The organism is Rathayibacter sp. AY1D2 (genome assembly GCF_002932695.1).
GTDB lineage: Bacteria > Actinomycetota > Actinomycetes > Actinomycetales > Microbacteriaceae > Rathayibacter.
Map to the genome: position 1 here is coordinate 1 of NZ_PSVX01000032.1, position 45,661 is coordinate 45,661.

The following is a 45,661-nucleotide window of genomic DNA, read 5'->3' on the forward strand; positions in this document are numbered from 1 at the left end:
ATGGACGCCGCCCTCCGATGTGGCGGCGCAGTGGGTCATGCGGCCTCCAACGACACCGCTGTCCGAGATCTACGCGGACGTGGACGTGCTCGTCCTCCCCATGGACATCCGCAGCCCGGCAGCGCTCTACCAGCTCCCCGCGAAGCTCGTGGACGCGGCCGTGTTCGGGACTGCCGTGGCGGCGACGCCGACCCCGCCGATCGAGGAGTTCGCGGCCGGAGCCTTCCTGCCGGTCACCGACTGGTCGGATCCCGTCGGCGTCCTCGCAGCGATCAGAACCGCCGACAAGGAGCAGCTGGGAGCAGCGCTCCAGGCGAGGTTCACCACTCTTCTCTCCCCCGAAGCAACAGCCGACACTCTCGACACCGCTGTCCAGAAGGCACTGATCAGAAAGAGCACCCACCGTGCATGAACGACCGGCAGCCGTCCAGGTCCCCCTTCTCTCCGTGAAGGTCACTCCGATGACCGCTGCGGGAGTCGCCGACCTCGTGTCGAGCGAGCCCTCCGGGCCGACGCTGATCCTCAACCACAATCTGCACAGCAGCTACCTCCACCTCAAGCACGCCTGGTTCCGCAGGTTCTACGAGCGCAGCGACATCGCGGTGATCGACGGGTGGCCCGTCCTGGCCCTGGCCTCCCTGAAGCGCCGGGTCACGACCGAGGAGCGCATCGGGTCGACCGATTGGATCCACGCGCTCTGGTCCGACACGCGCTCGCCCGGCCGCCGGGTCTTCATCCTCGGCGGCACCGAGGAGATCAACGCCGCGGCCGTCAGCGCCTGGAGCAGGGCGCGTGCCGTCGACGACGTCGCCGGGATGTCCGGGTACTTCGCACGGGAGGACGAGGAGTCGGTGGTCGACGCGATCCGCAGCCACGCGCCGACCCTCCTCATCGTCGGCCTCGGGATGCCGAAGCAGGAGCGATTCCTGGACGAGCACTGGGACGACCTCCCCGACGCGTACATCGCCACCGTGGGCGGGGCCGTCGACTACATCGCAGGCGCTGTCGAGCTGAGTCCGCGCTGGCTCGGCTCGGTCGGCCTGGAGTGGGCGTGGAGGTTCCTGCACGATCCGCGGCGCCTCTGCACCCGGTACTTCGTGGAGCCGTTCGCGCTGGCCGGACTGATCCTCCGCAACACGCTCCGCGGAGCGGGGACCCGATGAGCCTCACCACCCGCGACGTGACCACCGTCGTCCCGACCCTCGGCAGGCCTGCGCTCGCCCGCGCTCTGCAGTCGGTGCGCGGACAGACGGGCGCTGGAGGCCGGACGGTCGTCGTCCTCGACGACCCCTCCCGCGAGAACCACGTACGGAGTCTTCTCGAGGACGAGGTCCTCCTGGTGACGGCGGGCAGAACCGGCGGGGCGAACGCCCGCAGCACCGGAGCCCGAGCGGCCGAGACCTCGCACGTCGCGTTCCTCGACGACGACGACTGGTGGGAGCCGGAGAAGCTCGCTCGCCAGGTGAAGGCGCTCTCCGAGTCCTCGGCCGATCTCTGCTACACCGCCACCTACTTCCACGAGTCGGGCGACGGCGTGCGCCGACTGCCGACGCGCGAGCTCGCGGCGGGTCAGTCCGTCGCGTCCTATCTCGTCGCCCGTCCGAGCCTCAAGCACGGCACGGGGTACATCCAGACGAGCTCCCTGCTCGCGAGCAGGCGCCTCCTGGACGAGCACCCGTGGGACCCCTCGATGAAGAAGCACCAGGACTGGGACCTCGTCGCGCGGTGGGCTGCGGCCGACGCGCGGATGACCTACGTCCCCCTCGCTCTCGTGCACGTCCAGCAGGGTTCCGCCGCCTCGATCTCGAAGACGGCGGACTGGCGCGCGAGTGCCGCCTGGCTCGCCCGCCACGGCGACGCCCTGGACTCCCGCGCCTACGGAGACTTCGTCGCCACGCAGATGCTGCGGGGCGCCCTCAGCGCCCGCGATCCGCGCGGAGTCGCCGCCTCGGTCGCGGAGCTGTCCCGCCGCCGACCCCACGTCGCCGCGATGATCGTGGGTCTCCACGGTCTCGTGGAGAAGTAGATGCGGGGAGCCGCTCCGAACGGTCCGCGGCGCTCGAAGCCGATCCTTCGCCTCCTCGGTTTCGTCCTGATCCCTCTGATCAGCGCCCTGAGCCCGCTGATCGTCATCCCCTCCATCACCAGCTCCTTCGGAGCGACGGCGTGGGCGTCCGTCGCCGTCGCCCAGTCCATCGGGTCCGCCGCAGCGGTCGTCGTCGAACTCGGCTGGGGCCTGAACGGCCCCCAGCGGATCGCCCGGATGGGGCGGCGGGCTCGATCGCAGACCTATGCTCTGGCCACGGCGACGAAAGTCCTCGTCTTCCTGCCGCTGGTCGTCCCCGTAGTGATCGTCACCGGCCTGCTCGCGCCGGCGGATCCGGTCGCGGCCGCGTGGATCGCCGTCGCAATCGCACTGAGCACGCTGTCGCCGGCGTGGTTCTTCATCGGCGCAGGCCAGCCGCGGAACATCCTGCTTTTCGACGCTCTGCCCAGACTGGCCGCCAACGGGCTCACCGTGCTCCTGATCAGTGCCGCGGGAGCGCCGCTGGCGGTCTACCCGCTGCTACTCGCCGTCGGTACGATCGTGCCTCCGGTCCTCGGCTGGTCCGCTGCAGGGAGCCGACTCGGGTTCCTGCGCTCTCTGGGCCCGCGCCGGATCCTCCGTGCTGTCCGCGCGCAGAACGTCGCCCTCCAGGGACGACTGGCCAGCGCGGCCTACATCGCCCTGCCGGTGGCGATCGTCGGAGCGGCCTCGCCGGGAGCTCTCGTCGTCTTCTCCGCCGCGGAGCGGCTCCAGCGCCTGGTGCTGGCGCTGCTCGCCGCCTTTCCCAACGCGCTGCAGGCATGGGTCGGGGCGCCCGGATCCGATGCCGACCGCTTCCGCCGCATCGCGCGCGCCGTCGGCGCCAACGCCGTCCTCGGGCTCGTCGCCGGAACCGGCTTCGCCTTCTTCGGGGGCTTCGCGGCTCAGATCCTGTTCAGCGGGGAGATCACCCTCCCGCTCCCCATCACCGCTCTCTGCGGAGGGGTCATCGCCATCACCTGCGTGTCGCGGGCTACCGGCGGTCTCGGCCTGGTCGCTCTCCGTCGCCTGAAGGCGCTGCGCAACAGCGCGCTCGTCGGAGCGGCGACGGGGCCGGTGCTCATCTGGCTGCTGTCCCGGACCTTCGGCGCGCCCGGAGGTCTGGCCGCCGAGGTCGTCACCGAGCTCACCGTCCTCATCGTCCAGATCGTCTTCCTGCTCCGCGCTCGGAAGCGCTGAGCCCGTACCCGGAGCGGACGACCCGCGTCTCCTCCTACCCTTTCGAGGGTCACCGGCCTCGAGGCTTCGTCAGTCCGGCCCGATCGCTCCTCACCGTGGATACCGTCGCAAGCGCACCGCATCGGCAATCCCGGGAGGACGCGCCATCATGCTCGACGCCCCTGAAGCGACTCCCCTGCACGACCGCTCTCACCGACGGCCGGACCGGTCCTCCTCCTCGCGCCGGCGGTTCCTCCGCTTCGGCAAGGCGTTCGCGGTGTCCTCGGTCATCGCTCTGCTGGCCGTTCTCGGCGCGGTGTCACCGGCCGGCAGCGCAGCCGCAGCGGGCACGGGCCCCACGGCCGCCGACGTCACGACGGCGCACCCGAGGCTCGAGCTCGACCAGCAGTCGGTCGTCGATCTGCGAGCGTCGGTGTCGTCCGATCCCGCCGTCACCGCCGTATGGAACCGCGTCCGCGCGGAGGCCGACCGGATGCTCACTGAACCGGTTCTGAAGCGGAGCTCTCCGGACGGCATCCGCATCCTGGAGACGTCGCAGACCCTCGTCCAGCGCGCCCGGACTCTGGGCATCAGCTATTTGGTGACCGGGTCCCCCGCCTACGCGGACCGGCTCTGGCTCGATCTCGACGCGGCATCGAAGTTCGCCGATTGGAATCCGGATCACTTCCTCGACACCGCCGAGATGACGCAGGGGATGGCCATCGGCTACGACTGGCTCTACGCCCGCTGGACACCCTCCCAGCGGAGCACACTGAGCTCCGCCATCCAACGGCTCGGCCTCCAGCCGTCCGTGCCCGTCTACTCCGCGCCGGCGAACACCTCCGGCCCCTATGCGCACGGCGGCAATTGGGCCGTCGTCACCAACAACTGGAACATCGTGGCGAACGGAGGGATGATCGCCGGTGCAGTCGCGACGGCGCAGGACAATGCGGGCCTCTCCGATCGGATCCTCGGCTACGCGACCCCCAGTCTCCGCCGGGGCCTCGCGCAGTTCGGGCCCGACGGCGGGTACGCCGAGGGGCCGACGTACTGGGAGTACGCGACGCGGTATCTCGCCTCTGCGTTGAGCACACTCGATGTCGCAACCGGGACGGACTGGGGCCTGGCAGCCTCGCCCGGCGTCAGCACGACGGGCTACTTCCCCGTGCAGATGCTCGGGGCGTCGAAGGAGATGTACGACTTCGGCGACAGCGACTCGACGCAGCTCAACCCGCCGTCGCAGCTGTACCTGGCGAAGAAGTTCGACAACGCCGACTTCCTCTCCGTCGGCGGCAAGCAGACCGGCAGCGATGCGCAGCGGCTCATCTGGTACCAAGCCGCCACGACCGCCGCGGCCGGCCCCGGGGCGTCGAGGGACTCCTTCTCCGCAGCCGCCGGCGTGAGCACGATGAGATCGTCCTGGGACGCGGACGGCACCTCCGTCGGCTTCCGCTCGGCCAGCAGCCCCACGAGCGGGCACCAGCACCAGGACTCCGGCTCCTTCATCCTCGACGCTCTGGGCGAGAGGTGGTCCTCCGACCTCGGACGGGACGACTACAGCCTCGCCGGCTACTTCGAGGGCGAGTCCCGGTGGACCTACTACCGGAACAGGCAGGAGGCGCACAGCACCCTCCTCGTCGACCCCTTCAGAAGCTCGACCGCCTACGCGACCGGGCGGTCGACGATGGTCCGCTCGGACGCCAACGCCTCCTCGTCGCTGGCGGTCAGCGACCTGTCCGCCCTTCTCCCGGGCGGCACCACCTGGCAGCGGGGCGTGAAGCTCTTCGACGGACGCGACCAGTTCCTCGTTCAGGACGAGGTCGAGCGGTACGGCCCCGTCGAGGCGCTCTGGTCCATGAACACCGAGGCCCTGATCGACGTCTCGGACGACGGCCGCAGCGCCACCCTCTACCGCGACGGCCAACGGATGCTGGCCCGCATCGTCACCGACGACTCCTTCCGGTTCTCCGTCATGGACGCCGCTCCCCTGGCCACCTCACCGCGACCGGCCGGTCAGAGCTCGAACCTCGCCGACAGAAAGCTGACCATCGCGGCCTCCGGGACCGACAGCGTCCAGATCGCCGTGCAGTTCTCCCCGCTCCACGGCGACGCCCCCGTGGCAGCGGCAGCCCCGGTCGTCGGCCTGTCATCGTGGTCACTGGATGCGGTCGGGACGAGCCGGGCCACCGGCGTGACGGTGGGCGGCACCCCCCTCCCGTCCTTCGCGGGCGACGACGTCGCCTACACAGCAGCAGTCGACCCGACCGGCCCGGTGCCCGTGGTCGCCGCGCAGGCCGCGGCCGGATCGGTCGTCACCTCGACCTCGCCCGCCGCCGTTCCCGGCTGGGCCTCGACCACCATCACAGAGCCCGGCAGGACTCCGACCACCTACCGCGTCCTCCTCACACCGGGGCCGATCCGGATCGAGAGCGCGGTCGCCTCCCGGACGACGGCGGGGTCACCGGAGGTGACTTTCGACGGGACCGAGGGAACGTACTGGTCCACGTGGGGCGACAACTCGATCACGTGGCAGCTCGCGCGCGCCACGGCGGTCGAGCGCCTCGATCTCTCCTGGGTCGCCAACTCCAGTCGACTGTCGAAGTTCGATCTCCTCAGCTCCCCCGACGGCCGGACGTGGACCGCTCGTACCTCCGGGTCCTACCTCGGGACCGGCGGATGGGCCTCCGTCGCTGCGGCGATGCCCTCCGATTCCCGGTTCGTCCGCCTGGTCGGTCACGGGGACGGCACGAAGGACGTCTGGACGGCGCTGCGGGAGGTCAGGATCTACAGTTTCACCGAGGACGCGCACGTGCACGTGCCGGACAAGAGCCTCTCGTTCGCGACGGCCGCGATCTCCGCGTCCGAGGTGCAGGCCGGCGCAACGGCCGCGGCCTCGGCGACGGGTACCGGGCCGGACGGGCGGACGCTCCCCGCGTCCTCGGTGAGGCTCACCTGGGGCTCCTCCGATCCCGCCGTCGCCTCGGTCGACCGGTCGGGTTCGGTCACCGGGCGCACCGCGGGGACCGCCATGATCGGCGTGCTCGTCGAATCGGGCGGCGTCATCCGCTCGGCGAGCGTTCCGGTGACGGTGGTCGACAGGACGAAGGTCCGTCTCTACCCGACCGCCGACTCCTACGTCCAGGGCGGAGCATCAGCGGGCACCAACTACGGCGCCATCACCGGAATGCTCGTCAAGACCAGCGCCTCCACCACCACCGACCAGAGCTACACCCGCGTCGGCTACCTCCGCTTCGACCTCAGCGCCCTCCAGGGCCGCACCGTCACCGGCGCCACCCTCACCACCACCGCCGCCATCACCGACAACGGATCCCCCGTCCTCCTCGACTTCCACGACACCCCCACCACCTGGACCGAGAAGGGACTCACCTTCACCAACCGCCCCGCCCTCGGCCCCATCCTCGGCAGCACCCTCGTCGACACCACCAAGACCACCCGCACCACCGACCTCACCGACGCCCTCGCCGCCAAAGCCGCAGCCTCCACCCCCACCCTCTCCCTCGGCATCGACCAAGCCCACCTCCCCCCGGGAACAGCAGGCAGCGTCGTCCGAATCGAGACCCGCGAATCCACCACCACCCCCTACCTCGACATCACCTTCGACGACTGAGATCGGACGGCTCGGGCGGCCAGGCCGGAGCTCCGCGACGCGTCAGCGCACCGCCACCGTCGCGCGGTCGCGGCCGGTGAGGTCGCGCTGCGTGGTCGCTCCGCGCCAGCCGTCGGCGGTGAGCAGGGCGCGGATCTCGGCGCCCTGCAGCTCGCCGTGCTCCATCACCAGCACTCCCCCGGAGCGGAGCAGGCGGAGGGCGGTCGCCGAGAGCGAGCGGACGACGTCCAGGCCGTCCTCGCCGCCGTAGAGCGCCGAGGGCGGGTCGAACAGGCGCACCTCCGGGTCGCGCGGGACGGCGGCGGCCGGGATGTAGGGCGGGTTGGAGACGACGACGGAGACGGTGCCGTCCAGCTCGGGAAGTGCCCGGGCGAGGTCGTCGAAGACGATGCGGGCGTTCTCGAGCCCGAGCCGCTCGCGGTTGCCGCGGGCCCAGATGAACGCCTCGGGAGCGTTCTCCACGCCGATCACGCGCGCGTGCGGCACCTCGTGCGCAAGCGCGAGCGCCAGGGCTCCGCTGCCCGTGCCGAGGTCGACGGCGATCGGCTCCGGATCGACGACCGCTCGGAGCGCGTCGATCGCGATCTGCGCGACGCCCTCGGTCTCGGGTCGCGGGACGAACACGCCGGGTCCGACCGCGAGCTCGAGCGAGCGGAACGGTGCGATCCCGGTGATGTGCTGCAGGGGCTCGCGAGCCGACCGGCGCTCGATCGCGCTCGCGAACGCCGCGGCGTGCTCCTCGTCGACGCTCAACCCCGTGATGAGGCGCGCCTGCAGCCGGCCGCGGCCGAGCCCGAGCAGGTGCCCGAGAAGCAGCTCCGCATCGACGTCCGGCGTGGGGACGCGGGCGGCGGCGAGGCGGGCGACCGCGTCCGCGAGGAGGGTGCGCGCGTCGACACCGGTGGTCACGAGGGTCACGCCTCCTCGGAGCCGATGTCGGCCAGGCGGGCCTCCTCGTCGGCCTGGATGGCGCTCTCCACCACCGGGTCGAGCGCGCCGTTCATCACGCCGTCGAGGTTGTACGCCTTGTAGCCGGTGCGGTGGTCGGCGATGCGGTTCTCGGGGAAGTTGTAGGTCCGGATGCGCTCGGAGCGGTCCATCGTGCGGATCTGCGTCTTGCGCGCGTCCGAGGCCGCCGCGGCGATCTCCTCCTGCTGGCGGGCCAGGATGCGGGCGCGCAGCACGCGCATGCCCGCTTCGCGGTTCTGCAGCTGGCTCTTCTCGTTCTGCATCGACACGACGATGCCGGTCGGGAGGTGGGTGATCCGCACGGCGGAGTCGGTCGTGTTGACGGACTGCCCGCCGGGACCGGAGGAGCGGTAGACGTCGATCTTCAGGTCGTTCTGGTTGATCGCGACCTCCTCGGGCGCGTCCACCTCGGGGAACACGAGCACGCCCGTGGTCGAGGTGTGGATCCGCCCCTGCGACTCGGTCACGGGGACGCGCTGCACCCGGTGCACGCCGCCCTCGTACTTGAGGTGCGCCCACACGCCCTGCGAGGGATCGGTGGCGTTGCTCTTGATCGCGACCTGCACGTTCTTGTAGCCGCCGAGGTCGGACTCGTCGCGGTCGAGGATCTCCGTCTTCCAGCCCTTCGCCTCGGCGTAGTGCAGGTACATCCGGAGGAGGTCGGCCGCGAACAGCGCGCTCTCGGCTCCGCCCTCGCCGCCCTTGATCTCCATGATGACGTCGCGGCCGTCGTCGGGGTCGCGCGGGATGAGCAGGCGCCGCAGCTTCTCCTGCGCCACCCGCAGCGACTCCTCCAGCTCGGGGACCTCCTCCGCGAAGGCCTCGTCCTCGCGGGCGAGCTCGCGCGCGGCCTCGAGGTCCTCGCCGGCCTGGATCCAGGCGGAGTGGGCCGCCTTGATCTGGCTCAGCTCCGCGTAGCGCCGGTTGACCTTCTTCGCGCGGGCGGCATCGGCGTGGAGGGCCGGGTCGGAGAGCTGCGTCTGCAGGTCCTCGTGCTCGGCGAGGAGGACGCTGACGGATTCGAACATGGGGTCCTGGCTTCCGGAGGTGGTCGGGGTCGGGCTCATCGCCCGGGGACGCGAAAACGTCCGCGGCCGCCCCCGGTGACAGGGGCGACCGCGGACGTCGGGGCGCTAGTGGTGGCCGTTGCCGTGGCCGGCGGTGGCCGGGCCGACGGCCGACTTCGAGACCTGCATGAGGAACTCGACGTTGGACGAGGTCTCCTTCAGGCGCGACAGGATGATCTCCAACGCCTGCTGCTGGTCGAGCCCGGCGAGGGCGCGGCGCAGCTTCCAGGTGATCTTGACCTCGTCGGCGCTGAGCAGCATCTCCTCGCGGCGCGTGCCGGAGGCGTTCACGTCGACAGCGGGGAAGATCCGCTTGTCGGCGAGGTGACGGGAGAGGCGGAGCTCCATGTTGCCGGTGCCCTTGAACTCCTCGAAGATCACCTCGTCCATCTTCGAGCCGGTCTCGATGAGCGCCGTCGCGAGGATGGTGAGCGAGCCGCCGTTCTCGATGTTGCGCGCCGCTCCGAAGAACTTCTTCGGCGGGTACAGCGCCGAGGCGTCCACGCCGCCCGAGAGCACGCGGCCCGAGGGAGGAGCGGTCACGTTGTAGGCGCGGCCGAGACGGGTGATGGAGTCGAGCAGCACGACCACGTCGTGGCCCAGCTCGACCAGGCGCTTCGCGCGCTCGATCGCGAGCTCGGCGACGGTCGTGTGGTCCTCGGCCGGGCGGTCGAAGGTGGAGGCGACGACCTCGCCGCGCACGGTGCGCTGCATGTCGGTGACCTCCTCCGGACGCTCGTCGACCAGGACGACCATCAGGTGGACCTCCGGGTTGTTCTGCACGATCGCATTGGCGATCTGCTGCAGGACGATGGTCTTGCCTGCCTTGGGCGGCGCGACGATCAGGCCGCGCTGTCCCTTGCCGATCGGGGCGACCAGGTCGATGATCCGCTGGGTCAGCTTGCCGGGCTCGGTCTCGAGGCGCAGGCGCTCGGTCGGGTAGAGCGGCGTGAGCTTCTGGAACTCGACGCGCGCAGCGGCCTCCTCGACGGTCTGGCCGTTGATCGAGTCGACGCGGACGATCGCGTTGTACTTCTGGCGGCCGCCGCCCTCGCCCTCGCGGGGCTGGCGGATGGCGCCGACGACCGCGTCGCCCTTGCGCAGGTTGTACTTCTTGACCTGGCCGAGGGAGACGTAGACGTCGCTGACGCCGGGCAGGTACCCGGTGGTGCGCACGAAGGCGTAGTTGTCGAGGACGTCGAGGATGCCGGCGACCGGGATGAGGACGTCGTCCTCGCCGATCTCGGGCTCGAAGTCGTCGCCGATCGCTCCGCCGCGGCGCTTGCGGTCGCGGTAGCGGCTGCGGCGGCCGTCCTCGCCCTCGGCCTGCTGGCCGTTCTGGGGCTGTCCGGAGCCGTTCTGCTGAGGAGCCTGCTGGCCCTCGGACTGCGCGGCGCGCGCGCCCTGACCGTTCTGCGGCTGGGACTGCGCGGCGGGGCTCTGCTGAGCGTCGTTCTGGCGGTCGTCCCCGCGGTTGCGGTTCCGGTTGCGGCGGTTGCGACCGCGGCCGGTGCCCTGCTGGTCGCCGTTCTGCTGCTGGTCGCCGCCCTGCTGCTCCTGCTGGTCGCCGGAGTCGGAGGAGTCGGCGTCGTTCTCGGCGGGCGCCTGCTCGGCCTGCTCGGAGGCGCCCCCGCGGCTGCGGCGGCGTCCGCGGCGCTCGCGCTGGCCGCCCTCGCGGGAGGAGTCGTCCGACTCCGGCCCGTTGGGCAGCTCGATGTCGATGACGGGCTTCGCGGCCTGGTCGGCGTCGCGGTCCTGCTCGATGACGGGGAGGTCGGGAATCAGCGACTCGACGCCGGTCCCGCCGGGGATGTTGAGGTGCTCGCCGGCGGCGACGGTGCCGCTGGAGGCGCGGCGCGAGCTGCGTCGGCGGGGCGCGCGCTCGGCGGGCTCGGCGACCGGCTCGGCCGCCGCGGGGAGCTCGAGCTCGACGGGGGCCGACTCGGCGGCCGTCGCGGAGGGCTCGTCGACGGTGGGCGCGGCCTGCTCGAGGACGTCGGCCGTGTCGGCCTCGGTGCTCTCGACGGGCGTCGGCAGCTCCGCCGGCGCATCGGGCTGAGGAGCGGACTGCTCGGCCACATCGGCCGGCTCGGCCTCGACGCCGGTGGCGTCGACGTCCGGGGCGACCGCTGCGTCGTCCGGAGCGACCGCGTCGGCGATCGCGGCGGGCGCATCCTCGGCGGAGGCGGCGCGCAGGTCCGAGATGGCCTGGACCAGCTCGCCCTTGCGGAGCTTGGAGGCGCCGCCGAGGCCGAGCCGCGTCGCGAGAGCCTGGAGCTCGGCGACGCGCAGACCGGAGAGGTCGGCGGTGAGGTCCACGGCCGAGCCGTGGGTGTTGACGTCTGTCACTGGAGAGGGTTCCTTCCCCCCGGGAACGAGTGCTCACCGGGAGAGCTCATCGACCGTGCGGTGCCATCGCGTGTTCTGATCCACGCGATGCTCTCGGCCGCCGGGACCGACTGCCGCAGAGAGCGAGGAGAGGGCCCGGAGACCAGGCGCCGGTCTGCAAGAGGAGCAGGGGCGCCCTTCACACGATGTGATGGCCGTGGTTGTCGGGACGATCCGTCGGACAGATTCCGCTCGTTACGCGGTTCCTCGGGATGCGGTCCCCACTGTAGCACCCTTGAAGTCGACGGCCAGCATGTGCGCGCGCCACGGCGTGGGGGCCTCCCGCTCCACCAGATCCGCGGCGGCGAGGCGCTGCGCGGGGTCGCTGCAGAGCACCAGGACGCTCGGTCCGGCACCCGAGACGACCGCCGCGTAGCCGTGCGAGCGCAGCAGCGCGATCAGCGCTGAGGTCTCGGGCATGGCGGCCGCGCGGTAGTTCTGGTGCAGCTTGTCCTCGGTCGCCGCGAACAGCAGCTCCGGGCTCTGGATGAGGGCGGCGATCAGGAGCGAGGAGCGCGAGACGTTGAACACCGCGTCCTCGTGCGGCACGCTCTGCGGCTGCAGCGAGCGTGCCAGCCGCGTCGACATGGTGTGCTCGGGCACGAAGACGACCGGGGACACGCCGCGGTGGACCATGAGCTTCTTGGAGCGCGGTCGCAGCGGCGAGTCGTCGGCGCCGGAGGCGTGCGGCTCGACCCAGGCGATGGTGAGGCCGCCGAACAGTGCGGGCGCCACGTTGTCGGGGTGCCCCTCCATCTCGGTGGCGATGCGGAGGAGGTCGTCCGAGTCGAGCTCGACGACGCCCTCGAGCAGGCCCTTCGCGGCCATGATGCCGGAGACGATCGCGGCGCCGGACGAGCCCATCCCGCGGCCGTGCGGGATGATGTTGCGCGCGATCACCTCGATGCCGGGCATCTCCTGCCGCTGGTCGGCGAACGTGTACGCGATGGCCTGCACGACGAGGTTCGTCTCGTCGGTCGCCACCTCGCCCTCGCCGACTCCGTGCACGGTGACCCGCGCACCCGTGGCCGCGACGGCCGTCACGTCGAGCTCGTCGTAGAACGAGAGCGCCAGGCCGAGCGTGTCGAAGCCGGGGCCCAGGTTCGCCGAGGTGGCGGGGACCTTGACGTGGACGGTGCGGCCGACGGGAACCGCCGAGGTCATGCGCCGGCCAGCCCCAGCACGTCGGCGATCGCGGCGGTGTCGACCGGGACGACGGTCGGCGTGATGTCCGCGCCGTCGGCCGTGCGGAGCGCCCACTGCGGGTCCTTGAGCCCGTGGCCGGTGACCGTCAGGACGACGGTCGCGTCCTTCGGGATCGCTCCGGCCTCGGCGCGCTCGAGGAGCCCCGCGACGCTGATCGCCGACGCCGGCTCGACGAAGACGCCGACCTCGCCCGCGAGGATGCGGTACGCCTCGAGGATCTTCTCGTCGCTGATCGCGCCGAAGTAGCCGTCGCTGACGGTGCGCGCGTTGAGGGCGAGCTCCCACGAGGCCGGGTTGCCGATCCGGATCGCGCTGGCGATCGTCTCGGGGTGGCGGACCGGGGCGCCGTGCACGATCGGAGCGGAGCCCTCGGCCTGGAAGCCGAACATGCGCGGGAGGCGGGTCGACTCGCCGCGCTCCAGCTCCTCCGAGTAGCCGCGGAAGTAGGCGGTGTAGTTGCCCGCGTTGCCGACCGGGACGATGTGGAAGTCCGGAGCATCGCCCAGCACCTCGACGACCTCGAAGGCCGCGGTCTTCTGGCCGGCGATGCGGTCCGGGTTCACCGAGTTGACCAGGTGGACCGGGTAGTTCTTCGCGAGGTCGCGGGCGATGTCGAGGCAGTCGTCGAAGTTGCCCTGCACCTGCAGCAGCTGCGCGTTGTGCGCGATTGCCTGGCTGAGCTTGCCCAGGGCGATCTTGCCCTCCGGCACCAGGACGGCCGCGGTGATGCCGGCGTGCGTCGCGTAGGCGGCGGCCGACGCGGAGGTGTTGCCGGTCGAAGCGCAGATGACGGCCTTCGCGCCGTGCTCGACGGCCTTCGAGATCGCCATGGTCATGCCGCGGTCCTTGAAGGAGCCGGTCGGGTTCATGCCCTCGTACTTGACCCACACCTTCGCGCCCGTGCGTGCCGAGAGGGCCGCCGCGGGGATGAGCGGCGTGCCGCCCTCGCCGAGAGTGATGACCGGGGTCGCCTCGGTGACATCGAGGCGGTCCGCGTACTCGTGCAGGACTCCGCGCCACTGCTTGGCCATCTCAGGCTCCTTCAACTCGTAGAACGGACGTCACGGCGCCGACGAAACCATGCGAATGGAGGGCGGTGACGGTGGCCGCCAGATCGGATTCCGCCGCGGCGTGCGTGCCGATGACCAGGGTAGCGGTCGGCTCGCGCCCCTCCGCACCGCCCTGCTCCTCCAGCGGGTCGGCGCCGGGCGGGGTCTGCACCAGGGTCTCGACCGAGACGCCGTGATCGGCGAAGACGCCCGCGATCTGCGCGAGCACGCCGGGGCGGTCGAGCACCTCGAGGGTGACCTGGTACCGGGTCGTGACGTGGCCGATCGGGAGGACCGCGAGCCCGGAGCTCGCGCTGGTCACCAGGCCGGGGCCGCCGACGACGTGGCGGCGGGCGGCCGAGACGACGTCGCCGAGGACGGCGGAGGCCGTCTCGATCCCGCCGGCGCCGGCGCCGTAGAACATCAGGTCGCCGGCCGCCTCCGCCTCGACGAAGACCGCGTTGTTGGCCCCGTGCACGGCCGCGAGCGGGTGGGAGCGGTGCACGAGCGCGGGGTAGACCCGCGCGGACACGCCCTCCACGCCGGTCTTGGCGTCGGTCAGCCGCTCGCAGATCGCGAGCAGCTTGATCACGTAGCCGGAGTCGCGGGCCTGGTCGACCTGCGCCTTCGTGATGCCGGTGATGCCCTCGCGGTGCACCAGGGCGACCGGGACGTCGGTGTGGAACGCGAGGCGGGCGAGGATCGCCGCCTTCTGCGCCGCGTCGTAGCCCTCGATGTCGGCGGTCGGGTCGGACTCGGCGTAGCCGAGCTCGGTCGCGCGGGCGAGCGCGTCCTCGAGGCTCGCGTGCTCGGTGTCCATCCGGTCGAGGATGTAGTTGGTCGTGCCGTTGACGATGCCGAGGATGCGGTGGACCCGGTCGCCGGCGAGGCTGTCGCGCAGCGGCCGTATGATCGGGATCGCGCCGGCGACGGCCGCCTCGTAGTTGAGCTGGGCGCCCACCTGGTCGGCGGCCTCGAAGAGCTCGTTGCCGTGGGCGGCGAGCAGCGCCTTGTTGGCCGTGATCACGTCCGCGCCCGACGAGATCGCCGTGAGGATGTGGCTGCGGGCGGGCTCGAGCCCGCCGATCAGCTCGACCACGATGTCGGCGCCCAGGATCAGCGACTCGGCGTCGGTGGTCAGGAGGTGCTTCGGGATGTCGGCGGTGCGGGGCGCGTCCACGTCCCTGACGGCCACGCCCACGAGCTCCAGCGGCGCCCCCACGCGCTGGGCGAGCTCGTCGCCGTGGTCGAGCAGGAGGCGCGCCACCTGGGCACCGACGGACCCGGCACCCAGCAGGGCGACGCGGAGGCTGCGGTACTCGATCATCGGGAGGTGGCCTTTCGTTCGATGCCGGCGTCGCGGCGGAGGAGGTCCTCCTCGGTCTCGCCGCGCACGAGGACGCGCGAGCGCCCGTCGCGGACGGCGACCACCGGGGGGCGCCCGAGGTAGTTGTAGTTGCTGGCGAGCGACCAGCAGTAGGCGCCGGTCGCGGCGACGGCGAGCAGGTCGCCCGGCCGCACGTCCGCGGGCAGGAAGTCGTCGTGGACGACGATGTCGCCCGACTCGCAGTGCTTCCCGGCCACCCGCACGAGGGCGGGCTCGGCCGAGGAGGAGCGGTCGGCGATCCGCGCCGTGTAGTCGGCGCCGTAGAGCGCCGGACGGGCGTTGTCGCTCATGCCGCCGTCGACGCTGACGTAGCGGCGGACCGCGGTCGAGCTCTCGGAGCCGACCGTCACGTCCTTCACGGTGCCCACCTCGTAGAGGGTGACGCCGGCGGGCCCGATCAGCGAGCGGCCGGGCTCGATCGCGATGTGCGGCACCGGGACGCCGCGGGCGGCGCACTGCTCGGCCACCGCGTCGGCGACGGCGGCCGCGATCTCGGCGATCGGCGTCGGGTCATCGGCGCTGGTGTAGGCGATGCCGAAGCCGCCGCCGAGGTTGAGCTCCGGCACGGGGCCGTCCGCGAGCAGAGCCGCGTGGACGTCGAGCAGGCGCGACGCCGACTCCGCGAACCCGGCGGAGCCGAAGATCTGGGATCCGATGTGGCAGTGCAGCCCGAGGAACCGCAGGGAGGAGAAGGAGCGGATGCGGGCGACCGCGGCCGGGCAGTCGGCGAGTGCGAGGCCGAACTTCTGGTCCTCATGCGCCGTGGCGAGGAACTCGTGGGTGTGCGCGTGCACTCCGCTGTTGACCCGGAGGCGCACCGCCTGCACGCGGCCGTGCCGCTCGGCCGCGGCTGCGACGCGCTCGATCTCGACGAGGCTGTCGAGCACGATCGTGCCCGCGCCCACCTCGACGGCCCGGTCGATCTCGCGGAGCGACTTGTTGTTGCCGTGGAGGCCGAAGCGCTCGGGCTCGATCCCGGCGGCGAGCGCCACCGCCATTTCGCCGCCGCTGGAGAGGTCGAGGTTCAGGCCCTCGTCGCGCATCCAGCGGGCGACCTCGGTCGAGAGGAACGCCTTGCCCGCGTAGTAGACCGTGACGCCGGTGCCGATGCGGCCGAGCTCGCGAGCGAAGACCTCGCGCATCTCCACGGCTCGGCGGCGGGCGTCGGCCTCGTCCACCACGTAGAGAGGAGTGCCGTGCTCGCGCACCAGCTCGGCGACGGGCACTCCGGCGATCCGGATCCCGCCGTCCTCGCCGCGCTCGGCGCTGTCCGGCCACACGCCGTCGGCCAGGGCGTTCGGGTCGGCGGGCGTGTGCAGCCACTCAGGCGCGAGCGGATGCCGGGGGGCGCGGGCGCGGGCGTCGACGGTGTCCACGGGTGAGACCTCACAGGAGAGAGTGGGAGCGTCACTGCGGGGCGAGCGGGTCCGGATTGACCCCTGAAGCCAGCGATGTCAGTGTTCGGCCCGCGGAAGACGCCGGCACAGGGCTCCGATCCTACCGGTCCGGGGCGGCGGCGCCGCGCGGGCTCAGGCGCAGGTGCCCGGTTCCTGCTCCGCGGGGTCGCTGAGGAACGTCGGAGAGAGCGCGAAGCTCGCGTTCAGCGACTCGTCGGCGACCTCGACCCCGGTCAGCGTCAGTCCGCGCGGTACCGAGTCCGCGATGCACACGGACGACGGAGCGAGCAGGTCGCCGGAGACGGCGCCGAAGCGGTCGCGGAAGTCGGTCGCCGAGAAGGTCGCACCGGCGGCGGAGACCTCGGCCGGGGTCAGCCGGATGGCGCCGTCCACGGCGGCGAGCTCCATCCCCACGCCCGCGCCGAGCCGGAGGCCCAGCACCTCGACGGAAGCGGTCACGCGCACGAGCGGAGCGTCCAGCGTCACCTCGTCGACAGGAACGGTGCTGCGCTCGGTGACGAGCCGCGAGACCGAGGCCGCGTCGATCGCGACCGTCGTGCTGCCCGACTCGACAGCTCCGACGCCGCTCACCGGCACCCCGATCAGGGTCGCGGCGACGTCGCCGTCGAGCTCGCCGAACGTCACGTCCGAGCTGCGCAGGTCGAGCCGGTCCAGCCGCCCCGAGACGAGCTGCGGGAGAACGGCCCAGCCGGCGACGTCGACGTCCACCGCCCGGTCCGCGGGCAGTGCGAGCGCCTCGCGGAGGCTCGCGGCGGCGCGGTCCGCGACGGCGCGGCGGGCGAGCGAGTCGCCCACCACTGCCGCGACCACGAGCAGCACCAGCACCACGACGACCACCACGGCCGCGCGTCCCCCGCGCCGGCGCCGCGGCGCCGCCCCCGACGCGCTCACATCCGGTCCGGGGCCGTGACGCCCAGCAGGGAGAGCCCGTTGCGGAGCACCTGCCCGGTCGCCTCGTTCAGGCGCAGCCGGGTCGAGTGCACGGCCTCGACCGGGTCCTCGCCCTGCGGCACGACCCGGCAGTTGTCGTACCAGCGGTGGTAGAGGCCGGCGACCTCCTCGAGGTACCGCGCGACGCGGTGCGGCTCGCGCAGCTCCGCGGCGTGCGCCACGATGCGCGGGAACTCCTGCAGGCCGCCGAGCAGCGCCGACTCGGTCGGATGCACCAGCGTCTCGGGCGCGAACGGCTCGACGGGGACGCCCGACGCCGCGGCCTTCGCCGCGACCTGGCGGGTGCGCGCGTGGGCGTACTGCACGTAGTAGACGGGGTTGTCGTTGCTCCGCTTGGTCAGCAGGTCGAGGTCGATGTCGAGGGTCGAGTCGGCCGAGGAGCGCACCAGCGAGTAGCGCGCGGCGTCCACGCCGACGGCCTCCGTGAGGTCCTCCATCGTGACGACGGTCCCCGCCCGCTTGGACATCCGGACCGCCTCCCCGTCGCGGAGCAGGTTGACCAGCTGGCCGATCAGGATCTCGAGGTTCACGCCCGGGGTGTCGCCGAACGCCGCGCACATCGCCATCATCCGGCCGATGTAGCCGTGGTGGTCGGCGCCGAGCATGATGATCGCCCGATCGAAGCCGCGCTCGCGCTTGTCGAGGTAGTAGGCGAGGTCGCCCGCGATGTAGGCCGCCTCCCCGTCGCTCTTGATGATGACGCGGTCGCGGTCGTCGCCGAACGAGGTGGTCCGCAGCCAGGTGGCGCCGTCCGCCTCGAAGATGTGCCCGAGCTCGCGGAGGCGCTCGATCGCGCGGTCGACGGCACGCGACTCGTGCAGGGAGTTCTCGTGGAAGTACACGTCGAAGTCGACGCCGAACTCGTGCAGGCTCTGCTTGATCTCGCCGAACATCAGCTCGACGCCGATCGAGCGGAAGGTCTCGGCGAGCTCCTCCTCGGGCAGGACGGCGAGGTCGCCCGGGTAGGCGGCCGCGACGCGCTCGGCGATGTCGCCGATGTAGGCGCCGCCGTAGCCGTCCTCCGGGGTCGGCTCGCCGCGGTGGGCGGCGAGGAGGCTCCGCGTGAAGCGGTCGATCTGCGCGCCGTGGTCGTTGAAGTAGTACTCGCGGGTCACCTCGGCGCCCTGCGAGAGGAGCATCCGGGCCAGGCTGTCGCCGACCGCCGCCCAGCGCGTCCCGCCGATGTGGATGGGGCCGGTGGGGTTGGCGGAGACGAACTCGAGGTTCATCCGGACGCCGGCGTAGGCGGACCCGGTGCCGTAGGCCTCGCCCGCCTCGACGATCGCGCCGGCCAGGGCACCCGCGGCCGCGGCCTCGAGCCGGACGTTGAGGAAGCCGGGACCGGCGACCTCGACCGTGGCGACGCCCTCGACCGCGCCCAGCCCCTCGGCCAGCTCGGCGGCGAGCTCGCGCGGGTTCGCGCCGACCCGCTTCGCGAGCTTCATCGCGATGTTCGAGGCCCAGTCGCCGTGGTCGCGGTTCTTCGGGCGCTCCAGCACGACGTCCGAGAGCTCGACGCCCGCATCGCTCCCCCGTCGCTGCACGGCGTCGAGGACGAGGGCGTGCAGGGAGGCGGCGAGCTGTTCGGGAGTCACGGGGAGCGATTCTACCGGCCGCCGCGCCCGCGCCCCCCGTCCCTCCTGCACCGCGGGGCCGCTCGGCAGGGCGGCGTTGCTAGGGTGCGACGCATGCGCCGTCCCGCCGCCCTCCTCCTCGTCGCCCTCGCCGCGGCGGCCCTCTCCGGCTGCTCCCCCGCGGCCGACCCGGAGCCGAGCGCGAGCGGCGCCGTCAGCGGCACGCCGATCCCCCTCGCCTGCGAGCAGCTGGTCCCGGCCTCGGCGCTCGCGGGCCTGTGGGGCGGATTCTCCCCGGACGACGGCATCGGGACCACCGCCGTCTCCGAGGAGATCGCCCAGTACGACGGCCTGGTCTGCGGATGGTCCGACGATTCGGGCGCGGAGCTGCAGCTGGCCGTGGCCCACCTCGACCCCGCGGTGATCGAGGCGCTCAAGAACGAGTTCTTCACCACCAGCAAGGCCGTCCCCACCTACGGCAAGCCGCCGGAGATCGAGGGCTACTACCAGGTGGCCGAGGGGCGGGGCGTCGCGGACGCCTTCGTCGGCGAGTACTGGATCGAGGCGTCCAGCGCCTCCTTCGTCGAGCCGGGCGACCCCGAGCCGCTCGTGCGGTCGGCGATCGGCGTCCTCGCCGACTGAGCCCCGGCGTCAGCCCAGGCGCACCGGCGAGACGTGGTCGTCGACGAGCGCCGCGTCGCAGTCGGCCTCCACGCTCATCCCGGTCAGGCGCAGGTCCGTCAGGTAGCTGCTGAGGAACGCGGTGTCGGCCGTGTCCCGGCCGGACGAGATGCGCAGCATCGACCCGCGCGGAGCCAGCCGGGTCGCGTCCACGACGTGCCAGGCGCCGCCGACCCAGGCCTCCGTGACCGCGTGGAAGTCCCGCGGCTCGAGGCCCGGCGCGTAGACCGCTGTCACCCGAGCGGGGATGTCGAGAGCGCGGAGCAGCCCGGCGACCGTGTGCGCGAAGTCCCGGCACACGCCCTGGCCGCTCTCGATGACCTGCGCCGCTCCCCCGGTGCCGACCGTCGAGCCGTAGACGTACGACAGGTGGCCGTGCACCCATTCCTCGACGGCCGTCAGCGCCTCGAAGCCCCGGGCCCGCCCGAACTCGCGCCGGGCGATCCCTCCGAGCACGTCCGCCTCGGCGTACCGGCTCGGCCGCAGGTACTCGACGAGCTCGAGCTCGCTCGGCTCGTCCGGAGCGCCGTGGCCGGCGACCCGCGCCCGGTACTCGACCCGCAGGTCGCCCTCGTTCCCCGCGACGCGGTGCACGCGGGCGCCGTGCCGCGCCGGGAACTCCCGCACCGGCACGTCCTGCCCGTCGAGCCGGACGGTGAAGGAGTCCTCGAACGAGTCGCCCGTGGGCGTCGCCGCCACCAGGAAGATCAGGTCGGTCGGGCCGTTCAGACGCAGATCCAGCGAGGCGGAGACAGTGCGCAGCATGGCTCCATCGTGGCATGCGCGAGGACGGCTCCCGGCGTCGGGGCCCGCCCCGCCCGGGTGCTAATGTGGTCAGGCACTCCTGGCCCCCATAGCTCAGGGGATAGAGCACTGCCCTCCGGAGGCAGGGGCGTAGGTTCGAATCCTACTGGGGGCACATCCGCGGTCCTCCGCTCTCCTCCCTCGCACATGGGCGCTCAGCTCCGGTGCTCGACGCCCCTCGAGGCGCACCCCTCCACCACGGACCGAGCGGCGTCACCCGGTGGGCGACCGAGTCCGACCGTGGCGCTCCTCACCCGGCGCTCCGACCCTCCCCGGACAGCACGAAGGCCCGCGATCGTCGATCACGGGCCTTCGGGACGTTCACCACCGGCACTCGGCCGGTCGGGCTCACTCGTAGAGGTGGAAGGTGCCGGCGCAGGCGGCCGAGCAGAAGCCGTCGCGGCGACGGGCCGAGGCCGCTCCGCAGGCTTCGCAGCGGCGGCGTCCGAGCATCCGCGAGATCAGGCTCTGAGGCGCCGACGCGACCACCGAGACCGGGGTGTCGGGGCGCACGGGGGCTCCCGTGGTCGAATCGAGCTGGATCCCAGCGATGTCGAGCGTGGCGCGAAGCATCCGTGTTCCTTCCGATCGGTGAACCATGTGCGAGCACTGCATTGCCAGTCCCTGAGATTCTGTGAAGGGCTTGACGCGGCTCGCGATCGAGAGCAGCCGAAATCGACATCTGTCGGTCAGTCGGGATCGACCCGGGGAACGACGAACAGCCGCGGCCCCTCCTGGCGGAGAGAGGCACGGCTGTTCGGGTGTCGGGGATCGGTGGGCGGACGACGCCGGAGCTCATGGGAGCGGAGCGTCGGGCCCGGAACGACCGGGAAGTGGGCCTAGTACGCGCCGCTGGTGCTCCGGGTGTCGATCGCCACCGTCTGTGCGGGAACCGGCGCCGGTCGCAGGGCGGGGAGCGAGGCGCTCCTGCCCGTGCGGAACGGCAGCAGGACGAGCATGACGGGGAGAAGGACGATCCACAGGAGGACCGACAGCGCGAGACGCGCCCAGATGGAAAGAATATTGAGCATGTTTGTGCCGCCTTCGGGTGACGGTAGAGGTGAACTTCGCGAACAGTATCATCAGGCCGACGGGGGGAGAAGAGTAGAATTGCGCCACTGATCGCGCCTCTCCCGCCACGCCCCCGAGCGGTCTGTCACTCCTCATTCGTCGCCCAGCGCCGATCGGATGGGTCGATCCCGCATCCGATCGACACACGGCCCGCGCAGTGCGTCCTCCTGAGGGCCGGGCCGTAGGGTGAGCGCGTGAAGATCCTTGTCGTCGAAGACGATCCAGCCATGGGTGAGGCCCTCGTCGGCGGCCTCGAAGACGCCGGCTACGAGGCCGTGCTCACCACGAACGGCATCGACGCGCTCGTCGCGTTCAGCAACGCCGAGTTCTCGGCCGCCATCGTGGACGTCATGCTCCCGGCGATGTCGGGCTTCGAGATCTGCCGCCGGATCCGCGAGCTCGGCCGGCCCACGCCGATCATGCTGCTGACCGCGCGGGACGCGATCGAGGACCGCGTCTTCGGGCTCGACGCCGGAGCGGACGACTACCTGACCAAGCCGTTCGCGTTCACCGAGCTCAACGCGCGCCTCCGGGCCCTCCTGCGCCGCAGCCCGTCGCTGATGTCCACCTCGATCGACGTCGGACGCATCACCGTGGACGGATCGAGCATCCGGCGCACCGCCGACGGCTCGCGCATCCACGTCAGCCCGAAGGAGCTCGAGCTCCTCAAGCTCCTCATCACTCCCGTCGGCTCCGTGGTGACCCGCCAGCGGATCCTCTCCGAGATCTGGGGCGGCGGCGAGATCGTCGACAACAACATCGTCGACCAGTACGTCAGCTACCTGCGCAAGAAGCTCCCGACCGAGGACACGGGCGTCAGCATCGTGACCGTCCGCGGCAAGGGCTACTTCCTCCGCCCGGTCGAGTAGCCCGTGTCGCGGATGAGCACGGCACGCCGCCGGGTCGGCGCGCTCTCGATCCGCGCGAGGATCACCGTGGGAACGGTCGCTGTGGCGACCGCCCTCTTCGCGCTCGCGGCGCTGCTCTTCTACCAGGTGGTCACCGGCATCGTCGACCGCAGTGAGCGGACGATCCTGATGTCGATCGAGGACGAGGTCCGCCGCGACATCTCGGCGGGCAACGTCCCGCGCACGCAGGGCTCGTCGACGGGTCAGCTGTTCCTCGCCCTCGCGCCCGACGGGAGCGTCAGCACCTCGACCATGCCCTCGCGCCTGAGCGGCGAGGTGCTCAGCGCTCTGGCGGAGGAGCCGGCCGACACCTCGCCCCGGTACGCCGACGTGACGACGGCGAACGGCAGCTACCTGGTCCGCTTCACGGCCATCGAGAGCGATCGCGGCGTCTGGCAGGTCGCCTCCGCCCGCGATCAGGCCGCGTCGCAGCTCGTCCTCGACGACTTCGCCCACGTGCTCGTCTACGCCGCGATCTTCCTCGTCGTCACGTTCGGGCTCGCCTCGTGGATCCTGACGGGCGCCGCCCTCGCCCCGGTGCGCCGGATGCGGGCGCGCGCGGATCACATCGCCGCCGAGCCCGGGCAGGGCGACCAGCTCCCGGTCGTCGGCACGCGCGACGAGATCGACGAGCTCGCGGTGACGCTGAACGCGTTCCTGACCAAGCAGACCGCATCGCTGGCCCGGGAGAAGCAGATGGTGTCGGATGCGAGCCACGAGCTCCGCACTCCCCTCGCCGCGCTCTCCGCGCAGCTCGAGATCGCCCACCACCGCGTCGACGATCCGGTCGCGGTCGACCGGGTCATCCTCGACGCGCAGAAGAGCGTCGACCGGCTCGTGCGCCTCGCGTCCGCCCTGCTCGATATCTCGCGCATCGAGAGCCGCACCGTCCGCCCGACCGCTCCCTTCGCCGAGCTCGTCGACGAGCTGGTGGGCGCCGTCGACCGCACCCGCCTGCTCGCCTCGGAGTCGGGGGTGGAGATCGACTACGAGATCGACGAGCGCGAGCCGGCCCGGCTCTACGCGGTCGCGTCCCAGGACTTCGGCCGGGTGATCGACAACCTCGTGAGGAACGCGATCCAGGCGATGAACGGCGGCGGCATGATCGTCGCCTCCCTCTCGCAGTCGGACGGGCGCCTGATGCTCAGCGTCTCGGACGACGGACCGGGGATGCCCGACGCCTTCATCCCGGTCGCCTTCGACCGCTTCTCCCGCCCGGACAACTCCCGGACCCTCGCCTCCGGCGGCAGCGGTCTCGGACTGGCCCTGGTGCACACCACCGTGCTCTCGGCCGGCGGGACGGTCGCCCTGGTCAACCGCTCCCCCCGGGGTCTCGCGGTCGACATCGTCCTCCCGCCCGTCGGCTCCGCCTGAGCCGCCCCGCCCCGGGAACGACGAAGGCCCCCGGCAGACCGGGGGCCTTCGCGGAGGATCGTCAGCGCGGGTCGTCCTCGGGGCGGACGGGCTGCGGCTGCGGGTCGCCGACCGCGGCGGGCGGCGGAGCCCAGGCCGTCTGCGGCGCCTCCGCCGGGGAGGTGCCGCCGTCGAGCAGGTTGCGCGCGCGGTTGACCACCTCGGGGTCCACGAGCACGGAGTAGCTGGTCGCGATCACCTGCATGGTCGAGGTGAAGTCGCGACGGCGGCGGTTCACGGCGTAGGAGGCGAGCCCGAAGAGCATCCCGAAGCCGGCGCCGAGGAGGACCGCCGCGATGAGGAAGGAGAGCTCCGTCGTCGGCGAGAAGATGATGAGCAGGAGGCCCAGGAAGACGCCGAGCCAGGCGCCGGAGGCCGCTCCGGCGAGAGCGACGCGGCCCCAGGTGAGCTTGCCGGTCACCCGCTCGACGCTCTTGAGCTCATTGCCGATGATGGCGAGCTGGCGCACCGGGAAGTCGGCGCGGGCGAGCACGTCGACGGCGGCCTGCGCCTCCTGGTACGTGTCGAACGTGGCGAGGATCTCCCCGCGCGGGATCGTGGGGAAGGCCGGCCCTCGGCCGCTGAACGGCGTCTGCTGAGTCACCCGGACAGAATCGCACAGGCCACTTGAAGGTCTCTGAACGGATTCGGAGAACCGGCCGAGGGCGAGCCGGGAACGCTCGGCGTCCGCCCGGCTGCACGGGACTAGGTTTGTAGCCGTGAGTTCCGCCAGAGTCTTCGTCGCGCGCTTGGCCGGATGCAGTGTCTTCGACCCGGCCGGCGATCGCGTCGGCAAGGTCCGTGACGTGCTCCTGGTCTACCGGCAGAACGACGCCCCGCGGGTGGTCGGCCTGGTGGTCGAGATCCCCGGGCGCCGTCGCGTCTTCGTGTCGATCGGCCGGGTCACCAGCATCGGCAGCGGCCAGATCATCACCACCGGGCTGATCAACGTGCGCCGCTTCGAGCAGCGGGGCGGCGAGGTCCGCGTCATCGCCGAGCTCCTCGGCCGCCGGGTGAGCTTCGTGGACGGCTCCGGTGACGCGGTCGTCGAGGACGTCGCGATCGAGGAGGCCGCTCCCGGCGAGTGGGAGCTCGCGCAGCTCTTCGTCCGCCGGCCCAAGACCAGCCCCTCCCCCTTCGCCAAGGGCGCGACCGCCTTCGCCGGCTGGCGCGAGGTCCGCGAGAGCGTCTCGACCGAGGCGCAGTCCGCCGAGCAGTACGTCGCCAGCCTCTCCGAGCTCAAGCCCGCCGACCTCGCCAGCACGCTCCTCGACCTGCCGCAGCAGCGGATGCTCGAGGTCGCCGGCGAGCTCTCGGACGACCGCCTCGCGGACGTGCTCGAGGAGATGCCCGAGAGCGAGCAGGTCGAGATCCTCGGCCGGCTCGACGACGACCGCGCCGCCGACGTCCTCGACCAGATGCAGCCGGACGACGCGGCCGACCTGATCGCCCAGCTCTCGGAGGAGCGCGGCGAGGCGCTCCTGGAGCTGATGGAGCCCGAGGAGGCGGACGACGTCCGCATGCTCCTCACCTACGCTCCGGAGTCCGCCGGCGGTCTGATGACCACGGAGCCGATCATCGTCTCCTCCGAGGCGACCGTCGCCGAGGGTCTCGCCCTCATCCGCCGCCACGAGCTCGCCCCGGCCCTCGGCGCCGCCGTCTGCGTCACGCTGCCGCCCTACGAGCCGCCGACCGGCCGCTTCCTCGGCATGGTGCACTTCCAGCGAATGCTCCGCTACCCGCCGCACGAGCGCCTCGGCACCCTGCTCGACCAGAGCATGGACCCGATCACGCCCGAGACCTCGGCGGCCGAGGTCGCCCGGATCCTGGCCAGCTACAACCTCGTCTCGGTGCCCGTCGTCGACGCGTCCCACCGCCTCGTCGGCGTCGTGACCATCGACGACGTCCTCGACTACCTCCTCCCCGACGACTGGCGCAGCCACGGCGACGACGACGAACCGAGGAAGCCGGTGACGACGGCGACGCAGGGCGTCCCGCTCGTGCCGCCGGCACCCGCGGCGACAGGCAGGACACGACGGGGACGGAGGGGCGCGCGTGGCTAGGGACACCAAGCAGGACCGGCGCCTGGACGCTCCCAAGGGCTTGCGCACCCGCGTCCTCTCGCGGCGGAACCGCCCGAGCAGCGACCGCTTCGGCCGCCTGACCGAGTCGTTCGCCCGCGGCATGGGCACGCCGTGGTTCCTGGTCGGCATGACGATCTTCTGCGTCTTCTGGCTGATGTTCAACACCTACGGGCCCGCGGACGCGCGCTTCGACTCGCAGGCTCTCGGCTTCACGGTGCTGACGCTGATCCTCTCGCTGCAGGCCTCCTACGCCGCGCCGCTGCTGCTGCTCGCGCAGAACCGCCAGGACGACCGCGACCGCGTCCAGATCGAGCAGGACCGGCAGCGGGCCGAGCGCAACCTCGCGGACACCGAGTACCTCGCGCGCGAGGTCGTGGCCCTGCGCCTGGCGATCCGCGACATGGCGAGCAAGGACTTCATCCGCTCGGAGCTGCGCGGACTGCTCGAGGAGCTCGAGAAGGATCGGGCGCAGGAGCCCGAGCGGCGCGATGCCTGACGTCGCCGCCATCGAGACCGCCGTCAGGACGGCGCTGGCCCGCGTCGTCGATCCGGAGATCCGGAAGCCCATCACCGAGCTCGACATGCTCGAGTCGGTCGAGGCGGCCGTCGACGGAGCGGTCCGCGTCACGATCCGACTGACCATCGTCGGCTGCCCGGCCGCCTCCGCGATCGAGCGTGACGTGCGCGAGGCCGCGGCCTCGGCTCCCGGAGTCACGGCGGTCGACGTCGTGGTCGGAGTCATGACGTCGGCGCAGCGCACCGCCCTCACCGAGCGCCTCCAGGGCGGCCGCCGGAGCATGCCCTTCGGCCCGGACTCGCTCACCCGCGTGTACGCGGTCACCAGCGGCAAGGGCGGCGTCGGCAAGTCGACCGTCACCGCCAACCTCGCGGTCGCCCTCGCTCAGCGGGGTCTCGCGGTCGGCCTCGTGGACGCCGACGTGCACGGCTTCTCCATCCCCGGCCTGCTCGGCTTGATGCACGACGGGCGCGTCGCGGGGCCCACCCGCGTCGGCGAGCTGATGCTGCCGCCGGTGGCGTACGGCGTGAAGGTCATCTCGATCGGGATGTTCCTCGAGGGCGACACCCGCGGGGCGGCCGTCTCCTGGCGCGGGCCCATGCTGCACCGCACGATCTCCCAGTTCCTCACCGACGTGTACTTCGGCGACCTCGACGTGCTCCTGCTCGACCTGCCTCCCGGCACGGGGGACGTGGCGATCTCCATCGGGCAGCTGCTCCCGCATGCGGAGGTCCTCATCGTCACCACACCGCAGCCGGCGGCCGCCGACGTGGCCGAGCGCAGCGGCGCGCTCGCCCGCCAGTCGGGTCAGCGCATCGTCGGAGTGGTCGAGAACATGTCCGGACTCCCCCAGCCCGACGGCTCGGTGCTGGAGCTCTTCGGCAGCGGAGGCGGCGCCGAGGTCGCGCGTCGGCTCACCGCGGCGGGCGACGAGGTGCCGCTGCTCGCGTCGCTGCCGATCTCCGTCGCGCTGCGGGCGGGGGGCGATGAGGGCGTGCCCGTCGTCGTCGGCGATCCGGAGGATCCTGCTGCCCGGGCGATCGACGCCCTGGCAGCGACGCTCGCCGCGCGGCCGCGGGGACTGATCGGCCGTCGGCTTCCGCTCGCCGTCGGCTGACGCCTCCGCGCGGCTTGGTGCGGACGGCGTCGGTCGGGACGCCCGCCCGGCGCTCCTCGCGGAGCAGGGCTCAGGTGGCCTCGGAGTCGATCGGCGGCGGCGCGACGCTCGAGAGCGTGCCGGACGAGACGGAGCGCTGCATCGTCGTGTAGTAGCTGTCCTGCGCGGAGCCGGTGCCGCCCGGCACGACCGGAGCGGCGACAGCGGTGGGCGGCTTCACGGTGGGGGCCGGATCGTCCTCGAGCAGGGCGTCGCGGATGATGCGGCGGGGATCGTACTGGCGCGGGTCGAGCTTCTTCCAGTCGACGTCGTTGAACTCGTCGCCCATCTCGTCCTTGACGCGCTCCCGGGCCTGCGTGGCGAATCCGCGCACCTTGCGCACGAGCTGCCCGAGCTGGGCGGCGTAGTGCGGGAGGCGGTCGGGACCCAGCACGAAGACGGCGATGACCCCGATGATGAGGAGCTTGTCGAACGTCAGACCGAACACGAGGACAACACTAACCCGCCGCGCCTCCCTCGCGGAGCCCGCGCGCCACCGTACCCTGACGATGCCCGGGCGCGATCCGCCCGGTGCACCGATCAGAGGAGCGCCCCCGTGTCCGACAAGGATGCCAACTGGAAGTACGCCGAGGACGCGGTCGTCGAGTCGGAGGCCATCGCCTCGGCCCGCCGGCTCTCGGTCGAGCTGGGCATCGACGCCGTCTCCCCCTCGATCGGCGCGCAGGCCGCGCTGGTCGCCGCCGCGGCGCGCGCGACCTCCATCATCGAGATCGGCACCGGCACCGGAGTGAGCGGCCTGTGGCTGCTCGACGGCGCCCCCGAGGCCATGCTCACCTCGATCGACTCCGAGGCGGTGCACCAGCAGCACGCGCGCGCCCAGTTCCACGAGGCGGGCATCTCGCCCAACCGGCTGCGGCTCATCCCGGGCCGCGCCCTCGAGGTGCTGCCCCGGATGAACGAGAACTCCTACGACATCGTCTTCGTCGACGGCGATCCGCTGCAGGTCATCGAGAACGTCGAGCACGCGCTGCGGCTCGTCCGTCCGGGCGGGACGGTCCTCGTCCCCCACGCGCTCTGGCGCGGACGCGTGGCCAACCCCGCGCAGCGCGACGAGATCGCGACGGCGTTCCGCACGCTGGTGGCCGAGGTCTGCGCCTCCCCCGCCGTGGTCAGCGTGCTCTCGCCGATCGGCGACGGCCTGCTGCAGGCCAACAAGCGCCGCGCCTGACGAGCGCGGCCGACCGAGGAAAGACGGAACGCCCGCCGCACGGTGTGCGACGGGCGTTCACGACGGTGCGGATCAGGCGGGAGACACCACCGACGCGAGCGCGTCGTGCAGCTCTTTCGCCTCTGCATCGTTGACCGAGACGACGAGGCGTCCGCCTCCTTCGAGCGGAACGCGCACGACGATGAGTCGGCCCTCCTTAACAGCCTCCATCGGTCCGTCTCCGGTCCTCGGCTTCATGGCCGCCATAGAGTTCCCCTTTCGTGACGTATCCCCCTATTATCGTGCATCCGCGGGGGTGTTCCGAACCGCGCCCGGAAGTCGGGCGTCAGCCGATCACGGCGGGGACCAGTCGCCCGGGGTGAACACCCAGCACAGCAGCACCCAGACGATCTGCCCGACGATCGATGCGGCCACCACGAACACCCTCAGGAGAGTCGACCGCGGCACCGCGAGCGCCCCGGCCAGCGGGAACATCGGCATCAGGATGCGGAACGTGCTCGACTGCGGGTAGAAGAACGCGAAGAGGTAGATCGCGTAGCCGCCGACCCAGAGCCGCGAGAAGACGTCGAGGCTGCGCGTGGCCCGCGAGAACAGGATCGCCAGGAATCCGAGCACCACCACGACGGTGATGCCCATGCCCGTGATCGGCGAGCCGAACCAGAGGCCTCCCCACCAGCCTCCACCGGCGAACCAGGAGGTGAAGGGGATGAGCTCGCCCTCGCCGATGAAGACGCTGCGCCAGGCGAGCTCGGTGTCGGTGTAGGCGGTGAAGGAGCCGGTCACGGCCCAGGCGATGAGCAGCCAGGCGAAGCCCACCGCGAGGGACCAGACCGTGAGGGCGACCGTGAAGGCGAACTCCCGGCGGGCGAACGGCTCGGTGCCGTGCACGTGGCGCCAGACGCGGTAGAGGAAGTAGAGGCCCGTCATCGCCGCGATCGCGAGGCCGCTCGGGCGCAGGAGCCCCACGACCAGCACGACGGGGAACGTCCAGATCCACTTGCGGCGCACCAGCAGGAGGAGCAGCACGGCCGTCAGGAGGATGCCGCCGGACTCCGCGTAGCCGATCTGCAGGATCGGGGACGTCGGAGCGACGCAGAAGAAGACGATCCCCATCAGCGCCTGGCCCTCGCTGAGCGAGACGCGGAACAGCCGGTAGATCACCAGGCACGCCGCTGCACTGCAGACCAGGGCGACGAGCACCGCCGCGTTCGCCCAGTCGAGCCCGGTGATGTTCATCAGGCCGCGGACGGTGAACGGGTAGACGGGCATGAACGCCCAGGGGTTCTGCTCCACGGCTCCGGACGGCGAGAGCGGCAGGACCGACGGGTACCCCGTCATCCCGATCCGCTCGTACCAGCCGCCGTCCCACGTCGTCGCGAACCGGACGTAGGTGTCGCGGAGTCCCGTCCACTCGACGCCCTGACGCACGGCGCCGACCCGGAGCATGATCACGGTCGTGACGACCCGCGACACGGCGAAGACCAGGAGCACCTGGATCCACCACGGGATCCTCCGGAGCAGACCCCAGCGGGAGCGGGACGGAGAGGCGTCCTCCGTCTCCGGCGCGATCGCGGTGGCGCTCACGCGAGCGGCCCGCGGTCCGTCGAGGAGGCGGTCGTCAGCGGGGAGCGGGCGGGTGTCGCCGCGGCTCGCCGGCGGGTCGGCCGGAGGAGGGGCGACGCGTGTCGCGGCTCACCGGCTGGCGTGAGGGGAGACATTCCGACGAGCATACCCGTGCGGGAGTCGGGAGTCCCCGGAGGAGCACCGCGCCGGGCGGGCGCGCGGCACGATCACGGCGGAGTCCAGTCCGATCCGGCGACGGCCCAGCAGATCGAGATCCAGACGACCTGGCCGCCGATCCCGAGCAGGACCAGCGCGACGCGGAAGACCGGCGAGCGCGGCACCGCCAGCGCTCCGACGAGCGGGAACATCGGGCTCAGCAGCCGGAAGGTGCTCGACTGCGGGAAGAAGAACGCCAGCAGGTAGACGCCGTACCCGGCGACCCAGGCCCGGCTGAAGAGATCGAGCCGCCGTGTCCACGGTGCGGCGAGGATCCCGACGAACGCCGCCAGGAGGAGCACCACCAGCACGACGCCGACGGCCGGAGCACCGAACCACCACGAGCCCCACCAGGCGCCGCCCTGGAACCACGGAGTCAGCGGGAGCAGCTCCTGGTAGCCGATGTAGACCGCACGCCACGCCAGCTCGGTGTCGGTGTACGCGGTCATCGACCCGGTGACGACCCACGCCACGGCGGGCCAGAGGAAGCCGACCACGAGCCCCCACGCCGTCAGGCCCACGGCCGGCAGCCACTCCGACCGCGGGAACGGCTCCGTGCGGCGCCGGACGAACCGGTAGACGACGTACAGGCCGAGCGCGGCGGCGAAGGCGAGCCCGCTCGGCCGCGTCAGGCCCAGCAGCAGCACGACGGGCACGACAGCGAGCCAGCGCCGCCGCACCAGGAGGAGGAGCGTGACCGCGGTCAGCAGCATCGCCATCGACTCCGCGTAGGCGAGCTGCATCAGCGGCGAGGTCGGCGCCACGCAGAACAGCAGCACCGCCGTCAGCGACTGCGACTCGCCGAGGGAGTGCCGGAAGAGGCGGTACAGGACGAGGCAGGCTCCGGCTCCGCACAGGACGGAGACGGTCACGGCGGCCGGAGCCCAGGTGAAGCCGGTGAGCGCCATCAGCGCCTTCACGACGCCCGGGTAGAGCGGCATGAAGGCCCAGGCGTTCTCCCCCACGTGGCCGTCCTGCGTGATCGGCAGGAAGCCGGGGTACCCGGTGGCCGCGATGATCTCGTACCAGCGGCCGTCCCACATCGACGCGAAGGCCGAGTAGGACGGGGAGGGTCCGGTCCACGGGTTCGCGAGCTGGTGCGCGGCGAACTGCAGCAGGATCACCGTCGTGACCACGCGGGTCGCGATGTACACCAGGAGGACCCGCGCCCACCACGGGACCAGGCGCAGGCGGAGGCGGAGTCGGACGGGGACGGCCGTGGCGCTCGCGCTCACGAGGACGCGGTCAGCCAGCGGCGGAGGCCCTCGGCGCACTCGGTGATCTCGTGCACCGCCACGCGCTCGTCGTCGGCGTGGGCCCGGAGCGGGTCGCCCGGTCCGTAGTTGACAGCCGGGATGCCCATGGCGGAGAACCGCGCGACGTCGGTCCAGCCGTACTTGGGCTTCGCCTCGGCTCCGACGGCCGCGAGGAAGGCCTGGGCCAGAGGTGCGTCCAGCCCCGGGCGGGCGCCCTCGGCCAGATCGTCCACCCTCACCTCGAACCCCTCGAAGAGCTCCTCGAGGTGGGCGAGCGCCTCCTCCCCGGACCGGTCGGGGGCGAAGCGGTAGTTGACCTGCACCGTGCAGAGGTCCGGGATCACGTTGCCCGCGACCCCGCCGGTGACGCGCACGGCGTTGACGCCCTCGCGGTACACGAGGCCCTCGACCTCGACCTCGCGCGGTACGTAGGCGGCGAGGCGGTCGAGGATCGGCGCCGCCGCGTGGATCGCGTTCTCGCCGACCCAGCTGCGGGCGGAGTGGGCGCGGACGCCGCGGGTGACCACGTCGACCCGGAGCGTCCCGTTGCAGCCGCCCTCCACTGCTCCGCTCGTCGGCTCGCCGAGCACGGCGAAGTCGGCGGAGAAGAGGTCGGGGCGGTGCCGGGAGAGCCGGCCGAGGCCGTTGAGATCCGCTGCGACCTCCTCGTTGTCATACCACATCCAGGTGATGTCGACGGCCGGATCGGAGAGCTCGGCGGCGAGGACGAGCTGCACCGCCACTCCGGCCTTCATGTCGACGGTCCCGCGGCCGACCAGATGCTCGACGCCGTCGATCGTCTCGGCGACGACGGGCAGGTTGCCGTTGACCGGCACCGTGTCGAGGTGCCCGGCGATCACGACGCGCTGGGCGAGGCCGAGGTTCGTCCGCGCCACGACGGTGTGGCCGTCGCGGATGACCTCGAGGTGGTCGTACTGCTCGAGCGCCCACTGCACCGCGTCCGCGATCTCGAGCTCGTCGCCCGAGACGGACGGGATGTCGCAGAGGATCCGCGTCAGGGCGACCGGATCGGTGCGCAGATCGAGCGGAGGGGCGGTGGTCGGATCGGCCATGCGCCCCAGGGTAGCGGCCGGACGCTCCGCGCTACCCTGATCGGCATGACCCTCGAGCACTCCGCAGACTCCTCCGCGCCCGCCTCCGCCTGGGGATACGGGCTCGCCACCGTGGCCGACGACGGCACCGTCCTCGACACCTGGTTCCCGGAGCCCCGCCTCGGCACCATCCCGGCCGGCCGCGACCCCTGGATCGTGCCGGCGGAGTTCGAGGAGCAGGCCGGCGAGGATCCGCGCCGCGAGGTCCGCATCGACGTGGTCACGCTGCAGATCGACGTGCAGGCGCCGCCCGCCTCCACGTCCGACGCCTACCTGCGGCTGCACCTGCTCTCGCACCTCCTGGTCCGCCCGAACGAGGTGAACCTCGACGGCGTCTTCGCCCACCTGCCGAACGTGGTGTGGACGAACGCCGGTCCGGTCTCGCCGAAGTCGTTCACCCGCCTGCGCCCCTCGCTCCGGCGCCACGGCATCCAGGCCACCGGCATCGACAAGTTCCCGCGTCTGACCGACTACGTCACCCCGGCGAAGGTGCGCATCGCGGACACCTCGCGCGTCCGCCTCGGGGCGCATCTGGCACCCGGCACGACGGTGATGCACGAGGGCTTCGTCAACTTCAACGCCGGGACCCTCGGCAGCTCGATGGTCGAGGGGCGCATCTCGCAGGGCGTCGTGGTCGGCGACGGCTCGGACATCGGCGGCGGCGCCTCCATCATGGGCACCCTCTCGGGCGGAGGAGTGCAGCGCGTCTCGATCGGCGCGCGGGCCCTGCTGGGTGCGAACTCGGGCATCGGCATCTCCCTCGGCGACGACACCGTCGTCGAGGCCGGCCTCTACGTGACCGCCGGCACCAAGGTCGTCGTGGTCGGCGGAGCGCCGCGCGCCGACGGCGCCCCGCAGACCGTGAAGGCCGTGCAGCTCTCGGGCGTGCCGAACCTGCTCTTCCGCCGCAACTCCCTCACCGGGGCCGTCGAGGTCCTCCCCCGCACCGGCGCCGGCATCGAGCTGAACGCCGCCCTGCACGCCTGAGGACGGGCGTCCGGCGCCGCCGGGCCCAGCAGGCGGCACCCCGGGACGAACCGTGCTGATCGAGTCCGCGGCGACCACGCCGCTCTGCGTCCCGCCTCGAAGAAGCGGTTCGAGCCTCGGACGGCCGACGAGAGGCGGATGCGCCGCACGGCGAGAGCCCGCCCCCGGCGGGGACGGGCTCTCGGGGACCGGTCAGCGGTCGTTCGGCCAGTGGCGCTCGGGCGAGCCCATGTAGAGCTGCTGCGGGCGGCCGATCTTGGTCTGCTTGTCGGTGTTCATCTCACGCCAGTGGGCGATCCAGCCGGGCAGGCGGCCGATCGCGAAGAGCACGGTGAACATCCGGGTCGGGAAGCCCATCGCCTTGTAGATGACGCCCGTGTAGAAGTCGACGTTCGGGTAGAGGCGCCGCTCCTTGAAGTAGTCGTCCTCGAGCGCGAGGGCCTCGAGCTCCATCGCGATGTCGAGCAGCGGGTCCTTCACGCCGAGGGCCTGCAGGACCTCGGAGGCGCTCTCCTTGACCAGCTTCGCGCGCGGGTCGTAGTTCTTGTACACCCGGTGGCCGAAGCCCATCAGGCGCACGCCCTCCTCCTTGTTCTTCACCCGCTCGACGAACGTCGACACGCTCTCGCCCGACTCGCGGATCCGGCCGAGCATGGTGAGCACCGCCTCGTTCGCTCCGCCGTGCAGAGGGCCGAACAGGGCGTTGATTCCTGCCGAGACGGAGGCGTAGAGGTTCGCCTCGGTGGAGCCGACGAGGCGGACGGTCGACGTCGACGCGTTCTGCTCGTGGTCCTCGTGGAGGATCAGGAGGCGGTCGAGCGCCTTCGAGAGCACCGGGTCGACCTGGTACTGCTCGGCCATCGTTCCGAAGTTGAGGCGGAGGAAGTTGTCGACGAAGCTCAGCGAGTTGTCCGGGTAGAGGAACGCCTGGCCGATCGCCTTCTTGTGGGCGTACGCCGCCATCACGGGCAGCTTCGCCAGGAGGCGGATCGTGGTGAGCTCCACCGCCTCCGGATCCTTAGGGTTGGAGCTGTCCTCGTAGTACGTCGACAGGGCCGAGACCCCGGCCGAGAGCACCGACATGGGGTGCGCGCTGTGCGGGAGCGCGTCGAAGAAGCGCTTGAGGTCCTCGTGGAGGAGCGTGTGGCGGCGGATGCGCTCGTCGAAGCCCGCGAGCTCGTCGGCCGTCGGCAGCTCGCCGTAGATGAGGAGCCAGGCCACCTCGAGGTAGGTCGCGTTGGTGGCCACCTCCTCGATCGGGTAGCCGCGGTAGCGGAGGATCCCCTGGTCGCCGTCGATGTAGGTGATCTGCGACTTGGTCGCCGCCGTGTTCACGAAGCCGTAGTCGAGCGACATGAAGCCGGTCTGCTTCGACAGGGTCGAGAAGTCGATGCTCGAGGAGCCGTCGACGCTGCGCAGGACCGGGAAGTCCGCGGTGCGGTCGCCGAAGGTGAGCGTGACCTTCTCGGGGAGCTCCTGCTCCGCCGGCGCGGGAGGCGGCGTCGTGGCGCTCCCGGTCGCGGGCTCCGTGGAGCCCACCGTCGCGGTTCCGTCGCTCTGCGTGCCGGATTCGGTCACAACGCCTCCCAGGTCGTCGCGGTCGCACCCCGGAAGCGCTCGCGCGGAGCGGGCGGCGCCGGGTCTGGATCGTGGTGCAGCCGGGGCCTCGCGAGGCGCCGTCGACCGAACCACATACAGCCTATGGGCAAAGCGGGGGCACTGTGACATCGCCCAGCGCTGGGGCCGGGGCCTTGTCGGAACCCGCCAGGATCGGCCGGGTCGAGCGCCTCAGAGGCCGCCGGACAGGCGCTCGACGGCCGCGTCGATCCGCTCGTCGGAGGCCGTCAGCGAGAGGCGCACGTGCTCGGGGAAGCCCTCCCCGTAGAAGACGCCGGGGCCCGCGAGGACGCCGAGGCGGGCGAGCCGGTCGATGGACTCCCAGGCCGGGCGGCCCTCGGTCGCCCACAGGTAGAGGCCGGCCTCGCTGCGGTCGATCCGGAAGCCCGCGGACTCGAGGGCGGGCCGGAGGCGGTCGCGGCGGGAGCGGTAGCGTTCCTTCTGCGCGGCGACGTGCTCGTCGTCGGCGAGGGCGACGATCATCGCCTCCTGCAGCGGACCGGGCACGATCATGCCCGCGTGCTTGCGGACGGTCACCAGGCGCGCGATCAGGGCCGCGTCCCCGGCGACGAAGGCGGCGCGGTAGCCGGCGAGGTTCGACTGCTTGCTCAGCGAATAGACGCCGAGGACCCCGGTGCGGTCCTCCCCCACCACGCGCGGGTCGAGGACGCTCGGGATCGGCTCGTCGGCCCAGCGGCCGTCCCAGCCGAGCTCGGCGTAGCACTCGTCCCCCGCGATCACGGCGCCCAGCTCACGGGCACGCGCGACGGCGCGCTGCAGGGCGGGCACGTCGAGCACGGCGCCGTCGGGGTTGCCGGGAGAGTTGAGCCAGACCAGGCGTGTCGTCGCGGGCCACTCGGCGGGGTCGTCGGAGGCGAGCGCCTCGGCGCCGGCGATCGCCGCGCCCATCGCGTACGTCGGGTAGGCGGCGCGCGGATGCACGACCACGTCCCCCTCCCCGAGTCCGAGGAGGAAGGGTAGCCAGGCGACGAGCTCCTTGGAGCCGATCGTCGGCAGGACCTCGTCGATCCCGAGGCCCTCGACTCCGCGCCGCCGCGCGTACCAGGCGGCGATCGCCTCGCGCAGAGCGGGGGTGCCCACGATAGTGGGGTACGCGTGCGAGTCCGTCGCGCGGGCGAGCGCGTCGCGGATCGGGGCGGGCGTCGGGTCCACCGGCGAGCCGATCGACAGGTCGACGATCCCGCCGGGGTGCTCCGCCGCCGTGCGGGCGAAGGGCGCCATCAGGTCCCAGGGGTAGTCGGGCAGCGCGCCGAGGGCCACGGGAGCGGCCTCAGTGGCTCTGCGGAGGCAGCGCCGCGATGACCGGGTGGTCCTTCGCGATCGCGCCGACCTTGGCGGCTCCGCCCGGGGAGCCGATCTCGTCGAAGAACTCGACGTTGGCCTTGTAGTAGTCGGACCACTCCTCGGGGAGGTCGTCCTCGTAGTAGATCGCCTCGACGGGGCAGACCGGCTCGCAGGCACCGCAGTCCACGCACTCGTCCGGGTGGATGTAGAGCGAGCGCTCGCCTTCGTAGATGCAGTCGACCGGGCACTCGTCGATGCAGGCGCGGTCTTTGACATCGACGCACGGAAGTGCGATCACGTAGGTCACGGTGCTCCAGGTCCCTTCGAACAGTGTCTCTATCGTACGGGGGCCGACGGGGCGTCGGCGTCCGCGGGCCGCGGGGCGGCGGCGGGAGCGGCCGCCCGCAGCCGCGGCCACGCGATCACGACGAGGGCGATGAGGGCGGGGAGGAAGGTCCAGGCCACGCCGAGGCCGTTCGCCGGGACGAGGACGGATCCGCCGGTGCTGCGCAGGGCGAGCAGCCCGATCATCCCGAGCAGGCCCATCGCGGTGCAGAACGCGACGAACCGGTCGATGAGCACGAGGCGCAGCCCGAGCAGGAGCAGCAGCACGCCGGCGAGGGAGGCGGCGAGGCCGACCGGGAGGACGACACCGCCGACCGACACGGTGCTCTGATGGGCGACGGTCGTGATCGCCCCGACCACCGCGCCGACCAGGACTCCGGCGACGCCCGACAGCACACGCGATCCGAGCGTCGGACGCTCCTCCGGCAGCGGCGCCGGACGGCCCGCCTGCGCGACCGGGCGGAAGCGCTCGATGCGGCCGATGGGGAACGGCGGACCGCTCGAGAGCCGGGCCTCGTCGCCCTCGACCACCAGCTGCGTCGCGTGCGCCTCGAGGGCCGCGCGCTTGCGGGCGTGGTCCTCGGCGGACAGCTCGATCACGACGTCCCCGGGGAGGGGCGGGGCCGCGTCGGGGAGGACGGCGAGGAAGCGCAGGCCCAGGCGCTCGGCGGCGCGCTCGGCGACCCGGGCGGTGCGGACGTGGTCCGGGTGGCCGTAGCCGCCGCCCGCGTCGTACGACAGCACGACGCCCGCGTCGACCTGCCGCAGGACAGCGACGAGATCGGCCACCTCCTCGTCCTCGGACGCGGCGGTGAAGGACGCGGGATGCACCGGCTCGAGCGGCACCGGGACGCGGCCGGGTCCCCACTGCATGCCGGAGTCCCGGTAGACGCGCGGAGCGAGGCCGGGTGCGCGGGCGCCCGCCTCGCCGAGGAAGCGGTGGTCGGCGACGCCGAGGGCCGTCAGGGCGACGACGAGCTCGGTCGTCCGATGCGCGGCCAGCTCGGCCGAGCCCTCGAGCGGAGCGAGGTCCTCGGGGATGACCTCGCCGCACTCGCCCCGCGTGGCGGTGACGACGGTGACGGAGGCGCCCTGCGCCACCAGCTGCGCCAGGGTCCCGCCCATGGTGATCGTCTCGTCGTCGGGGTGGGCGTGCACCGCCACCACCCGCTCCGCTGCTGCGTCCCGGCCCGCGTCCACTCTCCGCCTCTCGTCCTGCGCGGCCTCCGCTGCGGGCGCTTCTGGACAGCGACCGGGCAGCGGACTACAGTCGACCCGGGTTAGGCAAGGCTTACCGAACAACGGAGCCCCGCCGACCGGATCGACTCGGGGCGGGAGTCGCCCCCTCCTCGTCCACCATCGACCAAGAGAACACGCGTGCTCGCAAACTACCTCATCGGCCTCCGCGAAGGCCTCGAAGCCGGCCTCGTGGTCGGCATCCTCGTGGCCTACCTGACCAAGCTCGGCCGGCGCGACGTGCTGCCGCGGCTCTGGACCGGCATCGCCGCCGCGATCGCGATCTCGCTCGTCACCGGTGCGATCCTCACTTGGGGCCCCTCGACCCTGTCGTTCCAGGCTCAGGAGCTCATCGGCGGCGGCCTCTCGATCCTCGCGGTCGGCCTGGTCACCTGGATGATCTTCTGGATGGGCGCGAACGCCCGCAGCATGAAGGGCGACCTCGAGTCCCGGCTCGACGGCGCCGTCGCGGGGTCGGCCCTCGGCATCGTGGTCCTCGGCTTCATCAGCGTCGGCCGCGAGGGCATCGAGACGGCGCTCTTCGTCTGGGCGAGCGTGTCCTCGAGCACTGCGGGGTCGGGATCCAGCGCGTGGGTCGGCACGGTCGGCGCGATGCTGGGCATCCTCAGCTCGGTCGTCATCGCGTACCTGATCTTCCGGGGCTTCGTCCGGATCGACCTCGGGCGCTTCTTCACCTGGACGGGCGGCTTCCTCATCCTCGTCGCGGCCGGCGTCCTCTCCTACGGCGTCGGCGACCTGCAGGAGGCGTCGCTCCTGCCCGGCTGGGGCACCCCGCTGTTCTCGCTCGGCCCGATCCTCCCGCCGCCCGTGACCGCCGTGGTCGGCGGCCTCTTCAACTACACGCCCGAGCCGACCGCTCTGCAGTTCGCCGCCTGGCTGCTCTACCTCGTCGTCGTCGGCGCCCTGTTCGTCCGCCAGGTCCGCCTGCGCGGTCCGCGACGGGGCAGCGCGGCCCCGGTCGCCGCTCCCGCTCCCACCTCCGTCTGACCCGCTCCGGCACCGCCGGCGCACTCGCCCCGATCCAGGAGAAGCATGTCCTCGCGCGCTCGTCCCACCCTCCCCCGCGTCACCCTCGGCCTCGTCGGCGCCGGCGCCCTGGCGCTGATCCTCACGGGCTGCGTGCCGAACACCCCCGCGTCCTCCTCCTCCGCCGCGCTCGACGTCGCGATCAGGGACGACGCCTGCGAGGTGTCGACGGCGACCGCCGAGGCGGGAGCGGTGACGTTCTCACTGACCAACGGCGGCTCGGACGTCAACGAGTTCGAGATCCTGGCCGAGGACAAGCTGCGGATCGTGGGCGAGAAGGAGAACGTGACCCCGGGCCAGAGCGTCTCCTACGTCGCTCAGCTCGAGCCGGGCACCTACTACACCGCCTGCAAGTTCCAGCAGGTCGGCGCCCCGGTCGGGCTGAGCGAGTTCACCGTGACCGGTGAGGCCACCGCGCAGTCGGCGGACGAGAAGGCGGCGACGGAGGCGGCGGTCACCAACTACGTGGCGTACGTGAAGTCGCAGGTGGGCGAGCTGCTCCCCGCGGTCGCCGAGTTCGCGCAGGCCTACGAGGCCGGCGACGACGAGAAGGCGCGCGGCCTCTTCGCGTCGACCCGCGTCTTCTACGAGCGGATCGAGCCGACCGCGGAGGCGTTCGGCGACCTCGACCCGCGCATCGACTACCGCGAGGTCGACGCCGTCGCCGAGGGCCTGGACTGGACCGGCTTCCACCGCATCGAGAAGGACCTGTGGGCCCCCGCGGAGGGTGCGCTCAACTCCGACGGCACGAGCGCGCTCCTCGACTGGGCGCCCTCCACCCCCGAGCAGCGCGCGCAGTTCGGCCAGGGCCTCGTCGACGACGTGCAGAGCCTGGCCGACCTCGTGAACGCGCCCGGCTTCACCGTCTCGGTGGGCGACATCTCCAACGGCGCCATCGGCCTGCTCGACGAGGTCGCGGCCGGCAAGATCACGGGCGAGGAGGACTGGTGGTCGAGCACCGACCTCACCGACTTCGCCGCGAACGTCCAGGGCGCGGAGGTGGCGTTCGGCAACGTCGAGCCGATCGCGACCGCCAGCGGCGACGAGGGCGCCGACCTCACCGGACGGATCACGCAGCGGTTCTCCGAGCTCGACGCCCTGCTCGCGCAGTACGGCTCGATCGACTCCGGCTTCGCCGCGTACTCCACCGTCACCGCGGAGCAGAAGAAGGAGCTCTCGGATGCGGTCAACGCTCTCTCCGAGCCGCTCTCGCAGCTGACTCACACGGTGCTGGGCGTCGAGGAGCCGGCCGCGTAGTGGGCGCCGAGCAGCTCGAGGGAGCCCGGCCGACGGATTCCGAGCAGCCCGCCGACGAGCCACGCCGCCTCTCGCGGCGCGGGCTGCTCGGCCTCGTCTCGGCGGGGACGGCCGGGCTGGCCGCCGGAGTGGGCGGCACGGTGGCCGTCACGTCGTCCGCGAGCGCGACGGCCTCCTCCGCCCCGCGCACCGTGCCGTTCTTCGGCGCGAACCAGGCGGGCATCACCACCGCCGCGCAGGACCGGCTGCACTTCGCCGCGTTCGACCTCGCCGCGGGCACCACGCGCGAGGACCTCGTCGAGCTCCTGAAGGACTGGACGCTCGCCGCCTCGCGGATGACCCAGGGCCTCGAGGTCGGCGAGACCGGCGCGGTGGACGGGCCGGACACGGCTCCCCCGGAGGACACCGGGGAGGCGCTCGGGCTCGACGCCGCGTCGCTCACCGTCACGGTCGGCTTCGGACCCACCCTCTTCACGGACGAGTCCGGCGCCGACCGCTTCGGCCTCGCCGACCGCCGGCCTCCGCAGCTGCAGGCCCTGCCCCGCTTCCGCGGCGACGCGCTCGTCCCGTCGGCCGGCGGCGGCGACCTCTGCATCCAGGCCTGCGCCGACGATCCGCAGGTCGCCGTGCACGCCATCCGCAACCTGAGCCGGATCGCGTTCGGCCGGGCCTCGCTCCGCTGGTCGCAGCTCGGCTTCGGCCGCACCTCCTCGACGTCCACCGCCCAGGCGACTCCGCGCAACCTGTTCGGCTTCAAGGACGGCACGGCGAACGTGAAGTCCGAGGAGGCCGACGCCGTAGAAGAGCACGTCTGGGTCCCCTCCTCCGACGGCCCCGCGTGGATGGTCGGCGGCAGCTACCTGGTCGCGCGGAAGATCCGGATGATCATCGAGACGTGGGACCGCAGCCAGCTGGGCGAGCAGGAGCGGGTCATCGGCCGCAGCAAGGGGTCCGGAGCCCCGCTCTCGGGCGGCACGGAGTCCACCGAGCCCGACTTCGCAGCGGCCGGCGCCACCGGTGCCCCGCTGATCGATCAGGAGTCGCACGTGCGCCTCGCGCACCCGAGCGTGAACAACGGAGTGCGGCTCCTGCGGCGCGGCTACAACTTCGTCGACGGCAACGACGAGCTCGGACGCCTGAACGCCGGGCTGTTCTTCCTCTCGTTCCAGCGCTCCCCGGAGCAGTTCGTCACCGTGCAGCGGAACCTCGCGACGGACGCGCTGAACGAGTACGTGAAGCACGTCGGCTCGGCCGTGTTCGCGGTGCCGCCCGGTGCTCGCGACGAGACCGACTTCCTCGGCTCCGGCCTCTTCGCCTGATCCCTGAGAGGACCCGCACTCCGTCCCAGGATCCGGCGGGCGCACTCCACGGCGCGCCGGAGCCTGCGCCCGTAGCGTCGTCGGCGATGTCCGGGAACAGTGCGAGAAGCGGCCTGACCAAGCGCGAGCGCCAGGAGCTCGCCCGAGCGCAGGCGCGGGAGCGCCGCGAAGCCGAGAGGCGCCGGCGGCGCCGGAACCGGCTGCTCGGGCAGGGCGGAGCGGTCGTCGGGCTCCTCGCGGTCGTGGCCCTGGTCTGCTGGAACGTCTGGTCGCAGCAGGAGGTCGCGAGCGCCGGCCCGGCGAACATGCTCAGCGACGGCATCGTCCTCGCGGGCGACGGCTCGGCCGTGACGGCGACGACGACCGCGGCGATCGCTCCGGGAGCCTCCCCCGTCCCGACCGACGAGAGCGCCACGCGGGCGGGCGGAGTCGTCGCCGTCGACCTCTACGTCGACTACCTCTGCCCGTACTGCGGGCAGTTCGAGAAGGCGAACGCCGAGCAGCTGCAGTCGTGGTTGACGAAGGGGGCGATCACGCTCGAGATCCACCCGGTGGCGATCCTCGACTCCTCCTCGGCCGGCTCCGAGTACTCCAGCCGGGCCGCGAACGCCGCGGCGTGCGTCGCCGACGAGGATCCGGACCGCTTCCTCGCCGTGAACGCGGCGCTCTTCGCGCAGCAGCCGGCGGAGGGGACGACGGGCCTCGACGACGACGCTCTGCGGGCGCTGGTGACCGGAGCGGGCGTCACCGACGACGACGTCCTCGCCTGCATGACCGCGGGCGAGTTCCGGCCCTGGGTGAAGGCCGCGACCGAGCGGGCCACCTCGCTCCCCCTCGCGAACTCCTCGCTGCCGACGCTCGAGTCGACGCCCACCGTGCTGGTGAACGGCGAGCAGTACACGGGGAAGCCGGACGACGCGGCGGCGTTCGTCTCCTTCGTCACCTCGACGCTCGAGGCGGAGTCCTCGACCCCCTCTCCCTCTCCGAGTCCGGCGGGCTGATCCGGACCGCGAGGGACGGGATCGGCGCTGCACGCTGCAGCACCGGGCGGAGACGACGAGACCGGCCGGAGCATCGCTCCGGCCGGTCTCGTCGTAGGCGGGCGCCGAGGCGCCCGGGGCTCAGCCCTGCTTCTTGAGGCGGCTCGTCATGCGCGCGCGGGCGTTAGCATCGAGCTCCACCTTGCGGATGCGGACGACCTCGGGGGTGACCTCGACGCACTCGTCCTCGCGGGCGAACTCGAGGCACTCCTCGAGCGTCAGCTGACGCGACGGCGTCATCGACTCGAAGGTGTCGGAGGTGGACTGACGCATGTTGGTCAGCTTCTTCTCCTTGGTGATGTTGACGTCCATGTCGTCGTTGCGCGAGTTCTCGCCGATCACCATGCCCTCGTAGACCTCCTCGGTGGGGTTCACGAAGAAGGTCATCCGCTCCTGGAGCGCGATGATGGCGAACGGGGTGACGACGCCGTTGCGGTCCGCGACGATCGACCCGTTGTTGCGGGTGACGATCGCGCCGGCCCACGGCTCGTAGCCGTGCAGGATCGCGTTCGCGATGCCGGTGCCGCGGGTGGTGGTGAGGAACTCGGTGCGGAAGCCGATCAGGCCGCGCGACGGGACGATGAACTCCATGCGGACCCAGCCGGTGCCGTGGTTCGACATGCCGTCCATGCGGCCCTTGCGGGCGGCGAGGAGCTGCGTGATCGCGCCGAGGTACTCCTCCGGAGCGTCGATCGTCAGGTGCTCGAAGGGCTCGTGCGTCTTGCCGTCGACCTGGCGGGTGACCACCTGGGGCTTGCCGACGGTCAGCTCGTAGCCCTCGCGGCGCATCTGCTCGACGAGGATGGCCAGCGCGAGCTCGCCGCGGCCCTGGACCTCCCACGAGTCGGGGCGTCCGATGTCGACGATCTTGAGCGACACGTTTCCGATGAGCTCGCGGTCGAGTCGGTCCTTGACCATGCGCGCCGTGAGCTTGTGGCCCTTGACCTTGCCGACGAGCGGCGAGGTGTTGGTGCCGATCGTCATCGAGATCGCCGGGTCGTCGACCGTGATGGCCGGCAGCGGGCGGATGTCCTCGGGGTCGGCGATGGTCTCGCCGATGGTGATCTCGGGGAAGCCCGCGATCGCGACGATGTCGCCGGGGCCCGCGGACTCGGCCGGGTAGCGGTCGAGCGCCTTGGTGATCAGCAGCTCGGTGATGCGCGCGTTGGTGTGGGTGCCGTCGTGGTGGACCCAGGCGACCGTCTGCCCCTTCTTGATCGTGCCGTTGAAGACGCGGAGGAGGGCGAGGCGGCCGAGGAACGGCGACGCGTCGAGGTTGGTGACGTGGGCCTGGAGGGGCGCGTCGTCGTCGTAGGTCGGCGCGGGGATGTGCTTGAGGATCGCCTCGAACAGCGGCTCCAGGTCCTCGGCGTCCGGCAGCGTGCCGTCCTCGGGCTTGTTCGCCGAGGCGCGACCGGCCTTGCCGGAGGCGTAGACCACGGGGACGTCGAGGATCGCGTCGAGGTCGAGGTCCGGCACGTCGTCGGCCATGTCCGAGGCGAGGCCGAGGAGCAGGTCCTGGCTCTCGGCGACGACCTCGTCGATGCGCGCGTCGGGGCGGTCGGTCTTGTTGACCAGGAGGATGACGGGGAGCTTCGCCTCGAGCGCCTTGCGCAGCACGAAGCGGGTCTGGGGCAGCGGGCCCTCGGACGCGTCGACGAGGAGGCAGACGCCGTCGACCATCGACAGGCCGCGCTCGACCTCGCCGCCGAAGTCGGCGTGGCCCGGGGTGTCGATGACGTTGATGGTGATGGGACCGTCGCTCGCGTGCTTGCCGCTGTACGAGACAGCGGTGTTCTTCGCGAGGATCGTGATGCCCTTCTCGCGCTCGAGCTCGTTGGAGTCCATCGCGCGCTCGTCCACGTGGGCGTGCGCGTCGAAGGAGTTCGTCTGCTTGAGCATGGCGTCGACCAGCGTGGTCTTGCCATGGTCGACGTGGGCGACGATCGCGACGTTGCGCAGGTCGGAGCGGGTGGCACTTGCCATGGATACGGACTCGTCTCGTGTTCTCGTGCAAAAGGGGGACCATCCATCGTACCGCAGCGAGGCGTCCGCACGGCGAAGGGCCCCGGATCCCCGCTCCGGAGGGCTCCGAGGAGCGCTCCAGGCGGGGCCGGGGCCCAGGTGACGGTCGGTCAGACCGCGAACTCGATGCCGGCGCCGGGGATGGCGTCGAGCAGCTCGCGGGTGTACTCCTGCTGCGGCGAGTCGAACACGGTGTCCGTCGGGGCGTGCTCGACGATCCTGCCCTTCTGCATCACGCAGACGTCGTCGGCGATCACGCGGACCACCGCCAGGTCGTGCGTGATGAACAGGTAGGTCAGCCCGAGCTCGGCCTGCAGGTCGGCGAGGAGGCGGAGGATCTGCGCCTGGACGAGGACGTCCAGAGCCGACACGGCCTCGTCGAGCACCACGATCTCCGGCTTAAGCGCGAGCGCGCGGGCGATCGCCACACGCTGGCGCTGGCCGCCGGAGAGCTCGTTCGGGTACCGGCTCGCGATCACGCGCGGGAGGGACACCTGGTCGAGCAGCTCGAGGACGCGCTCGCGCTGCGACGTCCGGTCGCCGGACAGAGAAGCTCAAGGGCCGCGACATGCTGGCGCTCCGGCGCTCCATGCAGCCGGTGTTCCAGGACCCGTACGGCTCGCTCGACCCGC

General features: G+C 72.0%; 40 protein-coding genes, 1 tRNA gene and 1 pseudogene. 18 read left to right on the forward strand and 24 right to left on the reverse strand.

Going from position 1 to position 45,661, the window contains the following annotated elements; all coding sequences use genetic code 11:
- The 5 genes from C5D04_RS18215 to C5D04_RS09850 all read left to right on the forward strand — a co-directional run.
- On the forward strand, positions 1-412 hold a 412-nt coding region (locus C5D04_RS18215; protein ID WP_181137694.1), incomplete at its 5' end, for a hypothetical protein.
- Positions 413-461: 49 nt separating this feature from the next.
- On the forward strand, positions 462-1,163 hold the full coding sequence (locus tag C5D04_RS09835; RefSeq protein WP_146087854.1) for a WecB/TagA/CpsF family glycosyltransferase: 702 nt from the start codon (positions 462-464) through the stop codon (positions 1,161-1,163).
- On the forward strand, positions 1,160-2,026 hold the full coding sequence (locus C5D04_RS09840; RefSeq protein WP_104232720.1) for a glycosyltransferase family 2 protein: 867 nt from the start codon (positions 1,160-1,162) through the stop codon (positions 2,024-2,026). Before C5D04_RS09835 ends, C5D04_RS09840 begins: the two co-directional genes overlap by 4 nt.
- On the forward strand, positions 2,027-3,265 hold the full coding sequence (locus C5D04_RS09845; RefSeq protein ID WP_104232721.1) for a hypothetical protein: 1,239 nt from the start codon (positions 2,027-2,029) through the stop codon (positions 3,263-3,265).
- 148 nt (positions 3,266-3,413) lie between these two features.
- Complete coding sequence (locus C5D04_RS09850) at positions 3,414-6,872, forward strand: DNRLRE domain-containing protein (RefSeq protein ID WP_104232722.1); 3,459 nt, start codon at positions 3,414-3,416, stop codon at positions 6,870-6,872.
- 42 nt (positions 6,873-6,914) lie between these two features.
- Here C5D04_RS09850 and prmC read toward each other — a convergent pair whose 3' ends face one another.
- The 9 genes from prmC to argS form a co-directional block, all read right to left on the reverse strand.
- Complete coding sequence (gene prmC, locus C5D04_RS09855; protein ID WP_104237567.1) at positions 6,915-7,790, reverse strand: peptide chain release factor N(5)-glutamine methyltransferase; 876 nt, start codon at positions 7,788-7,790, stop codon at positions 6,915-6,917.
- The gene (gene prfA, locus C5D04_RS09860; protein ID WP_104232724.1) at positions 7,787-8,869 is read right to left on the reverse strand and encodes a peptide chain release factor 1; all 1,083 of its coding nucleotides are present in this window, start codon (positions 8,867-8,869) and stop codon (positions 7,787-7,789) included. The genes prmC and prfA overlap by 4 nt, the downstream gene beginning before the upstream one ends.
- 105 nt (positions 8,870-8,974) lie before the next feature.
- Complete coding sequence (rho, locus tag C5D04_RS09865) at positions 8,975-11,257, reverse strand: transcription termination factor Rho (RefSeq protein ID WP_104266953.1); 2,283 nt, start codon at positions 11,255-11,257, stop codon at positions 8,975-8,977.
- Positions 11,258-11,491: 234 nt separating this feature from the next.
- The gene (gene thrB, locus C5D04_RS09870) at positions 11,492-12,460 is read right to left on the reverse strand and encodes a homoserine kinase (protein ID WP_104223004.1); all 969 of its coding nucleotides are present in this window, start codon (positions 12,458-12,460) and stop codon (positions 11,492-11,494) included.
- Positions 12,457-13,533, reverse strand: a complete 1,077-nt coding sequence (gene thrC, locus C5D04_RS09875; RefSeq protein WP_104223003.1) for a threonine synthase — start codon at positions 13,531-13,533, stop codon at positions 12,457-12,459. Before thrC ends, thrB begins: the two co-directional genes overlap by 4 nt.
- 1 nt (position 13,534) lies before the next feature.
- Positions 13,535-14,878 (reverse strand): homoserine dehydrogenase, encoded by a 1,344-nt coding sequence (locus tag C5D04_RS09880; protein ID WP_104232726.1) that lies wholly within the window; start codon positions 14,876-14,878, stop codon positions 13,535-13,537.
- On the reverse strand, positions 14,875-16,314 hold the full coding sequence (gene lysA / locus C5D04_RS09885; RefSeq protein ID WP_104291532.1) for a diaminopimelate decarboxylase: 1,440 nt from the start codon (positions 16,312-16,314) through the stop codon (positions 14,875-14,877). Before lysA ends, C5D04_RS09880 begins: the two co-directional genes overlap by 4 nt.
- A gap of 153 nt (positions 16,315-16,467) precedes the next feature.
- Positions 16,468-17,196, reverse strand: a complete 729-nt coding sequence (locus C5D04_RS09890) for an LmeA family phospholipid-binding protein (RefSeq protein ID WP_104262485.1) — start codon at positions 17,194-17,196, stop codon at positions 16,468-16,470.
- 47 nt (positions 17,197-17,243) lie between these two features.
- Positions 17,244-18,902, reverse strand: a complete 1,659-nt coding sequence (gene argS, locus C5D04_RS09895; RefSeq protein WP_104222999.1) for an arginine--tRNA ligase — start codon at positions 18,900-18,902, stop codon at positions 17,244-17,246.
- Between the two features lie 93 nt (positions 18,903-18,995).
- On the opposite strand from argS, the gene C5D04_RS09900 reads away from it, so the two are divergent.
- Positions 18,996-19,523 carry a hypothetical protein gene (locus C5D04_RS09900; RefSeq protein ID WP_104333000.1) on the forward strand — a complete coding sequence of 176 codons (528 nt, stop codon included), beginning with the start codon at positions 18,996-18,998 and terminating at the stop codon, positions 19,521-19,523.
- A 9-nt stretch (positions 19,524-19,532) separates the two neighbouring features.
- Here C5D04_RS09900 and C5D04_RS09905 read toward each other — a convergent pair whose 3' ends face one another.
- On the reverse strand, positions 19,533-20,327 hold the full coding sequence (locus C5D04_RS09905) for a transglutaminase family protein (RefSeq protein ID WP_104232730.1): 795 nt from the start codon (positions 20,325-20,327) through the stop codon (positions 19,533-19,535).
- Positions 20,328-20,409: 82 nt separating this feature from the next.
- On the opposite strand from C5D04_RS09905, the gene C5D04_RS09910 reads away from it, so the two are divergent.
- A tRNA-Arg gene (locus C5D04_RS09910) sits at positions 20,410-20,481 on the forward strand.
- 233 nt (positions 20,482-20,714) lie between these two features.
- Here the strand turns inward: C5D04_RS09910 and C5D04_RS09915 are convergent.
- Positions 20,715-20,939 carry a hypothetical protein gene (locus tag C5D04_RS09915; protein ID WP_104262481.1) on the reverse strand — a complete coding sequence of 75 codons (225 nt, stop codon included), beginning with the start codon at positions 20,937-20,939 and terminating at the stop codon, positions 20,715-20,717.
- Between the two features lie 266 nt (positions 20,940-21,205).
- The gene (locus C5D04_RS09920; protein ID WP_104232732.1) at positions 21,206-21,397 is read right to left on the reverse strand and encodes a hypothetical protein; all 192 of its coding nucleotides are present in this window, start codon (positions 21,395-21,397) and stop codon (positions 21,206-21,208) included.
- A 234-nt stretch (positions 21,398-21,631) separates the two neighbouring features.
- On the opposite strand from C5D04_RS09920, the gene C5D04_RS09925 reads away from it, so the two are divergent.
- Positions 21,632-22,306: a response regulator transcription factor gene (locus tag C5D04_RS09925; RefSeq protein ID WP_258059273.1), complete on the forward strand. Its 675-nt coding sequence runs from the start codon at positions 21,632-21,634 to the stop codon at positions 22,304-22,306.
- Between the two features lie 12 nt (positions 22,307-22,318).
- On the forward strand, positions 22,319-23,719 hold the full coding sequence (locus C5D04_RS09930) for a cell wall metabolism sensor histidine kinase WalK (RefSeq protein ID WP_146086335.1): 1,401 nt from the start codon (positions 22,319-22,321) through the stop codon (positions 23,717-23,719).
- A 61-nt stretch (positions 23,720-23,780) separates the two neighbouring features.
- Here the strand turns inward: C5D04_RS09930 and C5D04_RS09935 are convergent, their stop codons facing one another.
- Complete coding sequence (locus C5D04_RS09935) at positions 23,781-24,362, reverse strand: general stress protein (protein WP_258059272.1); 582 nt, start codon at positions 24,360-24,362, stop codon at positions 23,781-23,783.
- A 115-nt stretch (positions 24,363-24,477) separates the two neighbouring features.
- Here C5D04_RS09935 and C5D04_RS09940 point away from each other — a divergent pair, with 115 nt between their 5' ends.
- From C5D04_RS09940 to C5D04_RS09950, 3 genes are read left to right on the forward strand one after another with little or no spacing between them, the layout of a single operon-like run.
- Complete coding sequence (locus C5D04_RS09940) at positions 24,478-25,821, forward strand: magnesium transporter MgtE N-terminal domain-containing protein (RefSeq protein WP_104225554.1); 1,344 nt, start codon at positions 24,478-24,480, stop codon at positions 25,819-25,821.
- Positions 25,814-26,338 carry a DUF1003 domain-containing protein gene (locus tag C5D04_RS09945; RefSeq protein ID WP_104222991.1) on the forward strand — a complete coding sequence of 175 codons (525 nt, stop codon included), beginning with the start codon at positions 25,814-25,816 and terminating at the stop codon, positions 26,336-26,338. The genes C5D04_RS09940 and C5D04_RS09945 overlap by 8 nt, the downstream gene beginning before the upstream one ends.
- A complete protein-coding gene (locus C5D04_RS09950; protein ID WP_104291535.1) occupies positions 26,331-27,476 on the forward strand; it encodes an Mrp/NBP35 family ATP-binding protein in 1,146 nt (381 codons plus the stop codon). The genes C5D04_RS09945 and C5D04_RS09950 overlap by 8 nt, the downstream gene beginning before the upstream one ends.
- Before the next feature lie 70 nt (positions 27,477-27,546).
- On the opposite strand, the gene C5D04_RS09955 is transcribed toward C5D04_RS09950, so the two are convergent.
- Positions 27,547-27,963: a twin-arginine translocase TatA/TatE family subunit gene (locus C5D04_RS09955; protein ID WP_146076468.1), complete on the reverse strand. Its 417-nt coding sequence runs from the start codon at positions 27,961-27,963 to the stop codon at positions 27,547-27,549.
- Between the two features lie 108 nt (positions 27,964-28,071).
- On the opposite strand from C5D04_RS09955, the gene C5D04_RS09960 reads away from it, so the two are divergent.
- Positions 28,072-28,704 carry an O-methyltransferase gene (locus tag C5D04_RS09960; protein WP_104222989.1) on the forward strand — a complete coding sequence of 211 codons (633 nt, stop codon included), beginning with the start codon at positions 28,072-28,074 and terminating at the stop codon, positions 28,702-28,704.
- Positions 28,705-28,776: 72 nt separating this feature from the next.
- Here C5D04_RS09960 and C5D04_RS09965 read toward each other — a convergent pair whose 3' ends face one another.
- The 4 genes from C5D04_RS09965 to dapE all read right to left on the reverse strand — a co-directional run bounded on the left by C5D04_RS09965 (position 28,777) and on the right by dapE (position 32,812).
- Positions 28,777-28,950 (reverse strand): DUF3117 domain-containing protein, encoded by a 174-nt coding sequence (locus C5D04_RS09965; RefSeq protein WP_068208299.1) that lies wholly within the window; start codon positions 28,948-28,950, stop codon positions 28,777-28,779.
- A gap of 87 nt (positions 28,951-29,037) precedes the next feature.
- Positions 29,038-30,288: a hypothetical protein gene (locus tag C5D04_RS09970; RefSeq protein WP_104294988.1), complete on the reverse strand. Its 1,251-nt coding sequence runs from the start codon at positions 30,286-30,288 to the stop codon at positions 29,038-29,040.
- A gap of 206 nt (positions 30,289-30,494) precedes the next feature.
- Positions 30,495-31,718 (reverse strand): hypothetical protein, encoded by a 1,224-nt coding sequence (locus tag C5D04_RS09975; protein ID WP_258068885.1) that lies wholly within the window; start codon positions 31,716-31,718, stop codon positions 30,495-30,497.
- Complete coding sequence (gene dapE, locus C5D04_RS09980; RefSeq protein ID WP_104294987.1) at positions 31,715-32,812, reverse strand: succinyl-diaminopimelate desuccinylase; 1,098 nt, start codon at positions 32,810-32,812, stop codon at positions 31,715-31,717. The genes C5D04_RS09975 and dapE overlap by 4 nt, the downstream gene beginning before the upstream one ends.
- A 45-nt stretch (positions 32,813-32,857) precedes the next feature.
- Here dapE and dapD point away from each other — a divergent pair, with 45 nt between their 5' ends.
- A complete protein-coding gene (gene dapD, locus C5D04_RS09985) occupies positions 32,858-33,838 on the forward strand; it encodes a 2,3,4,5-tetrahydropyridine-2,6-dicarboxylate N-succinyltransferase (RefSeq protein ID WP_104291536.1) in 981 nt (326 codons plus the stop codon).
- 192 nt (positions 33,839-34,030) lie between these two features.
- Here dapD and C5D04_RS09990 read toward each other — a convergent pair whose 3' ends face one another.
- The 4 genes from C5D04_RS09990 to C5D04_RS10005 form a co-directional block, all read right to left on the reverse strand.
- On the reverse strand, positions 34,031-35,416 hold the full coding sequence (locus tag C5D04_RS09990; protein WP_258062828.1) for a citrate synthase: 1,386 nt from the start codon (positions 35,414-35,416) through the stop codon (positions 34,031-34,033).
- Positions 35,417-35,626: 210 nt separating this feature from the next.
- The gene (gene dapC / locus C5D04_RS09995; protein ID WP_104325331.1) at positions 35,627-36,736 is read right to left on the reverse strand and encodes a succinyldiaminopimelate transaminase; all 1,110 of its coding nucleotides are present in this window, start codon (positions 36,734-36,736) and stop codon (positions 35,627-35,629) included.
- A gap of 10 nt (positions 36,737-36,746) precedes the next feature.
- On the reverse strand, positions 36,747-37,067 hold the full coding sequence (gene fdxA / locus C5D04_RS10000) for a ferredoxin (protein WP_104325332.1): 321 nt from the start codon (positions 37,065-37,067) through the stop codon (positions 36,747-36,749).
- Positions 37,068-37,096: 29 nt separating this feature from the next.
- On the reverse strand, positions 37,097-38,305 hold the full coding sequence (locus C5D04_RS10005; RefSeq protein WP_146085948.1) for a PIG-L family deacetylase: 1,209 nt from the start codon (positions 38,303-38,305) through the stop codon (positions 37,097-37,099).
- A 177-nt stretch (positions 38,306-38,482) separates the two neighbouring features.
- Here C5D04_RS10005 and efeU point away from each other — a divergent pair, with 177 nt between their 5' ends.
- The 4 genes from efeU (at position 38,483) to C5D04_RS10025 (ending at position 42,965) form a co-directional block, all read left to right on the forward strand.
- The gene (gene efeU / locus C5D04_RS10010; protein WP_104225548.1) at positions 38,483-39,349 is read left to right on the forward strand and encodes an iron uptake transporter permease EfeU; all 867 of its coding nucleotides are present in this window, start codon (positions 38,483-38,485) and stop codon (positions 39,347-39,349) included.
- A 45-nt stretch (positions 39,350-39,394) separates the two neighbouring features.
- Positions 39,395-40,645: an iron uptake system protein EfeO gene (gene efeO, locus C5D04_RS10015; RefSeq protein ID WP_104347662.1), complete on the forward strand. Its 1,251-nt coding sequence runs from the start codon at positions 39,395-39,397 to the stop codon at positions 40,643-40,645.
- On the forward strand, positions 40,645-41,964 hold the full coding sequence (gene efeB, locus C5D04_RS10020; protein WP_104347663.1) for an iron uptake transporter deferrochelatase/peroxidase subunit: 1,320 nt from the start codon (positions 40,645-40,647) through the stop codon (positions 41,962-41,964). Before efeO ends, efeB begins: the two co-directional genes overlap by 1 nt.
- Positions 41,965-42,050: 86 nt before the next feature.
- Positions 42,051-42,965 carry a thioredoxin domain-containing protein gene (locus C5D04_RS10025; protein ID WP_104249551.1) on the forward strand — a complete coding sequence of 305 codons (915 nt, stop codon included), beginning with the start codon at positions 42,051-42,053 and terminating at the stop codon, positions 42,963-42,965.
- 120 nt (positions 42,966-43,085) lie between these two features.
- On the opposite strand, the gene typA is transcribed toward C5D04_RS10025, so the two are convergent.
- Together typA and C5D04_RS10035 are read right to left on the reverse strand one after the other, a co-directional pair.
- Positions 43,086-44,990: a translational GTPase TypA gene (gene typA / locus C5D04_RS10030; RefSeq protein ID WP_104222978.1), complete on the reverse strand. Its 1,905-nt coding sequence runs from the start codon at positions 44,988-44,990 to the stop codon at positions 43,086-43,088.
- A gap of 149 nt (positions 44,991-45,139) precedes the next feature.
- Positions 45,140-45,547, reverse strand: a pseudogene (locus C5D04_RS10035) (ATP-binding cassette domain-containing protein); the annotation flags it as partial.
- Positions 45,548-45,661: the final 114 nt, after the last annotated feature.

What these genes read in the sequence shown, in the direction of transcription:
- prfA (WP_104232724.1), bottom strand. Translation starts at nt 8,869, where the DNA reads ATGTTCGAATCCGTCAGCGTCCTCCTCGCCGAGCACGAGGACCTGCAG.
- dapD (WP_104291536.1), top strand. Translation starts at nt 32,858, where the DNA reads ATGACCCTCGAGCACTCCGCAGACTCCTCCGCGCCCGCCTCCGCCTGG.
- typA (WP_104222978.1), bottom strand. Translation starts at nt 44,990, where the DNA reads ATGGCAAGTGCCACCCGCTCCGACCTGCGCAACGTCGCGATCGTCGCC.
- C5D04_RS09915 (WP_104262481.1), bottom strand. Translation starts at nt 20,939, where the DNA reads ATGCTTCGCGCCACGCTCGACATCGCTGGGATCCAGCTCGATTCGACC.
- C5D04_RS09845 (WP_104232721.1), top strand. Translation starts at nt 2,027, where the DNA reads ATGCGGGGAGCCGCTCCGAACGGTCCGCGGCGCTCGAAGCCGATCCTT.
- efeO (WP_104347662.1), top strand. Translation starts at nt 39,395, where the DNA reads ATGTCCTCGCGCGCTCGTCCCACCCTCCCCCGCGTCACCCTCGGCCTC.
- C5D04_RS10025 (WP_104249551.1), top strand. Translation starts at nt 42,051, where the DNA reads ATGTCCGGGAACAGTGCGAGAAGCGGCCTGACCAAGCGCGAGCGCCAG.
- dapE (WP_104294987.1), bottom strand. Translation starts at nt 32,812, where the DNA reads ATGGCCGATCCGACCACCGCCCCTCCGCTCGATCTGCGCACCGATCCG.
- C5D04_RS09965 (WP_068208299.1), bottom strand. Translation starts at nt 28,950, where the DNA reads ATGGCGGCCATGAAGCCGAGGACCGGAGACGGACCGATGGAGGCTGTT.
- C5D04_RS09930 (WP_146086335.1), top strand. Translation starts at nt 22,319, where the DNA reads ATGAGCACGGCACGCCGCCGGGTCGGCGCGCTCTCGATCCGCGCGAGG.
- C5D04_RS09950 (WP_104291535.1), top strand. Translation starts at nt 26,331, where the DNA reads ATGCCTGACGTCGCCGCCATCGAGACCGCCGTCAGGACGGCGCTGGCC.
- C5D04_RS09835 (WP_146087854.1), top strand. Translation starts at nt 462, where the DNA reads ATGACCGCTGCGGGAGTCGCCGACCTCGTGTCGAGCGAGCCCTCCGGG.
- C5D04_RS09880 (WP_104232726.1), bottom strand. Translation starts at nt 14,878, where the DNA reads ATGATCGAGTACCGCAGCCTCCGCGTCGCCCTGCTGGGTGCCGGGTCC.
- C5D04_RS09905 (WP_104232730.1), bottom strand. Translation starts at nt 20,327, where the DNA reads ATGCTGCGCACTGTCTCCGCCTCGCTGGATCTGCGTCTGAACGGCCCG.
- C5D04_RS09850 (WP_104232722.1), top strand. Translation starts at nt 3,414, where the DNA reads ATGCTCGACGCCCCTGAAGCGACTCCCCTGCACGACCGCTCTCACCGA.
- thrB (WP_104223004.1), bottom strand. Translation starts at nt 12,460, where the DNA reads ATGACCTCGGCGGTTCCCGTCGGCCGCACCGTCCACGTCAAGGTCCCC.
- thrC (WP_104223003.1), bottom strand. Translation starts at nt 13,533, where the DNA reads ATGGCCAAGCAGTGGCGCGGAGTCCTGCACGAGTACGCGGACCGCCTC.
- C5D04_RS09840 (WP_104232720.1), top strand. Translation starts at nt 1,160, where the DNA reads ATGAGCCTCACCACCCGCGACGTGACCACCGTCGTCCCGACCCTCGGC.
- C5D04_RS09900 (WP_104333000.1), top strand. Translation starts at nt 18,996, where the DNA reads ATGCGCCGTCCCGCCGCCCTCCTCCTCGTCGCCCTCGCCGCGGCGGCC.
- C5D04_RS09920 (WP_104232732.1), bottom strand. Translation starts at nt 21,397, where the DNA reads ATGCTCAATATTCTTTCCATCTGGGCGCGTCTCGCGCTGTCGGTCCTC.